This window comes from Microcoleus sp. MON1_C5 (assembly GCF_036701875.1).
In the GTDB taxonomy this organism is placed as follows: Bacteria; Cyanobacteriota; Cyanobacteriia; order Cyanobacteriales; family Microcoleaceae; genus Microcoleus.
In genome coordinates, this window is the sequence record NZ_JAUBRN010000050.1 from 1 (window position 1) to 57,671 (window position 57,671).

38 protein-coding genes (1 of these 38 running past the window's edge) are annotated in these 57,671 nt (G+C 46.2%); 22 read left to right on the forward strand and 16 right to left on the reverse strand.

What is annotated here, in order from left to right; translation table 11 throughout:
- Nucleotides 1-64 precede the first annotated feature (64 nt).
- Together QUA71_RS21525 and QUA71_RS21530 are read right to left on the reverse strand one after the other, a co-directional pair.
- Entirely contained in the window at nucleotides 65-547 is a 483-nt protein-coding gene (locus QUA71_RS21525) for an MAE_28990/MAE_18760 family HEPN-like nuclease (RefSeq protein ID WP_333288096.1), read from the reverse strand.
- Between the two features lie 84 nt (nucleotides 548-631).
- Nucleotides 632-1,141 (reverse strand): DUF262 domain-containing protein, encoded by a 510-nt coding sequence (locus QUA71_RS21530; RefSeq protein WP_333288098.1) that lies wholly within the window; start codon nucleotides 1,139-1,141, stop codon nucleotides 632-634.
- Between the two features lie 433 nt (nucleotides 1,142-1,574).
- Here QUA71_RS21530 and QUA71_RS21535 point away from each other — a divergent pair, with 433 nt between their 5' ends.
- Complete coding sequence (locus QUA71_RS21535; RefSeq protein ID WP_333288100.1) at nucleotides 1,575-3,497, forward strand: ABC-F family ATP-binding cassette domain-containing protein; 1,923 nt, start codon at nucleotides 1,575-1,577, stop codon at nucleotides 3,495-3,497.
- Nucleotides 3,498-3,663: 166 nt separating this feature from the next.
- Here QUA71_RS21535 and QUA71_RS21540 read toward each other — a convergent pair whose 3' ends face one another.
- The gene (locus QUA71_RS21540) at nucleotides 3,664-4,323 is read right to left on the reverse strand and encodes a DUF2290 domain-containing protein (protein ID WP_333288102.1); all 660 of its coding nucleotides are present in this window, start codon (nucleotides 4,321-4,323) and stop codon (nucleotides 3,664-3,666) included.
- A 90-nt stretch (nucleotides 4,324-4,413) separates the two neighbouring features.
- Nucleotides 4,414-6,504 carry an ATP-binding domain-containing protein gene (locus tag QUA71_RS21545; RefSeq protein WP_333288104.1) on the reverse strand — a complete coding sequence of 697 codons (2,091 nt, stop codon included), beginning with the start codon at nucleotides 6,502-6,504 and terminating at the stop codon, nucleotides 4,414-4,416.
- Between the two features lie 853 nt (nucleotides 6,505-7,357).
- Here QUA71_RS21545 and QUA71_RS21550 point away from each other — a divergent pair.
- Together QUA71_RS21550 and QUA71_RS21555 are read left to right on the forward strand one after the other, a co-directional pair.
- Nucleotides 7,358-8,659 carry a hypothetical protein gene (locus tag QUA71_RS21550; RefSeq protein WP_333288106.1) on the forward strand — a complete coding sequence of 434 codons (1,302 nt, stop codon included), beginning with the start codon at nucleotides 7,358-7,360 and terminating at the stop codon, nucleotides 8,657-8,659.
- Nucleotides 8,660-8,987: 328 nt separating this feature from the next.
- Nucleotides 8,988-9,563, forward strand: a complete 576-nt coding sequence (locus QUA71_RS21555) for a TIGR04376 family protein (RefSeq protein WP_333288107.1) — start codon at nucleotides 8,988-8,990, stop codon at nucleotides 9,561-9,563.
- A 1,121-nt stretch (nucleotides 9,564-10,684) separates the two neighbouring features.
- Here the strand turns inward: QUA71_RS21555 and QUA71_RS21560 are convergent.
- The 6 genes from QUA71_RS21560 to QUA71_RS21585 all read right to left on the reverse strand — a co-directional run bounded on the left by QUA71_RS21560 (nucleotide 10,685) and on the right by QUA71_RS21585 (nucleotide 21,291).
- Nucleotides 10,685-11,581, reverse strand: a complete 897-nt coding sequence (locus QUA71_RS21560; protein WP_333288109.1) for a pirin family protein — start codon at nucleotides 11,579-11,581, stop codon at nucleotides 10,685-10,687.
- A 155-nt stretch (nucleotides 11,582-11,736) separates the two neighbouring features.
- The gene (locus QUA71_RS21565; RefSeq protein WP_333288111.1) at nucleotides 11,737-11,952 is read right to left on the reverse strand and encodes a hypothetical protein; all 216 of its coding nucleotides are present in this window, start codon (nucleotides 11,950-11,952) and stop codon (nucleotides 11,737-11,739) included.
- A 592-nt stretch (nucleotides 11,953-12,544) separates the two neighbouring features.
- Nucleotides 12,545-17,095 (reverse strand): CHAT domain-containing protein, encoded by a 4,551-nt coding sequence (locus QUA71_RS21570; RefSeq protein ID WP_333288113.1) that lies wholly within the window; start codon nucleotides 17,093-17,095, stop codon nucleotides 12,545-12,547.
- A 707-nt stretch (nucleotides 17,096-17,802) separates the two neighbouring features.
- A complete protein-coding gene (gene guaA, locus QUA71_RS21575) occupies nucleotides 17,803-19,416 on the reverse strand; it encodes a glutamine-hydrolyzing GMP synthase (RefSeq protein ID WP_333288114.1) in 1,614 nt (537 codons plus the stop codon).
- A gap of 335 nt (nucleotides 19,417-19,751) precedes the next feature.
- Nucleotides 19,752-20,909, reverse strand: a complete 1,158-nt coding sequence (gene cbiD, locus QUA71_RS21580) for a cobalt-precorrin-5B (C(1))-methyltransferase CbiD (protein WP_333288117.1) — start codon at nucleotides 20,907-20,909, stop codon at nucleotides 19,752-19,754.
- A gap of 226 nt (nucleotides 20,910-21,135) precedes the next feature.
- Nucleotides 21,136-21,291 (reverse strand): hypothetical protein, encoded by a 156-nt coding sequence (locus QUA71_RS21585; RefSeq protein WP_333288119.1) that lies wholly within the window; start codon nucleotides 21,289-21,291, stop codon nucleotides 21,136-21,138.
- Nucleotides 21,292-21,720: 429 nt separating this feature from the next.
- On the opposite strand from QUA71_RS21585, the gene QUA71_RS21590 reads away from it, so the two are divergent.
- From QUA71_RS21590 to QUA71_RS21605, 4 genes are all read left to right on the forward strand, one after another.
- Nucleotides 21,721-23,154 carry an MFS transporter gene (locus tag QUA71_RS21590; RefSeq protein ID WP_333288121.1) on the forward strand — a complete coding sequence of 478 codons (1,434 nt, stop codon included), beginning with the start codon at nucleotides 21,721-21,723 and terminating at the stop codon, nucleotides 23,152-23,154.
- A gap of 631 nt (nucleotides 23,155-23,785) precedes the next feature.
- The gene (locus tag QUA71_RS21595) at nucleotides 23,786-24,829 is read left to right on the forward strand and encodes a DUF2235 domain-containing protein (protein ID WP_333288123.1); all 1,044 of its coding nucleotides are present in this window, start codon (nucleotides 23,786-23,788) and stop codon (nucleotides 24,827-24,829) included.
- Nucleotides 24,830-24,913: 84 nt separating this feature from the next.
- On the forward strand, nucleotides 24,914-26,560 hold the full coding sequence (locus tag QUA71_RS21600) for a peroxidase family protein (RefSeq protein ID WP_333288125.1): 1,647 nt from the start codon (nucleotides 24,914-24,916) through the stop codon (nucleotides 26,558-26,560).
- Between the two features lie 198 nt (nucleotides 26,561-26,758).
- Entirely contained in the window at nucleotides 26,759-27,961 is a 1,203-nt protein-coding gene (locus tag QUA71_RS21605) for a catalase (RefSeq protein ID WP_333288127.1), read from the forward strand.
- Between the two features lie 272 nt (nucleotides 27,962-28,233).
- On the opposite strand, the gene rpsD is transcribed toward QUA71_RS21605, so the two are convergent.
- Nucleotides 28,234-28,842 carry a 30S ribosomal protein S4 gene (gene rpsD, locus QUA71_RS21610; protein WP_333288129.1) on the reverse strand — a complete coding sequence of 203 codons (609 nt, stop codon included), beginning with the start codon at nucleotides 28,840-28,842 and terminating at the stop codon, nucleotides 28,234-28,236.
- A gap of 196 nt (nucleotides 28,843-29,038) precedes the next feature.
- Between rpsD and QUA71_RS21615 the strand changes: the two genes are divergently transcribed.
- Together QUA71_RS21615 and QUA71_RS21620 are read left to right on the forward strand one after the other, a co-directional pair.
- Nucleotides 29,039-29,668 carry a hypothetical protein gene (locus QUA71_RS21615; RefSeq protein ID WP_333288131.1) on the forward strand — a complete coding sequence of 210 codons (630 nt, stop codon included), beginning with the start codon at nucleotides 29,039-29,041 and terminating at the stop codon, nucleotides 29,666-29,668.
- A gap of 98 nt (nucleotides 29,669-29,766) precedes the next feature.
- Nucleotides 29,767-30,114: a rhodanese-like domain-containing protein gene (locus tag QUA71_RS21620; RefSeq protein ID WP_333288133.1), complete on the forward strand. Its 348-nt coding sequence runs from the start codon at nucleotides 29,767-29,769 to the stop codon at nucleotides 30,112-30,114.
- A 91-nt stretch (nucleotides 30,115-30,205) separates the two neighbouring features.
- Here QUA71_RS21620 and QUA71_RS21625 read toward each other — a convergent pair whose 3' ends face one another.
- Nucleotides 30,206-31,930 (reverse strand): AAA-like domain-containing protein, encoded by a 1,725-nt coding sequence (locus QUA71_RS21625; RefSeq protein ID WP_333288135.1) that lies wholly within the window; start codon nucleotides 31,928-31,930, stop codon nucleotides 30,206-30,208.
- 300 nt (nucleotides 31,931-32,230) lie between these two features.
- On the opposite strand from QUA71_RS21625, the gene metK reads away from it, so the two are divergent.
- The 4 genes from metK to QUA71_RS21645 all read left to right on the forward strand — a co-directional run bounded on the left by metK (nucleotide 32,231) and on the right by QUA71_RS21645 (nucleotide 39,785).
- Nucleotides 32,231-33,493 carry a methionine adenosyltransferase gene (gene metK / locus QUA71_RS21630; RefSeq protein ID WP_333288136.1) on the forward strand — a complete coding sequence of 421 codons (1,263 nt, stop codon included), beginning with the start codon at nucleotides 32,231-32,233 and terminating at the stop codon, nucleotides 33,491-33,493.
- Between the two features lie 203 nt (nucleotides 33,494-33,696).
- Nucleotides 33,697-34,872, forward strand: a complete 1,176-nt coding sequence (locus tag QUA71_RS21635) for a family 10 glycosylhydrolase (RefSeq protein ID WP_190663140.1) — start codon at nucleotides 33,697-33,699, stop codon at nucleotides 34,870-34,872.
- A gap of 456 nt (nucleotides 34,873-35,328) precedes the next feature.
- Nucleotides 35,329-37,245: a HEAT repeat domain-containing protein gene (locus QUA71_RS21640; RefSeq protein ID WP_333288139.1), complete on the forward strand. Its 1,917-nt coding sequence runs from the start codon at nucleotides 35,329-35,331 to the stop codon at nucleotides 37,243-37,245.
- A gap of 500 nt (nucleotides 37,246-37,745) precedes the next feature.
- Nucleotides 37,746-39,785 (forward strand): HAMP domain-containing sensor histidine kinase, encoded by a 2,040-nt coding sequence (locus tag QUA71_RS21645; RefSeq protein WP_333288141.1) that lies wholly within the window; start codon nucleotides 37,746-37,748, stop codon nucleotides 39,783-39,785.
- Nucleotides 39,786-40,107: 322 nt separating this feature from the next.
- Here the strand turns inward: QUA71_RS21645 and QUA71_RS21650 are convergent, their stop codons facing one another.
- Nucleotides 40,108-40,293 carry a ribbon-helix-helix domain-containing protein gene (locus QUA71_RS21650; RefSeq protein WP_006631933.1) on the reverse strand — a complete coding sequence of 62 codons (186 nt, stop codon included), beginning with the start codon at nucleotides 40,291-40,293 and terminating at the stop codon, nucleotides 40,108-40,110.
- Nucleotides 40,294-40,503: 210 nt separating this feature from the next.
- Between QUA71_RS21650 and QUA71_RS21655 the strand changes: the two genes are divergently transcribed.
- Nucleotides 40,504-40,986 carry a hypothetical protein gene (locus QUA71_RS21655; protein ID WP_333288143.1) on the forward strand — a complete coding sequence of 161 codons (483 nt, stop codon included), beginning with the start codon at nucleotides 40,504-40,506 and terminating at the stop codon, nucleotides 40,984-40,986.
- 304 nt (nucleotides 40,987-41,290) lie between these two features.
- Here the strand turns inward: QUA71_RS21655 and QUA71_RS21660 are convergent, their stop codons facing one another.
- Nucleotides 41,291-42,181, reverse strand: a complete 891-nt coding sequence (locus tag QUA71_RS21660; protein WP_333288145.1) for a hypothetical protein — start codon at nucleotides 42,179-42,181, stop codon at nucleotides 41,291-41,293.
- 83 nt (nucleotides 42,182-42,264) lie between these two features.
- Here QUA71_RS21660 and QUA71_RS21665 point away from each other — a divergent pair, with 83 nt between their 5' ends.
- Together QUA71_RS21665 and QUA71_RS21670 are read left to right on the forward strand one after the other, a co-directional pair.
- Complete coding sequence (locus QUA71_RS21665; protein ID WP_333288147.1) at nucleotides 42,265-42,855, forward strand: hypothetical protein; 591 nt, start codon at nucleotides 42,265-42,267, stop codon at nucleotides 42,853-42,855.
- Nucleotides 42,856-43,095: 240 nt separating this feature from the next.
- Nucleotides 43,096-45,831, forward strand: a complete 2,736-nt coding sequence (locus QUA71_RS21670; protein ID WP_333288149.1) for a CHAT domain-containing tetratricopeptide repeat protein — start codon at nucleotides 43,096-43,098, stop codon at nucleotides 45,829-45,831.
- A 237-nt stretch (nucleotides 45,832-46,068) separates the two neighbouring features.
- Here the strand turns inward: QUA71_RS21670 and QUA71_RS21675 are convergent, their stop codons facing one another.
- On the reverse strand, nucleotides 46,069-46,653 hold the full coding sequence (locus QUA71_RS21675) for a hypothetical protein (RefSeq protein ID WP_333288151.1): 585 nt from the start codon (nucleotides 46,651-46,653) through the stop codon (nucleotides 46,069-46,071).
- A gap of 66 nt (nucleotides 46,654-46,719) precedes the next feature.
- Between QUA71_RS21675 and QUA71_RS21680 the strand changes: the two genes are divergently transcribed.
- Together QUA71_RS21680 and QUA71_RS21685 are read left to right on the forward strand one after the other, a co-directional pair.
- Nucleotides 46,720-48,273 (forward strand): NAD(P)/FAD-dependent oxidoreductase, encoded by a 1,554-nt coding sequence (locus tag QUA71_RS21680; protein ID WP_333288163.1) that lies wholly within the window; start codon nucleotides 46,720-46,722, stop codon nucleotides 48,271-48,273.
- A gap of 229 nt (nucleotides 48,274-48,502) precedes the next feature.
- Nucleotides 48,503-50,269, forward strand: coding sequence for an NFACT RNA binding domain-containing protein (locus QUA71_RS21685; protein ID WP_333288152.1), 1,767 nt, complete (start codon nucleotides 48,503-48,505; stop codon nucleotides 50,267-50,269).
- A 472-nt stretch (nucleotides 50,270-50,741) separates the two neighbouring features.
- Here the strand turns inward: QUA71_RS21685 and QUA71_RS21690 are convergent, their stop codons facing one another.
- Nucleotides 50,742-52,829 (reverse strand): iron uptake porin, encoded by a 2,088-nt coding sequence (locus QUA71_RS21690; RefSeq protein ID WP_333288154.1) that lies wholly within the window; start codon nucleotides 52,827-52,829, stop codon nucleotides 50,742-50,744.
- A 301-nt stretch (nucleotides 52,830-53,130) separates the two neighbouring features.
- On the opposite strand from QUA71_RS21690, the gene QUA71_RS21695 reads away from it, so the two are divergent.
- From QUA71_RS21695 to QUA71_RS21710, 4 genes are all read left to right on the forward strand, one after another.
- Complete coding sequence (locus QUA71_RS21695; protein WP_333288155.1) at nucleotides 53,131-54,297, forward strand: glycosyltransferase; 1,167 nt, start codon at nucleotides 53,131-53,133, stop codon at nucleotides 54,295-54,297.
- Between the two features lie 243 nt (nucleotides 54,298-54,540).
- Nucleotides 54,541-55,272, forward strand: coding sequence for a sugar transferase (locus QUA71_RS21700; protein ID WP_006631924.1), 732 nt, complete (start codon nucleotides 54,541-54,543; stop codon nucleotides 55,270-55,272).
- A 456-nt stretch (nucleotides 55,273-55,728) separates the two neighbouring features.
- Nucleotides 55,729-56,760, forward strand: a complete 1,032-nt coding sequence (gmd, locus tag QUA71_RS21705) for a GDP-mannose 4,6-dehydratase (RefSeq protein ID WP_333288157.1) — start codon at nucleotides 55,729-55,731, stop codon at nucleotides 56,758-56,760.
- Between the two features lie 406 nt (nucleotides 56,761-57,166).
- On the forward strand, nucleotides 57,167-57,671 hold the 5' portion of the coding sequence (locus QUA71_RS21710; protein WP_333288159.1) for a GDP-L-fucose synthase. It continues 440 nt past the right edge of the window; 505 of the gene's 945 nt are visible here — the first part of the coding sequence; its start codon is at nucleotides 57,167-57,169; the stop codon falls past the right edge of the window.

A 57,671-nucleotide genomic window follows, 5' to 3' on the forward strand; every position in this document is an offset into this window, starting at 1 on the left:
TACCGTTTTTTCAGAGGGGTCTAAGGGCTATGTCCTTTATTTTATCAATGTTTTGACGGGGTTGTCACCCCGTCAAATCGATGAGTTCTTTGATAGTTTTAGCATCCAAATTTCCCGATATGGGAATATTAGATGGGTCTAACGAAACCATCTCATCATCCAAAACCGATTTAATTAATTCCTGAAGATTGTCAGCTACACTATCCTTTTTGATATATGAGTCTCTGAAACTTTTACTTTTATCGTTCAGCAACCACAATCTCTTTATTTTTGGACTTAAATCTTTATAAGTTAATTGCTCGATTAAAATAACATCATGAATGGCAGTTATACCATTTCTAATAGAAGATTCGACCAGATTGTATAATAGCAGATAGCAATGAGACTTCAAGATTTTTTGAATCTCGCTATCAACAATATATTCACCTGAGGGGAAGACGATCGATTTAGCAGACAATGCACCAAGTTGTTCGATTTTATCTACTAATTCAAAATATTTCTGGATCTCTGCCACTCGCCTGTTAAAGTCTCTGATAAACTCTTTCATGGGCTGTGACTTAAAAGTTGGTTTTTAACATCATATCTCTTAAGTTTACTGGAAAGATATGTCGGTACGCCCTTCAATATCTTTTCAAGAGTTGATGCGATAAAACACTTCATTTATTACTCTCTCATCAGCTTTGTCTGAGAGAACGATCGTTCGGAGTGAAGTATTTTTAAACTTTCTTTGGCGTGAGGGTGCGAGATCCTTAAAATAGGAACCATTTAGAGAATCTAATGTTTTGAGGTTGCTCAGTTGCAACTGATTTGTTAGGAAAGCTGCCAGAGTCATCACCCTCTGAGCTCCATCAACAATCGCTAGTTTTCCAGTTTTTTTGATTTCTGCGACAATGATGGCAGCAATAGGAACACCAAGAATAATGGATTCCATGAATAGAGATTGATGATTTATATCCCATCTCAAGTTTCTTTGAAATTCAGGAATATAAATTTCACTGAGATTGCCATCATCTTTTTCCCGGTATTTATTGACTATGAATTCGATGGTGTATTCTCTGGTATCGTAGTCAATTTCTTGCCTTATTTCGTCAATTTGCTTTTCTGCCCTAGTGATGATGTCTTGCTTAACTGCTTTAGACATAAGAACCCTTCTTTATAACTTTGCTTAAATAGCTGTAGCCCTAATTAATATAGCAAGGTTTGATTATTGTACGCCCAATATTTATAATACGCTACAACTCAGGATTAGGGGCTACTGGATTACGGCATCTCATGGATAAGAACTCGGCTGAATTATCACACATAACTCAGCAGGTTAGATAGATAATTAGACTGCAATATGGAGTCTAATTATTTTAATATTGACATTTTACTGCATAGGATTTTTGTTTGTCAATCCCCACTGCCGATCGCACTTCAGTCAAAGTTCACCCATTTATCAATACTTATATAGTCCGAAAAATCGAGTTCGCCCTTGTCTTGAAAAACTTTCATCCGAACGATAGACCATATCCATGCAACCGGACACGATCGAACTAAGTTAAACTAAGTCAGGTAAATGACTTTCTATACAGATGACTATTTTTACTCTGCGATCGATCAAAAAAGACTTCGGCATCAAGGAACTCTTGACAGATGCCAGTTTCAGCCTCGATGAAGGCGATAAAGTCGGACTCATCGGCACCAACGGTTCCGGCAAATCAACCCTGCTGAAAATGATTGCCGGTATGGAGTCGATCGACTCTGGCGATCGCTGGGTCAATCCAGGGTCTACAATTGTCTATCTCCCCCAACAGCCGGATTTAGACGAAAATCACACTGTCTTAGAGCAAGTATTTGCCGACAGTGGCGAACAAATGGCTTTAGTGCGCGAATACGAGGAAATTTCGGATCAATTGTCCCACGGCAAAGGCGATACAGACAAGTTGATGGCGCGTCTGTCTGCAGTGTCTGAACGCATTGATGAGGTGGATGCGTGGGATTTGGAAACCAAGGCGAAATTGATTTTGACTCAGTTGGGGATTGAGGATTTTGATGCGAAAATTGCCGATTTGTCCGGCGGCTACCGCAAGCGAATTGCCTTAGCAACAGCCTTGTTGTCCGAGCCCGATGTGTTGCTGATGGATGAACCGACAAACCACTTGGATGCGCTGTCTGTGGAGTGGTTGCAGAACTATTTGAACGGCTATCGCGGTGCTTTGCTGCTGATTACCCACGATCGCTATTTTCTCGATCGCGTTACCAATCGCATCCTGGAGATCGATCGCGGCGACCTTTACAATTATGCTGGCAATTACGCTTATTACTTGGAGAAAAAAGCCTTAGCTGAAGAATCCGCCGCCAGCACTGTTCGCAAACACGCGGGTGTATTGCGGCGCGAATTGGAATGGCTCAAACGCGGGCCGAAAGCGCGGAGTACCAAGCAAAAAGCTCGGATCGATCGCATTAAAGATATGCGCGCCCAGGAGTTCAAAACAGCCAACGGCAAAGTCGAGATTGCGACAGCGGGCCGCCGGATTGGTAAGAAGGTGATTGAGTTATTGAATATCTGTAAAGCCTATGGCGATCGCACTTTAATTAAAGATTTTACCTACAATTTCACACCCGAAGACCGGATTGGAATTATTGGTAGCAACGGTGCCGGAAAATCGACGCTGACGGATATCATCACCGGACGCATTCAGCCGGATTCGGGTACTGTCGAAATTGGCACAACCATTCATATCGGTTATTTTGACCAGCATTCAGAGGATTTGACCCCAAACGAAGACCAGCGAGTTATTGAATACTTGAAAAGTGTGGCGGAATTGGTGCAAACGGCGGATGGGGAAATCATTACCGCTTCTCAAATGTTGGAAAAGTTTCTGTTTCCACCCAATCAACAGTATGCACCGATTAACAAACTTTCCGGCGGGGAAAAGCGCCGATTATTTCTGTTGAAAGTGCTGATGAGTGCGCCGAACGTGCTGATTTTGGACGAACCGACAAACGACCTGGACGTGCAGACTTTGGCGGTTTTGGAGGATTATCTCGAAGATTTTAACGGCTGCGTGATTGTGGTGTCCCACGATCGCTATTTTCTCGATCGCACGATCGACATGGTTTTCGCCCTCGAACCGGGCGGCAATTTGCGTTTGTATCCCGGCAATTATTCGGTGTATTTAGACTACAAGAAAGCCGAAGAAGCCAAAGAAATCAAAGGGCAAAAAGAAAGAGAAAAACTTACACACCCCGCTGAATCTAATAATTCTAAAACCCAAAGTTCCACTCAAAAATCAACCAAAGTTTCCTTTAATGATAAGCGCGAATACGAACAATTAGAAACTCAAATCCCGCAGATGGAAGCTGAGAAACAAGAGATTGAAAAGAGGTTGTCTAACAATGCTCCCAGCGGGTTTGCCGAGGTGAAGAAGTTATCGGATCGTTTGGCTCAGTTGACGCAGCAGATCGATCGGGCGACTGAGCGCTGGTTGGAATTGGCCGAACGGGTGGGTTAATTTGGGTTGTGCTGTAGAACATCACGAAAAAACAATAATATATTGTAGGGCCTGGTTTAGCCTAGCTTCTAAACTAGAATCGAGTTTACTGTGGCAAAACCTGCCCTCCCCACGTGATGTTTATTTGTACCCACTTACTTACAGTTAAGTATGCTAATTTATTTGGTCATTCAATAGCTATGTGCAATATCTTTTTTTCTCCGGAAGTTATAGTTTTATTAAAAAGCTTACTGGAAAATGTAAGTTGAGCTGTGAATTTTTTAAAGGCGGTGTTGTAAAAACTACGAAGAATAAAAGATATGAATGTACTGGATCCTATGGGAGAACAAACAGGTATTCTACAATTTTTGAATTGTCCCAAAGTTAGATGGGATTTTGGGTGATCTAATTCCTGATGGTTGTCGGGATCGTAATCAAATCTAATTGGTATTGGCAATATATTTTTTGCTATTATGTCTGCATATAGTTCGTCATTTTCATAAATCTCCGGATCATTCTGAAAGTTTTCCAAAAATGGTGATGGAAAGAAGGCTAATCTATGTGAAATTAAACTAGAATTTTCATAAGTATACATCAACTGGATTAACGCACCATCAATCATTTTGATATTATAGTTGTCATTTCTATCTAATTCCTCATACATCTCTTTGTAATCAACATTTTTCAATACTATTGAGAGATCCTGCATTCCAGAATATGCGATTGTATAACTACCTTTACCAGTCTGTGTAGATGAAGGAAAATTTTGTTTATCCGATAAACCAATTAATATTAATTTTTGAGTAATTTCCTTAATTTCTTTGAAAATCTCTTGATGGCTAGTCATTAAACTTATTCATAAATTAGATTTTACTTTATGCAGGACAAGAGTTTTATATTAGTTTCTGGGTATGTTCAAGATTCTCAAAGCTTGTCTTTAGAGTTGATTTACTAAATCTTGTAAGTCTTCTTTTTGGATTTCACCTTTTTCAATAGCTTGACGCAGGTCTTGTAGGCGTGAAGCTCTAAGACCACGTTCCTTTGGGTTGATCTCTCTATTAATAAGATTCATTTTTTTTCGTTCTTCTTCTGTAGGATAAGTAAATTCAAGAACAAAGTTTCTCCCATTAATCTTCTCAAATTCTTCTACTAAACCTCTCATATTTTCACCATAACCTAATACTCTTATCCAAGCTTTGCTTCTTGTCATCGCAGTAAATAAGATATTTCTTTTCCTAGCAAGTTCTAAGCCTGAGAAGCATTCTTGAGCATTGATTACATAGATCATTGCAGCTTCATTTCCTTTGGCTCTGTTGATACTCGTAAAAATAATAGTCGCTTCACGAAAAAAATCATCGGGTGAAGTTGTTACTCCAGCAAGGTTAGAGTTAATCCCCTTTTCAAATAGTAAAGCTCTAGCATCTCCAACAGCCTCTCTAGTTGTCAGTGGATTAGAGTGGATAACCATTATATCGTCACATTTCAACTCATCTTCCTTCAGATTCTTCTCGATTTCATTTGTTAACCATTCAATTTGTGTTTGGTTACTATCAAAAGATTTTAACATAATTAAGTCTTCAATAGATGAATGAGATTCGAGGAACTTGGGACTGGTATTGTTAGTCCTAGAAAGCTTGACAAATTTTCCATCTTCAAGACTTCCAGCCTCTACTTCATAACCAATGTCTGTCCATAATCCCGCAGATTCAAACATCTGGATTAATCCTTCTTTTCTATATATACCAAAACCTAAAGCGTGTGCAGAAGTTAGGATGGGACGAGAATTCCTATAGCATTTTTCTAAAATAATGTCTTGTTTTGGCTCCCCTGGTTTGTTCTGAAGTTGAACCACTGGTTTACCGTGAGCATCTTTTCCAAAGATGACTTCCGGTGATTCCATTGTCTTTTTATTGAGATTTTGAAGCTCATCATAAGCATAAACCATTCTTTTGGGATCTTTTAAAATCCCATAACAAAGTTGCAGAAAATGTTGAGAAAAATCCTGGGCTTCATCAATTAATATAGCATCATAATAGCGATGATAAGTTTTAATTGAGTTGAGAGCTTCTTCACAAACTTTATCAAATTCTTGACCATATTTTGCAATCGTTTTGGCTGAATTTAAATCTCTATATTCAATGTTGTGTTTTTTGCAAAATTCATAATAAATCCCTTCTATTGATGGACTTCCCCAAGCATGAATAATTTTGATTTTATCCCAGTCAGGCTCTTCGCTTATATGTTCAATAGTAAAAGTATTAATAAGCTGTTTAAGTTGACCTTTGAGTGAGCGGGTATTAAAAGTGATAGCAATATTCCAATCGGGATGTTTGGCGTGTAGATATGCAGCTTTAAGGGCTAAAACTATGGTTTTACCTGAACCAGCAAGACCTCTAATTCTCTGTACACCTTCCACTGTTTCAATTACAGCAGCACTCTGATTTCTATCTAAGTTGGCTATAGATTCTTCTAGTTTATGTAGTTTGGCACCCCTAGAGTTTTCTTGCTGAACATAGCTACGCTGCTTTCTTTTTCTTATGGAAGTCATAGCTTGTATTACTGAGTTAAGCTTCTCAAAATATTCATTGGATTTGCTCCAAATTTGTTCTTTCAAATACTTTTCTAGGTCTGAGTCATTAGTTATGATAGGATAATCATCCAAAAAACTATTATTGGGTTTAATCCTCCAAGCTGGTGCAAATGTTACAACACCAATTTCCACCATTAATGATCTTTTGTTAGTAAGAAATTTATGTTGAAGTAGTTTAGATTGAATTTTATTTATGCTCTCATCTTGTGCTTCTTCTATGTTTAGACTGGTGTCAGTTCCTTCGACAAGGTTGAAAATAACAACACCCTGCTCTCTGGATACCAAAAGAGCATCAATCTGATAGCCGCCCTGAGAGGTTCCGATTATTGGGTATCCTAGATATAAGTTGCCATCGATATCAGCTCTCTTCTCAAAGAATTCAGCTAGCCTTCTAGATGACTCTGGTTTATCTACATCGCCTCGAATAACGTTAACCATGAAATGTTGCCTTACCTAATGTATGTACCTTTATTATCCCTCAATTCGGAGCGATCGTCCAACCTGTATTTTTAATGCGAAAGCCGGAACTCGCCGTTGGGATGCTGCACAAGTTTCGCTGGATATTCCCCTCAGCTTTTATCCTCTGTCAAGCTCCAGCAATGACAATTTTCTTGCTGGACTGAATCAGGCTAATTTAGAGTTTGCTATTTTTTGCAAAAAAAATTTGATCGCGCGCTCTTTATTATAATTTAAACTTATGTTTAGCCTTAAGGACTTTTTTTATTTTCATATTACAAATAGTGTTGTAAAAAAACAACTATTAGGAATAATTCTTATTTAGCCGACGATTTTGCAACCTTTGACAATTTATTACCTAAGTGGGATGAAGCTATGGTACTATTAAAGTTATAAAATCGGTTGCTTGTTACTACTCTCAAGTAAACTGACCAACAAACTTAAGACGAGTAAAAGTCTGAAAGCCTTGTTAAACCTGCAAGGCGATCGGAAACAGCGCCAAAAAACCCGCTTTTTTTGCGAGAGCCTCAAGTAAAGCTGTATGTCAAAAACTGGGAAGACCCGGAGGGTGGGGTTGACACAAGCAGTAGAATATGCAGTAAAAGTCAGCCTAAGCAAATAAGACTGGCAGCAGAAAAAAGGGACTAAAAGGCCCAAAACAGGTAAAAAAAAAGTCGATCGGGCAAAGTAAGTTGGCCGAGGACTAAAAATATGGTGATGAGTGAGATACAATTGACCTGTTCCGAGCCAAGAATTGGTCAACATCACAAGTATCCTGTAGAAGTCAAAAGTTAACAGTCTCAGGGTTGTCGAGCAGCGCGAATCAGAGAAAACTATGCCTCAAAAAGTAATCGCCAAACAGATGTCTTTGGAATCAGCGTCCGATCCGATCTCCGTGGTTGCGACCGTGGAAACAGTGCCAGCCGAAGCAGTGGCAGTAGAGTCCTACGCCGATCGGTTGATGGACGAACTGTTTGAAGGAGTCGATCGAGCATTCGACGGCAGCGACGGACTGCCATCGGAACCAGTGCAGCCTGAATTCGTGGCGCTCAAGTCGATCTCTGTACCTCAAATAGTTTTGTCGCAGTTGGCACCCCCGCAGCCGCAGGGGGGGGAAAAAGACGTAGAAGCGATCGCCCGCCAAGTCGCCCTAGAAACAGCCAAAAAACAGCAGTCCAAACAATCATTCGACAGAATCCTGCTGGGAGCAGCATGTGGGTCGCTGCTGCTAGTCATGGGCTTGTGGCTGGCAAGCCGGTCGGGACTGGTGCGCTTGCCCGCCGCCTCCGCACCAGAGAGGTCCGTAGCAAGTGGCAAAACAGCACCAGACACCCCGTTTGTCGAATACGTGCAGCGTTCGCTAGAAGCGATCGAACAAAAAAAAGCACCCCAGGCTAACCCGCAACTTGCAGGAGTTCCCGGAGTTGCCACTCCAGGGACGCTGCCGAGCATTTCAATTTCCGGCGCGCCGCCGGCAACCGCAGGTCTTTCGACAGCAGTCAACCGCATCGCTGATGCCCTAGAACAAGTCGGCGCGCAACCGGGAGCACCTGCACCCCAAATCGTAGTCATCCCTCCCCCCGCTCAGGTGACTGTGGCTCCGGCTGCTCCGGTAGCTGCTGCTCCGGCTGCTCCGGTAGCTGCTGCTCCGGCTGCTCCGGCTGCTCCGGCTGCTCCGGTAGCTGCTGCTCCGGCTGCTCCGGCTGCTCCTCAAACCGCCGCAGTTTCGCCCTCGCCGGCGGCTCCAGCCTCCGGTCGAGCGATCGCCGCCGCCGGCACTCGATCTCCCCTCGCCGCTTCCCCTTCCCCCTCGGAGTCTCCACAGCCGAAGATTTTGGCTCGCGAAACCGAACCGGCACCAGCACCAGCGCCCGCAGCCCAGCAATCCGCGCCCGCGCCCGAGCAATCGGCACCGGCCGTCAGCAGCGCCCCGACTTCCGCCCACACGCTGGTAGGGATTTTGGAGTTGGGCGATCGATCGGCTGCTTTGTTTGAAGTAGACGGCGTAGCCCGCAGAATTTATGTGGGCGAAAGCATCGGCGCTAGCGGTTGGACGCTGGCAGAAATCAAAAATCAAGAAGCAGTGATCCGCAAGGGAGGAGATGTGCGATCGGTTTTTGTCGGCCAAAAGTTCTAATCAGTTATCAGTCATTAGTCATCAGTCATTAGTTATGAGTTAGGTCATCGGTAATCAGTAATGGGCAGCGATCGGGCTGTATATCACGAGCAGTGAAAACAGTTATAATATAAGAACCGCCAAGACGTTCTTAATGGCTGAAACCATTGCTCTTATTACTTCTTGCTTCTATCCGTTAAATCGGTTCCCCAATTCGTTGCCGAACTTTCTTCTGCTATAACTAACAACTCAGGATCAATAATCGATCTCCAGTGACTAAGAACCAATGACTAATAACTAATGACCAATGACTAATGACCCAGGACTAATGACTGAGGAATTATAAAAAATGGGCTTATTTGATGATTTCAACCGCTTTCTAGAAACCCGATTAGAAGAATTTTTGCGTAGCAATCCCCATCTGGAATTGCAGGCAATAGAAGAACAACTGAAGGAACAAGAAGAAGACACTCTGCGGCTGATTCTCGATATCCAAAAACAAGAGAAAAAACTGCAAGCCGAAATTCTCTCCGCCGCTCAAGAAATTCAGCGTTGGAACGATCGCATCAACAAAGCTAAAGCTGCTCAAAGGCTCGATTTAGCTCAAGCCGCCCAAGAGCGGCAAGCCGCTTTGCTGCGTCAGGGAAATCAGCGCTGGGGTCAAATGCAAGGCTGCAAAGAACGGATTGAAAAAGCAAAAGAACTGTACCGCCAAATTCAAGTACGGCGAAAAGAAGTCCGAGCAAAAGCCGCAGAAGCTGCAACTCGCACGACCACTAAAACAGAGCCAAATTGGGATACAAAGGGTTGGAATCAGAGTTCAAATTATAACAGTTTTAATGCGGCAGATCCTTTAGAAGAAAAGTTTCAACACTGGGAAGCTCAGGAAGAACTAGATCAAATGAAGCGAAATATAGGCCGATAGTTACGAAATTGTCCCAATTTTTTAGGGACTGGTTCACTCGAAACTCGGATTCCCAACGCTTATACTCGTCAAGCCCCCAGACTCTCAGGTATGGCGATCGCTCGCTCAGACTTTATATAATTACCATCCTAAACTTGTAGGGACAATTAATCAATCATCCCTACAATATTCTCACCTAATTAATTAGCGTTGCACATTTATGGTATAAGCAAAAGCTCTAGTCAACTAACAAAACCTATGATTTTTCCGGGCTGTCAATCCACCAATATCAATAAAAATGGCTGGAAAAGAGGTAAACAAAACCATATTTGTTGAGAGTGCCGTCGGCAATTTATAGATGTTTATTCTGAGACCCGGTTATCTCCAAGAGGTAAAAAAGCCGTGTCTCCATCTCTACCGATAAGGAGATGGGTTTCGGCGGATAGAATGTCTGACTGGGGTTTCTCATAATACAGTTATTAATTGTGTTAAAGAGGTGAGAAACAGCCGATCAACTCAACCTGATTATTATGAAATTCCCGAACTAGCCCTGATAGATACAGCAGATTCCACGTTTATGAAAAACACCGGGCTATCGCTCTATCTCCGCCGTAGGGACACATAACTCGGCTGTTGTCCCTACTTCATAAACCTGGAATAGGCTCTAATCTGTGTTTCATCTGAGATATTGCACCATTCTCAATCACCCTTCTATGGGCGGGCTAGAAGAGTAACTGGCCACAAGAAAATTTAATCTTTATGGAAGAGACCCAAAATGCCTTTTAAGCAAGAATGTGCAAGATGTCAGTTTCATCGGACTGATGTTCACTCATGTTAGCGCATGATATCATTTCCGGTTACACCGGAATGATGTTGACGGTTGACGGTTGACAGTGAACAGTCAACTGTCAACTGTCAACAGTGAACTCGAATTTACTATTCCGATGCTAACGGATTTGATATGAATAGATATCCCAAAGAATTTTTATACGCAGATTTGGCTCCCATATTTTGTGGCAACCCACGCACAAATCTATGCCTAACGGCATCAAAAGTTTTGGAATAATAGGCGTGAAGATTAGAGTAAAAAAGACAGATTCAGAATCAACAAAAAGTTTTTTAATTTAAATCGCTGCGGTTATTCACAACGGTTGCTCTGCTTGAGAAGGTGCCTCTTCTGGCAGCGGAATAAACTCTGTCTCTTGAGGAACCTGAGCAAACCGTCCCTCTCTCCAATCGAGTTTAGCTTCCTCAATGCGCGAGTGGCGACTCGAAACAAAATTCCACCACTTATGCCGCTCACCAACAGGTTCACCGCCAATCACAACACAACGAGCCTTGCCTGAAGCAGAAATGTTTACTTCAGTGCCTGAATTTAGAACTGCCAACCGATGTTGTTCCAGAGGCACTCCATCGAGCAAAAGCCCCTCTGTTACGCTGTAAACCGCCTGTTCGCTGTAATGGCCCGGTAAGGTAAATTCTTGTCCAGCAGTTAGTTGCACGTCCAGATAAATCATGGGTGAAAATATTTGAACTGGCGAAGTACGACCATAGGCCTCACCGGCAATTAGGGTGAACGAAACTCCTGCATCCTCCCAAACAGGCAGCTCAGAAGCCGGATGATGCCGAAACCAGGGGTCGGTTTCTTCGTATTCATCGGGAAGTGCTATCCAGGTTTGAATGCCATGCAGGATGGCTTCTTTGCTGCGCTCATCGTCAGGCGTGCGTTCGGAGTGGACAATGCCTCGCCCTGCTGTCATCCAATTCACCGCACCGGGACGGATTTCTTGAACGCTGCCCACACTATCACGATGCAGCAAAACACCTTCAAACAGGTAGGTGACGGTTGCTAAGTTGATGTGCGGATGCGGTCTGACATCCACGCCCCGGCCGGGTGGAAACACCGCAGGGCCCAGATGGTCAAAAAAGATAAACGGGCCTACCAGTGCTAGAACGTCTGAGGGAAGCAAGCGACGGGCTTGGAACCCACCCAAATCTTGAATGTGTGGCTCAATGAGATGCTGGATGGTATCCGTCATAATGTTTATGAAGTTGCGAACGCTAATTGTTTATGTCAAAAGTGCATTATACAAAAAGCTATCCTTGTAGAGGGCGATCGCAATATCAGTGACTGGTCTAAACTTTTCCAATCGAAAGCGGTTGTAGAGTGTCGAGTTCTCAACGAGCTTTCTGCTTACGAGACGATGGAGAGTTCATCACTGACTTGAATCCGACCTTTGACCAGGGAGCGAATCAGACGATCGAGTGAGCCACGTTCTTCTTCACTGATGGACTCATCAAGGATAGCGGCCATCATGCCGTAGCGGTCAGCTTTGGTAACGCGGTGAGTATCGGTGACAGTGGCCATTAATTCGTTGATAGCGCCGGGGAGAAGATTAACTGGAGACATGAGATTGTTTTGAACTCGACACCTTAATCATCTCGTGGTTTCTTCTAAGAGCAAGTGATGGTGCTGGTTTTTTTGCGTGATAATACTGAAAATATTGGGTGAACCAAGTCCGTGTTACCAGTGATCGAAGTCACAACATTGAAACCAATGCAGCGGTGGAAAAATTACAACCCACCTTCCGCCCTTTGACTATCACACCGTGATAATTTTCGTCTTTCACGAGTCTGAACTTCCTGCTGTGCAAAAGTTTCAGACCTTCATAGGAAGAACTGCCCCTTCTTCAACTAATTCTCAACAAGTAACGACTGTTGACTTTTTATTTCCTCAAAATTGATGCAAACCTCATGGCTTGGGCAAAAATACCTGAATGTGAGAGTCATATCAAATCCGCCCTTCATCGGAATTATTCATCTCTCTTCCCTTCCTCTGTATCCTCTGCGTCCTCTGTGGTTTAATTCTTCCGATATAACCGGAATTGATATCAAAGGGCCGGACGTGGGGTGTAAGACACCAGAAAAATGATAATTTGGCCCACTAAGTACGTAAGAGCAGGTATTAGGTCTCTTGACGACAGGAAATTAGCTTTTCCGGGTTAACGTTTCTCTGCTTCGCCAATGAGGGTAAAAGCGGCCCAATCTACAGGATTAGGATGTTTGACCAATGTCACCAGCATGGCCTTCCGCAGCGCTTGGGCAATATCAGGGGTTAGCTGCATCTGCCGATAAAATTCCGCCATCAAGTCGGCTGTTGATTCGTCGGCTACTGACCACAGAGAAACTACAACACTCGGAACGCCTGCTGCAATAAACGATCGCGATAAACCAATGATGCCATCGCCTGTAATACGACCGCGACCCGTATTGCAACCACTCAAAACGACGAGTTCGGCATTCAACCTCAAATTAAAAATTTCGCTAGCAGTGAGTAAACCACTGTCACCCTTGCTTGGGGCAAGTGCGATGACTCCAGGTACGCCCAATCCCTCCACGTCATCCAGGATGCCGTGAGTTGCTAAATGCACGATGCGCGATCGCTCTATTTGCTGTAAAACTGCTACTTTTGTCGCTTTGTCGCCTGTAAGCGGTTCAGCATTCAAAAGCTGAGCAATCGCGATCGCTTCGGCTTCAGCGTGTGGGAGTGAAGACAGTTGTTGAGGAGGTTGGTTCGTCGTAAAGGCAACACTTGGCATGGTAGGATTCCCAACGACTAGCGCACCTTTTCCTGAAGCAAGCTGTTGCTGTTTCTTGGTTAAAGACAGGACTTGAATTGAAGGTGCTGTTAAAATAGTATGTTTTTCTATCAAGTATTTTCCCGAACTATCTTGCAGCGCGGCAAAGGGAACTAAGAACAAAGATTCATGAGGAATAAAGGTAATTCGCGACGCTGGATCTTGAGGTAGAAGGTCAGCAATTGGTTCGATCAGTAGTTGATAAAGCTCTTGCAATGACGGGTCTAAAAATCGTTGCTCGACAATAGGCATGGTTCCGGTGGGATTTCTAGCTGGTTGGGATCGCTGCTTGTTTTGCAGGCAACTGGGAATGAAGCAACGACCTTGAGTAATCAAGGCTTTTAATGAAGTTTTTTCTTCAGCCAAACGTTTCAAACTGATGCGACGAAATTCAATTTTTCCGGTCGGCTGCGTTACCCAGATATAAAGTTCTGAATCTTGCACTTTTCTTTGACCATCAGCTTCTACATCTTCTTTGATAATCGAGTAAGAAACTAAAGTGGAATTGTGTTCTTTAGCAATTTGTTTAATTTCCTGGATGTCGATCGGTTTTATTTGATTTTCCGATAATTTTAGGGTAGCCTGTGCTGACTGGGAAGAAAAACGGCTGGTCAATAATCTAACAAAAGCTTGCGCCCGTCCACGCTCTGCTATTTCTAGCGCTTCGTTATGCTGATTTTGATTTGCCAGCACTTCTTGTAACATACTATAACTTGTTTCTTGGGTTTCAAAAATTGAAATTAAATTGAGATCGTTATTTTTTAAATTTGACCGCAGAGATTCCCAAATTTCAATGGCTGAAAATAAAGTTTTGATAGCTTCTGCTGGTTGCTTTGCTTTGTATAAAGCGTCACCTAAATTGCTGAGTGCGCGGCCTTGGGCGTGACGATCGCTCAGTTCTCTGGCAATGGCTAAACTTTGTTGGTAAGACTCAATCGCTTGACTATAATTTTTGACAGCATAGTAAGCAATTCCTAAATTTTCTAAAGCGCGACCTTGAACGAAGCGATCCCGCAGTTCTAAGGCGATCGCTAAACTTTGTTTCTGCTCTTCAATTGCTTTGGCATAATCAGTCAGGGAATAGTGTACTAATCCTAAATTACTCAAAGCAAGGGCTTCGCCTCGGCGATCGCGCTGCTGTTTAGCAATCGCTAAACTTTGCTCTTGATATTCTACTGCCCTTGTATACTCTTTTTTGGCGTAGTAAACTAATCCCAAATTTCTTAGGACACTCGCTTCTAAATCAGCCGATTTTAGGGAATGCGCTACTTCCAAACTTTGCTCGTAGTATTCGATTGCTTTTTTATAATTGCCAATCGCGCCGTAAGCAGCTCCCAAACCAATAAAAGCTTGTCCCTTTCCCAATAAATCGGCCCTGGATTCAGCTTGTGCTAAGCGCTGCTGCTGGTAAGAAATTGCTTTTTCATAATCTCCGATTGCGTAGTAAGTTGCGCCTAGATTGTTGAGCGCGTAGCCTTCCCTAGCGTCATCGCGGGAGAGTCTCGCCAGCTCTAAATTCTGCTGGTAGCAGGCGATCGCTTTGCTGTAGTCTTTCGGGGCAGTTTGGAGGGGCACTCCTGCCTGCTGCTCCAATAATTGTTCCTCAGTTAAGCACTGAATGGCACTCGGTGTCAGGCTTACTAAGCCATTGTTTAGAGGTGCGAGTTCAGGGAACTGAATGCCAGATGGTGCTGGTGATTTTGGTGGCACCGGGGAAGCTATGACCCCTGGTGGTTCTGGTGGCAGCGATGGTGCTGCTGCTGGTGCTGCTGGTGACGGCAGGGGAGATACGATCGCTGGTGGTTCTGGTGGCTGCGGGACGATGAGCGGTGGTGGTTCTGGTGGCTGCGGGGCAGAGCCAGGTTGGTTCACTGACGGCAGGAGAGGTATGAGCGGTGGTGGTTCTGGTGGCTGCGGGACAGGTGATGGTGCTGGCACCGGGGAAGGTATGACCGCTGGTGGTTCTGGTGGCAGCGCGGGAGCCACCTCCACCGAAGGATTTGGTGGATTGCTAAGGAAGCTGATCTCACCTGCCTTGATTCCGCTAGTGTTGATGTTGCCCGAACTGATGTTGCCTTCTGAATAAAGGGTGACGCCGCCTCCGTTTCCAATGAAGCTAGAGGTTGTAATTCCACCGGTGGCGATCGCGTTTGTCCCATATAGGAAAATTGACCCACCGTTACCGGCTATCGAGGAAGCGTTCAAGGTGCTGGCGTTCGTATTGATGCTTCCCCCCGTGCTGTAGAGGGTAATATTGCCGGCATTGCCCGTTAAAGTTGAAGTATTCAGGTTTTCCGCTGTGATGTCCCCGGACGCTACCAGCGCGAGATCTCCGCCATTTGAAGTAATGGATGCTGCTTGAATGCTGTTTGCAGCGCCTAAAAAAACTGAACCTGCGATCGCGATATTGCCAACTTGAATGCTGGCAGGTGAAGAACTGGCGGGTGCTAGAGTGCTGTTTCCAGTGAGGGGAGTGGGTAGGTTGCCAGCCGTTAAAACCAACTGCGGTCGATCGCTAGATGCGGAAGTGATAGCCAGATCGCCGGCTGCGATCGCGCCTTCGGCTTGCACTCCCAGAGAAGCGCCTGCGTAATTACCAAAAGAGACGTTTCCGCCTGAGACGATCGTAGAACCGCCTGAACTTGCGAAGTTGCCGGGGCTACCTTGAAGTGTGGCAATTGAGAAATCGCTGCCAGCTCTGAAGAGGGCATCACCGGATACAGTACCGTTACTGGTAAGTGTGATGCGGCCGTCAGCGCTCAGTAAGCTTTGGGAGTGATTGCGCGCCTGGATGTCTATTTGGCGATCGCCCTGTACGGCTAGGTTTCCACCCGCATTAGTAACAAAAGAGTTAGCCGCGCTGTCGCGGATACGGACTATTTCCCCCGCTTGCAATTTCAAGTCACCGGTTGTTTGTAGTTGCCTGTTTGCTAGGGTCAGGTTACGCGCGGCTGACACTGTAGCCGTTTGAGCAGACACTGCTAAATTTTGGTTCGCACCTGTTGCCTGAGTGTCGGCGATCGCCACATCGCCAGCTTCTACCCGCAAGTCTGAATTCGTTAGCTGTACGCTTCCGTCGCTGTTAACTGTAACGCCTGTAGCGTTGCTGCTACCTCCTGTCAGTAGTTGGGACAGGGTGAGGGGACTCAACGGCACAGAAGCAGAATCTAGATTAGAAGAGGGGGAAATTTCTAAACTCAGCAAATGGCCTGCTTGAGAAATGCGGACTAAGTTTTCTCCGGGCACCGATGCGATCGCAATTTGCCCGGAAGGTGCTGACAAAGTACCGGGGCTGAAAACTGTTCCGCCTATTAAAGCTAGCGTTTGCCCGTTAGGTACGCTCAGTTGACCGAAATTTGCGATCGCCCCTAGCTGAGCTGTACCAAAATTTAAAATGCTTGGCGTTCCTATCAGCATAGCGTATTCATTAACGCCAACTGCCTGAAACCAATTGTTGCCAAATCCGATTCCGGTTGCTGTCGTTGCCAAGAAGGAACCAGGCACGTTCAGTTGAGCGTTAGAACCAAAAACAATCCCCGCCGGATTCATCAAAAATAAGTTACAACTACCGCCTATTACTTGAATTAAACCGTTAATATAAGAAGCATCGCCACCCACAACTCGCCCTAGAATATTGCGGATATTTGGCTGAGAAATAAAGTTAACAATTTGACCGTCTTTGAGTCCAAACTGCTGAAAGCTATGAAAGAGATTAGTGCCGTCTTTTGAGAGCTGTCCCCCGTTGATGTTAAATTGATTGCCGGAGGCATTAACAGCAGTTCCTGTGCCATCGGGAGACGGAGTAATTGGCTGTCCTGTAGCAGCAGGTGAGAAGAGTAAAAAACCTAAAGATACCACCCAAGTATAAGTCAACATTTGCTGTTGATATCTTTTAGTTATTCTTGTTATAATCATTAGACTTCTCCGTAAAATAAATTATTTGCTGAGTGCGCTTAAATTATAATAAAACTTTTTCCTCAAAAAACATGAGTCGAGTTTAAGCTAAGCACGTTAAAAAGTGCGCTCGTAGCTCAACTGGCGAACGTTTATAGAATTCATTTGATATCTAAGCGGCTGCAAGCCCGATCGGCATCAGCCTAATAACAATACTCCGGAGAGTTTTTACTTCATAGTCTGAAACCCTTGATTTTTCCTTGGTAGTTCGATTGCCGACTCGCCTTGGAAGCCATATTATACTGTTGGTTACCAAACACTGTCCGAAGTCTTGTAATAAAACAAAGATTAACCTTGGCACTTGCATCAACTAGAGTTCTCTAAAAATTACTGACGAGGATTTTGCACGTCTCTATCCAAGCATTTGCCCCTTCTCTTCCCCTACCTTGCCACAACCGGAAAAAACAAGGATTCGAGGATGATCCACTCTTCGTCTCTGAGGCTGGTAGAGTATGGCCTAACTGCTGGATACGAATTTTGCAGTCACTTTACTTCAATACAGTAAAAAATGTCAAATGGGTTCTATAAAAGCGCTCGCCCTTCTCACTCCCCCATCCCCTGAAACTGGTGAAGCGTAGCTATCCCAGAGGGAATCGCCCTTTTATCCAAAATCAAAATAAGTAGACAGACAAAAAAATCTGTCCGCCTACTTAATCGCTAATTACAAATCACTCCCACTCGATCGTTCCCGGTGGCTTAGAAGTAATATCGTAAACCACCCGGTTCACCCCCTTAACTTCATTCACAATCCGGTTCGAGATCAGTTCCAACAAATCGTAAGGAACGCGCGCCCAGTCAGCCGTCATCCCGTCTTCACTCTTAATAAATCGCAAGACGATCGGGTAAGCATAAGTGCGCTGATCGCCCATCACGCCTACACTGCGAATCGGTAGCAAAACTGCAAAAGCTTGCCAAAGTTCACCGTACAATCCGTGTCGGTTAATTTCTTGGCGAACAATGAAGTCAGCATCCCGCAAAATATTTAGTCTCTCGGAGGTAACTTCTCCTATAATCCGAATCGCCAATCCCGGGCCGGGGAAAGGTTGCCGGTTTACGATTTCTTCGGGAAGCCCGATCGACCGGCCGACTTTTCGCACCTCATCCTTAAACAGTTTTCGCAGCGGTTCAATCAACTTAAATCGCAAATCTTTCGGCAAACCCCCCACGTTGTGGTGGCTTTTAATTTTAACAGCAACTCGCTCGCCACTTTTCGGGTCTACATTAGTGTCAGCCGACTCAATCACATCAGGATAAAGAGTACCTTGTGCCAGGTAGTCGAAGGGGCCCAGACGCTTCGATTCTTCTTCAAATACGTTGATAAACTCGTGACCAATCCGCTTGCGTTTTACTTCCGGATCGGTAATCCCTTCAAGTTGAGCTAAAAAGCGTTCGCGAGCATTCACATACTCAACGTCAATGTGGAATTGCTCTTTAAATAATTTTACCAACCGTTCTGGTTCATACTTCCGCATAAACCCTTGGTCGATAAACATACAGGTAAGTTGGTCGCCGATCGCCTTATGCAGCAAGAAAGCCAAAGTAGAAGAATCTACCCCACCCGATAGAGCCAGCAAAACTCGTTTATCTCCCACTTGCGCGCGAATTTCGCGAATCGATTCCTCCACAAAAGTAGCTGTCGTCCAAGTCGGTTCGCACTCGCAAATGTGGTAAACAAAATTGCGAATTAAAGCTATTCCCCCGATCGAGTGAACTACTTCTGGATGGAACTGAACGCCGTACAAATTTTTCTCGTGGTGAGCAACAGCAGCAGACGGAGTATTGTCCGTGTGAGCGAGGATCTCAAAACCCGGCGGCAGTTCAGTACAGGAGTCTCCGTGGCTCATCCACATCGTGCTCCCCTCTTCGACATTTGTCAGCAAATCCGTAGGATCGTCAATAAATAGCGATGCCTTGCCGTATTCCGCTAATTTAGATCGCTCAACCGTGCCTCCGAGCTGCTTTACCATCAACTGCATCCCGTAACACACTCCCAACACCGGTATTCCCAAATTCCAAATTTCTGGGTCGCAGTGGGGTGCTTTTTCATCGTATACAGAACTCGGGCCTCCTGAAAGAATAATTCCTTTAGGATTGATAGCTTTTAACTGTTCTGCCGTAGTCCGGTAAGAAATAACTTCTGAATATACTTGAGTTTCGCGAATTCGACGAGCAATCAGTTCGGAATATTGCGAACCGAAGTCGAGAATCACGATCATCTGGCGATCGATCTGCCCCAGAGAAGAGTTTGTGAGGTCTGATTCAGTTTTTATTTGAGTAGTCACGGTTATTGCGTAATTGCTAATTGCTAATTGGGCAGAAAGTAGGGGAGGTATTTGTCGCGGCTTCACTACAAGACTGAGGAAGGCGAGCAAGCATTAGTCGCTAGGAATAAATCTTATTTATACTAGATTGCAGTCAGCGCTCGTAGTCGATTAATAGGGTTGAGGGCAAGCATAGATTTACTTTAATCCTTACCCTAATTAATTGAACTCTGGCGTCAAAAACTGCGTCCCCAAGCAACCTAGTATAATTAAGGTCTAGGGACAAAGAATTATTACTTGTTAAATATTATCCCTGAGCGATGTTTTAAACAGAATTCAGGGATATTCACACTACATTAACAAATTTGGGTCAAAAATGTATCTCCTATATCACTTTTAACAATAATTTTGCGATCGCGCCCGAACATGACCGATCCCACGGAGATGCGCCGATTAGTGTGAGTAAAAATGCAATCCGATGAGCGCAAGTCTATTTGTCGGGCGATGTCGCCGTAAATTCGATCGACCCAATTGCTCCCAAACTCGGCGTCTAAAGCCCGCAGTTGCCCGAGAGCCTCTTCGGCTGTCGCTGCGGCAAAAATTGCGGAACAAGCCTCAGCAGGCATCCCAGCCTTAGCACAGTAAGCTGTGAGAATTTCCCTGCGCCCGTCAGCGAGGTGGTGGTGAGTGTGAAAAATTCCCGCCGCCAATTTCATCAGTTTCCCGTGATAGCCAAAGAGCAAAATTGACTGCACGCCCTGATATCCGGCCTCTACCAGCAGCGGGCCGAGCCAGTTAGCGGTTTTGACTAGCCTCTCAGGATTAATCCCCAGTTGTCGCGCCAAATCCAAACCGTTTTCGCCGATGCAGAAAACCAAACAGTCAAACAGTTCGGCTTTTTGTTGCAGTTGTTCGCGGTAAACTTCCAACTGTCCAGGGGCACTCAGCGGTTGAGAAATGCCAGTTGTACCCAGCAGCGAAAGTCCTTCTACCACGCCGAAAGCTTCGTTAGAAGTGCGGGTGGCTAGTTGCCGCCCAGACGGCAGAATCAGGGTGACAGTAATTTTTTCTCCCCGTGCGAGTTCTCGGCTCAGATTCGATCGCAACAGCCGCATTGCGTAATCATAGATTGCCGCCCCTCCACCGACTGTGTGACGCCCGATACCTTCACCGCCGAGAATCACAATCTGCTCTCCCTCTCCCCGATTCTCTCCCTCTGTATCCCTCTCTCCCTCTTCCCAATTCCCCAATTCCACCATTGCCCAAACGGGGGTATTGCGAGTCAGATCGAGATTTTCCCCCGGATCGGAGCGAGTCACTCCTAAAGCGGTACCAGTTTTGAGTACAGACGCCTGTTCGATCGGAATTTCTGCCGTTATTTGCGGTTCCAGTAAATTTACTGATACGCGATCAACAGACGGGATACCCTCACGCAAGCACCGCAAAGCTGCAAGTGCGGCCGCACAGGCAAATACTGGCAGTGTATACCCGGATAAAGGTTGAGTTTTTGTCACAATCTAATGCAGGAATCCGTAAATTTACTGATGCTCGACATCACGCTGTAGCAATAATACCCCTCAAACATTTAAGCTTAATTTTAGGGTTTGCTACTTTTAGCAGTTAGGGTAATTTTTGTCAAGTAATCATTTTGTCCTACCAGTTGCCGATCTCAGCCACAATTTTTTTGAGGTGCGTTAGCCGATCCCTCGTAGAGCATCGCCAAAAACCCACTCCGAAGCCTTACTGGCAGGTGCGGGGGATTTCCCTAAACAACCCGGAATCTCGATCGTGAGCGCTGGGACTGAACAAACCGATTCCAGGAATTAGGTACAAATCGTTAGCAGCTATACTCGGCAAGTCGATCGTACTTCCTTCTATAGATTTAGCTAGCCGCAAAGGTTTGAGAGCAGAATCGAGGAGGGGCGAAATTTGCTTTTGCCCTTGGGGCGGCTTGTTTGAGGCGGAATTCGAGCAATTTTTGGCAGGCGAAATGCTGCGATCGCTTCCTTGTTAAGCGCTAAAACCTACTTTTAGACTATTAATTAGCAAATTTATATCTCCCAAGCGGTTGATGTTCCAGTAATCGCTTGCCATCTATATTAATAACCATTACCCGGAAGTGCCAGTCTAGCTTTCAAGCTCACATCTTGAAGGCGGGGCTGGTTTTATCTTAACAGGCTAGGTCAGCAATTTTTAGCAGAAAGATTAAATTTTATTTACACCGGCGCGTGAAAAATAATTTAATGGCCAGCCAGCCTCAAACCATTACCAAACCTGGGTTGGACAGTTTTTAATCTAAAATCTACAATCTACAATCGATTGACTATGGTTGAACCAGTTGCAGAGTTAAATGAACCTCTATCTCTTCAGAGTCCAGAAATAGTAGACCCGAAAATATTTCAGCTTGTTCTCTCTGCAAAAACAGCTCTCAAATTTTCTAAAAAAGACGTTCGATCGACCCTGAGATCCTCAACTCTAGACGGCGTTTTTGCCACTATCTTCGAGTCGGCGACCACCGGCGTGCTGCTGAGCAACTTCTTGCTGCAACTCGGCGCCAGCAGCGTGGAAATAGGTATATTTTCTGCTATTCCGATGGTGGTAAATCTCCTGCAACCACTAGGAGCCTACATCGCAGACCGCACAACCAGCCGCCGCTGGTACAACCTATTAGTATTCGGGGCGTCGCGGCTGCTGTGGCTGGTGCTCGCGGTGGCAATTGTTTGGGGTTCCCAGCACCCAGACCTCCACCAACTGCTGCAATGGACGCTGGTAACAGTCGTAGCAGCTAGTGTGCTGGCAGCTTTGGCCAATTCTAGCTGGTTCAGTTGGATGGCTGCTGTGGTTCCTCAGCGCTTGCGGGGACGCTATTTTGGCTTTCGCAACAGTGCTGTCAGCTTCATCACTTTGCTGGGAGTGCCGTTGATGGGATTGGGAGTGTCAACTTGGGACGGCGGCCCAATTTTTGGCTACGGTATTGTTTTATTTGTGGGTGTTTTGGCGGGAATGATTAGTTTGGGGTGTCAATCCTTCATGGGTGATGTGAATCCCCAGGTATACAAAAAAGATGCAGAGAGCGATCGACTTACAGAGAAAAAAGAAAAGCAAGTAACAGATTTTGTGCCTTCTGTGTTGAAAGATTCTAATTTTTTAATGTTTATTCTTTACTTCAGTGTGTGGACATTTGCTGTCAATCTCAGCGCGCCTTTTTTTAATATCTACCTGCTGAAAGATTTAAGCTTGGATGTGAGTTTGGTAACGATTTACACCAGCTTAAGTTCCGGCGCAAATCTACTGCTGCTGATGTTTTGGGGCAAGTTGGCCGATCGCTGGGGAAATCGCCCCCTGCTAATTGCGGTTGGGCTGGTGGTAGCGGTAACGCCTTTGTTGTGGTTGGGTACGGGCAATTACCCGTTTGCTCTATGGGTGTGGCTGCCGCTGCTGCACTTGTTGGGGGGAACGACTTTAGGCGCGATCGGGCTGTGTACTAACAATATTCAAATGGAGATAGCGTCGATCGAGCAACCTTCGACTTATTTTGCGATCGCCGCAGCAGTTTCGGGAGTAGCTGGGGCTTTGGGAACTACCGCCGGCGGCTTTCTTGCCGAACTTCCTGGCATGAGTTTGGGAGCAGTGTTTGCCCTCTCGGCTGGTGTTCGCTTGATTGCCCTTCTGCCTTTGGTTTTGGTGCGAGAACCTCGTAGCCAGTCGCTGCGGTCGATCGTCCCCACTTTGGGACGTTTCAATTTAAACCGCGGCTAGGAAATTTTCGCACAAATTTACCGATCGAGAAACCAGAAAAGCCCACAGATTGTTAAAAACTTCAAGCACATCGCAGAAAATCGGAGAGTCGCTGCAACAAATTTTAATCCAAAACATAGTCCAAACCTGTTATGTGTTCGGCCAATACGTCACCATTATCTTGCAGCTAAGTGACAAATCGATAAGATATAGCTGTTCTAAAAACTGACCAAGCAGAGCGTAAATCTGTTTAAATGTTTGTTAGCTATGGCATCCGCTCGTTACTCCTGTTAGGAGAATCGAGCCTTTTCCCAGAACCAAAGCTACTATTTCACGCTCTAAATTTTTTACGTTTTAAGAGAATCGAGCCTTTTCCCAGAACCAAAGCTAGGATTTCACGCTGTTTTTTGTTTAAGAAATATAAATAAAATTAACATTTTAATACAGCAAACTAGACTAGATGGTGTTTAAGGACTAATATCCTGAGAATCGAAATAACTCAAGATTGCCCAGCCAGATAACAATTTGGTCTAGCAAGAAATTATGAGGGATCGCGTGAGGTGACAGAAAAATGGGAAGTGGCAATTCTCTTGTAACCGATTACCAATGACAGGTCGCTATCAAATTTCAGATTCAAAGAGAGAATATAAAAATGACGAAACCAGGGAAACGTCTGATAGTTTGCTGTGATGGAACTTGGAACAAACTAGATACTCAGTGCCCAACTAATGTGGTTAAGCTTGCCCAGGCCGTGAAACGGACAGCCAGTGAGGGGGTTCCGCAGATCGTGTTTTATGACGAGGGAATTGGAGTGGACAGTAACAAGATTGTGGGCGGAGTCACTGGGCTGGGAATTGATAAAAATATACAAGATGCCTATCGTTTTCTTTCTTTCAACTACGATCGCGGTGACGAAATCTATCTATTCGGGTTCAGTCGCGGTGCTTACACAGTCAGGAGTCTAGCGGGGATGATCTATTGCTCCGGTCTCCTATCCCGCCGTTATGTTACCAAGGCATCAGAAGCTTACGAGCTTTACCGTAACCGAAGCATTAAACCAAATGATGAGGAAGCAAAGAGGTTCCGCAAAGAAAACGGCAAAGATCGGGGCGAGCGCGTCCCAATTACCTTGCTTGGTTGTTTCGACACCGTTGGAGCCCTTGGTATTCCTCTTGTACCCGCCTTGAAGAAGTTTGAGGGACAGCTCAAAACAAGGTACAAATTCCACGACATCACTTTAAATAAGGATATTGAGAATGCGTTGCACGCCGTTGCGATCGACGAAATTCGCGAAGTCTTTGATGTTACCCCGATGAAGAAAAATCCTGATGCCCCGAACCAGAAGCTTCGTCAAGTTTGGTTTCCAGGCCAGCATAGCTGCATCGGCGGTGGTACGCCAGAATCCCGCGGGTTATCAGATGCTGTCTTGAAGTGGATGTTGGATCAAATCAGTCACCTTGAATTGAAGCTTGAATTCGAGCCAGAAGCCATTGAGGATATCAAGCCTGATTATAAGGCTCCATTTAAAAACGATCCTGGGTTCTTCAAATGGGCAGGAATCAAGTGGCGCGAGGTGGGGGATACCATTGAGGATCTTCATGAAAGCGTGATCCAGCGATTGGAAAAAAGCCAAGACTATCGGCCTAAGAATCTGCAAAAGATTCTCTCCAAAGTAATTGAAAATCGAGAAAAATGATAAAAATTTATCAAACTCTCAGAACCGAATATCAGAAAATTTTGTAATCTACCTAATCTACAACAATCGAAAGGAAAAGGAATCATGACAAGAGATACATCTAGAGATGGATTGAGCAACAAAGCTTTAGCATATACGTTGACTCATTTCAAACCAATTTGGGACTTAGTTCAAAGTTACGAGCCTCTAAAACGTAAACTAAACAAATTTTTTCTCAATAGCATCATTTACAAACTTCCGACTCGCCCGCTTCCCTATAGCTTAATGGGCTTAGACCCCAAAATTCCAGGGACAGATATTCCCAAGAAAACTGATACCTATATCTCTTGGGATTCACTTACAGACAAGACTTATACTGGGCGACATTTACCTCCCGATCCGGAATTTAACAAAGAAGGAAATTTACCACCACTGGACAAAGTAAAGACCTTATTCCAAAAAAGAGACGGAAAAACCATTTATTCGGAAAAATCGACTCTGCTGTTTCCCTATTGGGTGCAGTGGTTTACAGATAGTTTTCTCCGGATAGATCACCAAAACCGCTTCAAAAATACCTCCAACCATCAGATTGATATGTGTAATGTTTACGGGTTGACCCGCAAACAAACAAATATGCTCAGAGCTTTCAAAGACGGTAAATTTAAAACCCAAAAACTCCAGCGAAAAGATGGCGTAGAAGAAGAGTATCCACTCTTTTATTATGCAGATCCTGAGCAGGGTATTATCGATCCTCAATTTGAAGGTCTTCATGCACCCCTTAATGATGAGAAAAGACAATCCCCCGAAAAGAAAGGCAAGCTATTTGCAATGGGAGTTGAACGGGCAAACGTCCAAATTGGCTATGTCATGCTCAACACTTTATGTATCAGGGAGCATAATCGAATTTGTGATGTTTTGTCCAAAAGCTATCCGGAATGGGACGATGAGAGGCTCTTCCAAACCGCGAGAAATATTCTCATGGTGATTGTTCTCAATATCATTATGGAAGAGTACATTTTCCACATTACGCCCTATAATTTTAGGTTCTTTGCCGATCCGGAAGCTTTTACCAAGGAAAGTTGGTATCGAGAAAATTGGATGGCGATTGAGTTTAGTTTTGTCTATCGCTGGCATAGTGCGGTTCCTGAAACCTTTATCTATGACGGCAAAGAAACATCCATGTACGATTCCCTCTGGAATAATCAGATGTTAATCGATAAAGGGTTGGGTGCATTGATGGAAGAAACTTGTTCCCAAGCAGGCACTAGAATTGGTTTGTTTAACACACCTGATTTTAAGATCGCAGGAACACCCTATACATTTATTGATGCTACCGAACTAGCATCTGTTAAACTCGGACGGCAGGCGCAGTTAGCCAGTTATAACGATTACCGCGAAATGTGTGGTTATCCCAGGGTGACTGATTTCAATCAAATTACGGGTGACGAATACGCTCAACAGAAATTAAAAGAGTTGTACGGTCATGTTGATAAGATTGAACTATTTGTCGGATTGTACGCTGAAGATGTCCGGAAAAATTCAGCAATTCCGCCTTTAGTAGCACGGATAATTGGCATTGATGCTTTCTCCCAAGCTTTAACTAATCCTTTGTTATCGCCTATAGTCTTCAATAAGGAAACTTTTTCCGAGGTTGGTTGGGAAATTATCCAAAATACCAAAACAGTCTCTGACTTAGTGAATCGTAATGTTCCTCCAAGCGATCCCAAGTACAAAGTCTCCTTCGATCTTTAAGTTGTAGCTGACAATTAAGACTCAAATTAGTTGGGGGTGCAAAGACACCTGCGCCCTCAAAAATGAGGAATAAAAAGGCGATCTTTTCGCAAGCGCTCGCCTACGGCAATTCGGGAGCAATTGCACCAGCAGCTATACTATTTAACAGAGGCAACGGTTTGTGTAGAACCTTTTTTAGCGATTAACCGAAGGTTATTTATGAGCAAGAAGTTATTTACCGAATATCCCGAACAGGACGAACGCAAATACTACGATCTTTTGGTTGAGCAGGCCAAGCTTCGGATGGATAATCTTTACGGGGATAAGGAGCGGGCTCTGCGAGATACTCACGCCAAAGCTCATGCGTGCGTTAAAGGAACTCTGGAAATTTTTGACTTTGATGAGGAAGCGATTAAACGGGAAGTGGGCAAACGCGCTTCGTTAACTTCTTCGCAACTGAATGCGATTTCCATTAAGCAAGGTTTGCTAGCAAAACCCAAAGAATATCCTGTTTGGTTGCGATTTGCTAACGGGGCTACCAAAGTATACCCTGATTACCAAAAAGATTCGCGCTCAATATCAGTGAAAGTGATGGGGGTGGAAGGGGAACGACTCCCGCAAAGCCACGAGTCAAAAACCCAGGACATCATTGTTCACAATTCAGAGATATTTGTGAGCCAAACCATCAAAGACTACTACGGCTTTTTTTCTGCTCTGGTTGAATCACCAGAGGCATTGAAAAAGTGGCTAATCCGACATCCCAGACACTTTCTAGCAGTCTCGACGCTTACGGGTAGCCGGACTCCGAAGAGTTTGCTAACAGCCAAATATTGGAGCGGTTCACCCTCTGCTTTGGGTCTCCATCCCGATTTCGATCCCTCCCAGCCTGGTCTAGTTCCTGTCGAATACCCTGCTGTAATTAAGTATGGGTTTACTCCGGTTTCATGCAAACCACCGCACGAGATAATTCCAGAACAATCTCGACCGGGAATTCCTAAAATTCCCTTTGTCGATCGCGCTAAAGCCTTGGGTTTAGATCCCAATCAACCAGACAATTATTACCGGGATGACCTAATTCAAGCCTTGGCGAAACCTGACGCTCAATACTGTTGGGATTTTGGCATTCAGTTCCAAACCAGCCTAAAAATGCCGATCGACGATGGCATCAATGTCTGGAAGGAAAAGGAATCACCCTTCTTGAGAGTAGGTCGTCTCACCGTCAAGCATCAGATTATTGATTATGAAAAACAATCTGATTTCAACGAAAACCTGAGATATTCTCCCTGGAACGGCTTAGCAGTTCATCGTCCAGTAGGTGCGATCAATCGGATACGCGGTGTTGTTTACCCCGTTGTAGCGAATTATCGCCTTCAAAAGCGAGGTATTGTCCACCAAGAACCAACCGGAGAAGAAACATTTTAAGGGAATAATTTGAGGCTGGGACATCATTTAATGCCATCAGGCAGGTGTCGTCTGAGCAAATGGCAACTCAAAGAAGTTAACAAGCCAAACCTTCAAAAAATCCCATCCCTTTTTAGGGGGTGGGAGTCTTGAAAATTATTAATTTTTAGTGCTCAGTCCTTAGTCCTCATTATTCAGTAGCAATTAATCAATAACTGGGTTCGTACCCAATTATTAATTATTCTGCTAGCAACCAACTGATGACTAATGACCAACGACTGATGACTAATAAATTAGGCTTGCCGTGAGTAGTATTCCACCACTAGCAGTTCGTTAATCTGTAGAGCAATCCACTCGCGTTCGATAACGCCGTTAACTTTGCCAATTAGTTTTTGCTTATCAAATTCCAAGTGATTGGGCAAGTGAGCCAACCCAGGGTCTTTGAGATTAGCTTCTACCATTGCGCGCGAGCGCTCTCTATTTTTCACCGCAATCACATCACCAGGCTTGCACTGATAGCTGGCGATATTGACTTCACGGTCATTGACAGTTATGTGACCGTGATTTACCAATTGTCTAGCGGACGGAATGGTTGGAGCCATTCCCATCCGAAACACAGTATTGTCCAAGCGCATTTCCAAAAATTGCAGTAACACTTGACCTGTGGAGCCCGTGACACGGCGGGCTTTGCGGACGTAACGGAGCAGTTGGCGTTCCGTCACACCGTAATTGAAACGGAGTTTTTGCTTTTCTTGCAAGCGAACCGCATACTCAGAGAGCTTTTTGCGGTTTTGACCGTGCTGTCCAGGCGGATAATCTCGTCTGGGAGTTTTGCGGGTTAGACCCGGCAACTCTTTCAGGCGACGGACGATTCTCAATCGGGGGCCTCGATATCGAGACATTTATTTTCCTCTCTAATATCTGTATGCAATTTTATGCAGACTCTATATTATATGTTGGTAACGGTCAAAATTCCAACAAAGATCGATAAAAAAACGATCGACCGGAGGGCGATCCATAATGTGCGGTAAATTCTGAAGGAAAAGCCGATCGCTCGATCGCCCCAATCAGCCAAAAAAACTCACTACTCGATCTGCCATGCACAACCGCAATTTTTCCCGCACTTCTTCCCCAAAACCAGCACCGACAGGCTCAAGCCCTACCGGGCGCTGGATTTTGGCTCTCGGCACGCAGCTAGCAGCACTTGGTTTGTTGGCAACAGCACTGCCAATCTCACCAGCATCAGCCATCACTATTAGAATCCCTCGCAATAGGAATCCCTATCGCGTCTGCGCCCTGGAACTAATCGAAGCCGGAGTGGGGGCCGAGGCTGCCGCCGCCGCTTGTGCTGACGCCCTCCGCCCCCGCGACATATCTAAATGCGCCCTCCAAATCAACCGCAAAACCAATATTTCGGGTGTCGAAGCGCTCTCTAGCTGTCGGCGGGTGAGGCGTCCCAACGAATTGGCTACTTGCGTAGTGAATATTAACGGCAAAAGTCGAACTCAACCTGCGGCTCCCCTGGTAGTGCTTGATGGATGCCGCCGCAGTTTATTGCCACAACAGTTTGCTGAATGCGTAGTCGGTTTGAGCGGCAGGCTCGACTTTGCCACTGAGCGGTTAATCGCCACTTGTCTTGACCCCAGGGACAGCGTGAGCCAGTTGGACGGGCGCCCTGCACCTACCCCTCCTGTGGAGCTAATTCCACCGCCTTCGCCCCCCAATTAATAACGGTTGACTGTTAACGGTTGACTGTTGACTGTTGACTGTTAACTGTTAACTGATGACTGATGACTAATGACTGATGACTACTTTTTCCTAATCAAATGTCAGAAATTTTTGCTCAAATTACAGTCCAAGAATTAGCTCGCCAATTAGCAGAAACCAATGCTGATAAATTGCAGCTTGTAGACGTGCGGGAACCTTACGAAATTGAACTCGCGGCGCTGCCGGGATTTGTAGCTTTTCCGCTGAGCGAGTTTGCCGAATGGTCTGGTGAAATTGACGCTAGACTCGATCGCGACACAGAAACCCTAGTTCTGTGCCATCACGGAGTGCGATCGGCTCAAATGTGCCAGTGGTTAACCGATCGAGGATTTACCAACGTTAAAAATATCGTTGGTGGCATCGATGCTTACTCAATGGTGGTCGATCGAACCGTCCCCCGCTATTAACCTCAAATCCAGTTCTTAACTATGTTTTTTTCAGAGTCCGCGCAGGCGGACTTTGTGTGTGTATAAATCGATTATATTCCCTCGGAATGAGCTAATTCACAGCAGCCAATCTAAAATTTAAAAGCGTACTCATAGTGAGCCGATCGCGCCCCTGCCTTTTCGAGTCATAAAGAGCCTCATCAGCCGCCAGTAGCAGCGCTGTCGCATCATTTTCCTCGCTCGGAACAACGCTGGCAATTCCTAAACTAATCGTTACCACAGAATTAGGCAGACCGTCAAGACTCTTCGGGTTAAAAACAATATTCAAATCTTTCACTTTCGCTCTAATTTGTTCGGCAACAACCACAGCCGCCGACGCATCAGTTTCAGGTAAAATCACAGCAAATTCCTCGCCCCCGTAGCGAGCAGCTACATCAGCAGGACGCTGGAGCGATCGGCGAATTGTCTGAGCTACCAATCGCAAACAATCATCGCCTGCTTGATGTCCGTAGGTATCATTATATATTTTGAAATAATCGAGATCGCACAAAATTAAGGATATCGGAGACCCCTCGCGAGCCATGTGTTCCCATTCGGTTCGCAAGCAACTATCAAAATGCCGTCTGTTACCAATTTGAGTAAGTTCGTCCACATTCACCAAAGCTTGCAGCCTTTGATTTTCTTGCTGCAACTGCTCAAAACGAACCACCGACCACTTGTCCTCGCACAAATTTTGCCCTTGAAAATACAGGCGATATAATTCGCAAGACAAACTACAGTTATTTCCCTCTAATTTGACCAGTCCCATGCTGTCTAACTGATAAGCCATCAAAGGTTCGAGAGGAATGCTATTTTTAGCATCGACAACTTGTTGGAATGCGGAGGCGAGTTCGGGCTGCTGTTGAATGGCGATCGACTGATTTTGCAAGTAGTCGCTATAAATTCCGCTGTGAGTAGGAGCTGCTGTTAACAGTTCTGCCAACTCGGCTCGCCCCACTTCCTCGGCCGGTTCCTCCCGATCGACGGACAGGCGATTTTGCAGCAAAATTGCCAGGTGATACAGCGCTAAATGCACTAAATAAGGATGCCCGCCTACCATGTTCATTAATTGCTGTATCGGATCGCGATCGCTCCAGTTTAGTCCGTATCTGCCCGCCAAATCTTGGACTTGTTCAGCCGTAAATTCTGAGATTTTAATCGGCATTCCTACATTAAATGGAGATTGATTAACATTCAAAGCAATATAATTTTCTGTTGAATGAATGACAACGGTGCGGAGTTTTTGCCAAATTTTGCTAGCGCGACCTTGTTCGTACCAAAAACGGATGACCGACAGAAAATCTTGAGCAATATTGGTGTGTTCAAATACTCGATTTATTTCGTTGATAACCAAGACAATGGGACTGTCAATTTGTTTGAGCAAATAGTTTTCAAAGTAAATAGTGCAGCTTACCTTGCTGCCCATATCTTCATCCCAGAATTCATCAATATTTGGTTCTAGTTTGAGTTGCCGAGCGACATTGACACAAAGCCAGCGCAAAAATTTATCTAAACTACCCAAAACGGCTGTGTCGGCTTGCTGAAAGTCTAAAGTTACTGTGCGGTATCCACGATCGACTGCCGCGTCAATTATCCGCAGCATCAGCGAACTTTTGCCCATTTTTTTGGGAGCTTTAATGCGAACAAGGCCTCCGGGTTTGCTAATTTCTGCACAGGCCAAGGCTTCGGCCCCTGAGCGCTCAATATAAAATGGAGAGTCAAGCGGTATGGGGCCGCCGGGAAAATCTAGCTCGGCAACTGTTTGGATGGAGTTTGGTGATTTTTGGAGTCCTGCCATAGTCCTTGCACAAGGCGATACCCTGACTGTATCTTAGCTTTGTCAGGTTAGGAGATAGACGAGCGGTGTCCAAGATCGATCGACCATCCTACAAAATCTAAGTTTTTAGGGACTTCCCGGAACTGACTTTGCTATAGTAGTGTCACTTTACCCAATCTCAAACCCTGCTTCAACACTTCTCCAGACCGACAAAAATTCGACGGTAGCCCAGACGCGATCATTCTTGGCCTTTACCGGAAAAATAACTCGTCGGTCGTAGATGTCGTGCAGGAAGAGTCCCCATCAAAGGAGAAATAATCATTGTCACGTCGCTACCTGTTTACCTCTGAATCGGTCACTGAAGGCCATCCCGATAAAATCTGCGATCAAATTTCAGATACGATTTTAGATGCCTTACTGACTGAAGACCCTAAAAGCCGCGTCGCAGCCGAAGTTGTCGTCAACACCGGCTTAATGCTGCTGACTGGCGAAATTACCACTAAAGCTCAGGTAAATTACATAGAATTAGCCCGGAAAAAAATAGCCGATATTGGCTACATCCACGCTGACAACGGCTTTTCGGCCAATAGTTGCTCAGTGTTGGTGGCTCTTGATTCTCAGTCTCCCGATATTGCTCAAGGGGTGAACACAGCCCACGAAAGCCGGGAACAATCGAGTGAAGAGGAATTGGACGCCATCGGCGCTGGCGACCAAGGTTTGATGTTCGGCTTTGCTTGCAACGAAACGCCGGAAATGATGCCTCTGCCGATCAGTTTAGCGCACCGGATTTGCCGTCAACTGGCAGCAGTCCGCAAAACTGGTCAGTTATCTTACCTGCGTCCCGACGGCAAAAGCCAAGTTACAGTCATCTATGAGGACGGCAAACCTGTTGGCATAGATACAATTTTAATTTCTACGCAGCACACCGAAACGATCGGCGACATCACAGACACAGCCGCAGTTCAAGCCAAAATCAAAGAAGACCTTTGGACTGCTATCGTCCAACCTGTGTTTGCCGATATTAGCGTGAAGCCGGATTCAGAAACTCGCTTCCTTGTCAACCCCACCGGCAAATTTGTGGTCGGCGGGCCTCAAGGAGATTCGGGTTTGACGGGCCGCAAAATTATTGTGGATACCTACGGCGGCTATTCCCGCCACGGCGGCGGCGCTTTTTCTGGGAAAGACCCCACCAAGGTAGACCGCAGCGCGGCTTATGCTTGTCGCTACGTTGCTAAAAATATCGTAGCGGCTGGTTTGGCCGAAAAGTGCGAAGTGCAGTTGAGTTATGCGATCGGCGTTGCGCGGCCGGTTAGCATGATGATCGAAACTTTTGGCACTGGAAAAGTTGATGACGATCGCCTTTTGGAAGTTGTGAAGCAGCTTTTTGAACTGCGTCCTGCGGGCATCATTCAGGCATTTAACTTGCAGAATTTGCCTGCTGAAAGAGGCGGTCGTTTCTATCAAGATGTGGCGGCTTACGGTCACTTCGGGCGCACTGATTTAGATTTGCCTTGGGAGGAAACTGATAAGGCGGAACTTTTGAAAGAAGCTTTGAGCCAGAAGTTGTCTGGAGTAGCTGGATAGTACAATTTTGGGGTGCGCGCAGCGCACCTTATCCATAAATAATATCGGGTGCTACCAATCAATGTAGGGTGCGTACTCCGCACCTTATCCATAAATAATATAGGCGGTTCTTCGGCGCATCTTATCCATAAATAATACCGGGTGCTACCAATCAATAACGTAGCGGATTCAGTACCCACCTTCAAAGAAAAAAAAATAAATAAATGCGATTTTTCACACCTTTTCAATCAGCAATTCGCAGTTTTGTCTCTTCCCTCCAACAGCGGTTGGGGACTACTGGATTTTCTGCACCAAATCCCGCAACGCTGCCAAGTTCGTTTGCGACTAACAATCCTGGTGGAATTCGCGGCGTTTGGATAACCACCACTGACTCCAAAGTTCTCACATCAAAAGAGCGAATTGCTGAGGCAATGGACTTTCTCGCCGATACGGGATTTAATACCGTTTTTCCTATAATTTGGAGCCAGGGTTATACGGCTTATCCTTCTAAAATTATGCGAGAAAAATTTGGGGTGGAAATTGACTCGCGCTATCAAGGTCGCGACCCCTTAGCAGAAATATGTGTTGAGGCCAAGAGAGCGGGTTTAAAAGTTATTCCTTGTTTTGAATATGGATTTGTGAGTTCTTACAATCGCAAGGGCGGTCATTTGCTGGCGAAAAAACCTGAGTGGACCGCCCGTGATGCCAGCGGCAATTTACTTAAGAAAAATAACTTTGACTGGATGAATTCTCTTGACCCGGAAGTGCAAGACTTTGTGCTGGGGTTGATGCTGGAAGTTGCTAAGAATTATCCGGTAAACGGAGTTCAAGGAGACGATCGCATTGCGTTTCCGGTAGAAGGCGGTTACGACGAAAAAACGGTTAAACGCTATCGAGAAGAATGCGGTAAAGCAGCGCCGTCGGATTGTAAAGAACAACATTGGTTACAGTGGCGTGCTAATATTATTACTGAGTTTGTAGCTCGTTTACACCGAGAAGTGAAAGCTATTAATCCTGATTTGTTGCTATCGATGTCGCCGAGTCCTTATGACTGGGGACTGGTAGAATATTTGCAAGATTCTAAAGCTTGGGTTGACAAAAATTTGGTGGATCTGCTTCACCCGCAGTTTTATCGTCGCGATTTTAATGCTTACAAACAATTGGTCGATAAAATGATGTCGGGACAGCTTAGCGGGCAGCAAGTAAAGTGCGTGTCGCCGGGTATTTTGTTGACGAATCGAGGTAGCAAATATAGCATAACTCCCGAGCTGTTGTTGCAAGTAATTGCTTACAACCGCTCTCAGGGCATTCAAGGAGAAGTGATGTTTTTTTACGAAGGTTTGCGAGATAACGATAACGCTTTGGCTAAGGTTTTGAAAAAAGGGCCCTATGCTCGTTGAGAGATTGTCCCGCAATCAAGCTGTTTCCGGTTGGCTGCGGTCAACCCCGCCGATCGCTATTTCAAACCAAGTTGGTATAAAATAAGACGTTGCACCATTCTCAATAAGCTTTATTAACAGGCAAGATGCCTGTTCCACAAAGGGTGAATTTTATTGTGGAACAGGCATCTTGCCTGTTGCTGACAATGGTGCAAGATGTGAGTATAAAACGATATAGCAGAGTTAGGCTATCTCAAAACCCAGCAATGCCAAGCAGCGAGCGCTACTAATTGTCAAGGTGATTGCCCAAACAAACCCAATAATTAATAATTGGGGAGTTGCAAAAATAGTGGAATAAGACATATTTTAGAAGTGGTGCAAGCTTTTTTTAGAAGTAGCGTTTTGTAGACGCCATATTTTTTAAAGACAGTTTAAAAGAGCAATCTCAACCGCTCGCCAAAATATTAGGATAAATCAGTGACCTCAGCAGCAAGCCTCATCCAACAGCTACCCGAGCTCAGCGATGCTCAATTCCATCAAAAATATTTGAAACAAAAACAAGGGATGCACACCTTGGCGACTATATTGCCGCAAGTAGAACAGCAAAGTCTGGCTTTGCGGGCAGTAAAATTAGCTCTAAAAGTAAATTTAAAACTCGGCTCGAAGCTAGCAGGAACGGTAAAGCCAGAATTTCAAACAGCTACCATAAAATTAATCGAAAAAATCCCCACTTCGCCGCTGCTCAAAATTCAACTGCTGGCCCTAACAAGTTCCGATCGGGCAATTCCGATGCTGGTGGCCGCATTGAACCACAAAGAAAGTGCCGTGCGCCTTCATGGGATTCGAGCGATCGGGAAAATCGCCTCCGAAGCAGCAGTAATTGAATTAGCCCGATCGCTCGAATCCAAAGATTCCCAAATCCAAGCTTGGGCTGCTTGGGCTTTAGGAGAAATTCACTCGAAACCAGCCGCCGTAGCACTGCTCAAAGCCATCAAGCACCCAGAGTCCAAGGTGCGCGCCTGGGCTGTTTGGGCCTTGGGCAAAATTAACCCGAAAACAGCCGTTCCCGCGCTGCTCAACGCCCTCAAACACCCAGACTCCGAGGTGCGCTGGCGGGCGGCGGTCAACTGCGGGAAAATCGGCGTCTCGGAGGTAGTTCCGGGGCTGCTGAATGCCCTCAGAGACGAAAATCACATCGTCCGCGCTAGGGCGGCGGCGGCTTTGGGGAAAATCGGCGATTGTGAGGCAGTACCCGGCTTAGTAGAATTGCTTCACGACGATCCCGACTCCTATGCAGTTTCTTTGAGGGCCGCCGAGGCCTTGGGACAAATCGGCACGGAAACGGCTGTGGCCGGGCTGGTGCAAGCCCTCAACCATGACGACTCAGACGTGCGCGGCAGTGCAGTTTCTGCCTTGGGGGAAATCAGCAGCGAGGTGGCTATGGTGGCAGTAATCGGCTCGCTCTCGGATCGAGATATTTTCGTGCGCGGCAGGGCGGCGGTTGCCCTCGGGAACATGAATACAGAGGGAGATGCGAAATTGCAAAAAATGGTGGTCGCGGGACTGGCGAGCGCAATTGCCGACAGCGAATCTTATGTGCGGTGGAGAGTTGCTGCTGCTTTGGGGGAAATTGGGACAGAGGAAGCTGTGGCAGGTTTGGTGCGGCTGCTGGGAGACGAAACTTCTGGAGTGCGCCAAAACGCTGTTAAATCCCTAGGTCAAATTGGCTCAACGGCTGCTATTTTAGCTCTGGAAACAGCTTTAAATCGCGAATTTGCTGACGTTCGCGCGCTGGCTGCCCAATACTTGGCGGATGTCAGCACTCAGGCAGAAACAGTTGATTTTGATCCCTCTGTTTCCCCAGATTTATCGGGTGAAAAACTGCCGAAAATCCTGATTGGTTCGCAAGCAGAAGCCAGCGAATACATTGTTGAGCGCCCTGCGCGACGCGAGATTAAATACCTGATCTCGATCGGCAGTCCGGGTGTACCCGAACCCAAAACTTTCGATCAAATCGCAAACCGAATGTGCCTGGAGTTTAACGACCTCGACACCCCCGTTAACGACCCCGATCAAATCTTGCCTACCCTTGAGGATGTACGGAAAATTATTGACTTCGCCCTCAAAATGTCGTCCCCCAGAGGCAGTTTGCTCATCTGCTGCCAAAGTGGGATCAGCCGTTCAACGGCTACAGCTTTGACTGTTTGTGCTGCGCTGTTGGGTCGCGGCAAAGAACGGGAAGCTTGGGCGTTAGTGCTTGCCGCCAGACCCCAAGCCAAGCCGAATCGCTGGATGGTACACTTGGCCGATGAAGCTTTGGGTAGAGACGGTAAGCTAGCACTGGCGATCGAATTGACCACCGCAACTCCAGAACTCGCAATCGCTAACAGTTGACTCCCAGAAACCGGGTTTCTTTTCACAAGCCCTACAGTTATACTCAACTAACGACACTTCACCTCAGACTTGTCTGTGCGGGGCAACGATGCCAAAAGTCGATCGCCAGGGTGCAAAAGTTCGATCGGCTCCTGCATTTGTGACATTCTGTGCTAGAAAGTCGTCGGATGATCAACAAAAACCGTCAAGCAATCGTCGCATTGCTGGCAGCAAAACTCCAAAGCTGAGGAATCGGGTGCATTGTCAACAGACAATATCAGCTTGGGGGAGCTCGCAGGCCAAACGCATCAGACAGAATTTTCTGCCTGTAACATTCCACGCGGGGATAATTACACTGCCAGGATAAATTTTTCTTTATTTTGCCTGCTGCTGACCTTGACGAGTCGAAAAAGTAATTTGGCAACAGCCATCAACAGGGTAATTATCTATTAGACATCAACCGAATTTAAGTTTCTCCTCTGGCTCGACAAGAGTTTCAGATGCTTTTTCGCAGATGTCTAATGGAAAATAGACAAGCTTTTCCGTTTGGAGAACTTAAGAGCGTGCTAGATTTTAACAGAATACAGTGGTTGCATATGTCAAAAATTAACTTGCTCAAAAAAACAGGGAACGAAGCAAGTTTATCGGTTGCCGTTTGGGAATGCCAGGGCGAGTTCAATTCCGAGTTAGAACCATTTAACCCGCAGAAACAACCTGTGACCCCGCGAAAGGTAAACCAAAAAAATAGCAAGGTAGGTAAACTGATGCCGCTCTTTATTTCTGAACAGGTCGGTTCTCTAGAAACCGCACAAAAAAACATATCCAGCCAGGATTTTGTAGAAATATCATCCTTAAAAATCCGCAAAATGTTGCCATCTAAAATTGGCGGTTGGTCTATCCATAAAAAAATTGGCGGTGGGTATTTCCTGGCAATAGGAATCGGATTTATTGGCTCCATGAGCGGGCTGGTGATTGCCGATTACTACCAAGGACAAGGATTAAAACAATTCAATGACGCTCACTTACAAGCGCAATTGCTCGGTAATTTTAAAGATGCAGCGCTGGCGGCACAATTGCAGGGAGCGCAGCTAGATTCTTTTGTAGATAATTCCGCCATGCTGGAACTGCAAGAAGAGCAGTTTATCAAGAGTATTGTTCAGGCAAAAGAGCTGCGGTTGCGTATAGAAAAGTTTGCCGACAGCAAACCTGCTTGGCAGGCAGCAAAGCCGGAAGTTCTCAAAAGTTTACTGCAAGAGTGCACGGAAGATTTAGAATCCTACGCCGATACTCTCAAGTCAACTTTGCAGCAAATCCAGCAATCGCAACTGTCACCTCGGGAGATAGAGTCGGCCAGAAAATTGTTGGCGACAGAAAGCGGAGAAGGTGTAAAACAGCTCAACAGCAGCCTTGAGAAATTGAGCAAAATCCTCTATATTGCCCAGCAGCAAGAGGGGCAAGGCGGTGAAGTGATGGAGGAAGCTCAAGGCATGGAAAAAGCCATCATTATTATTAGTATGCTGCTGTCGGTAGTGGTAGCCGGAATGGTGGCTTACCAAACGAGTCGGGCGATCGCCAAACCAGTCGTGAGCGTCACTCAGATTGCCGAAAAAGTCGCCGCCGAGTCGAATTTTGATTTGCGAGTCCCCGTCACCGGACAAGACGAAATAGGCTCATTAGCTGCGTCTCTCAATCACCTGATCGAGCGAGTTTCCCAACATACTAAAGAATTAAAACAAGCTAAGGAAGCCGCCGTCACCGCTAACACTGCTAAAAGCCAGTTTTTAGCAAATATGAGCCACGAATTGCGGACGCCTTTAAATGCGATTATCGGCTACAGTCAACTACTTTCAGAAGATGCCCAGGATGCGGGATGCGATGAGTTTGTACCCGACTTGGACAAGATTCAGAAGGCGGGCACGCACCTGCTAGATTTGATTAACGATATCCTCGATTTGTCAAAAATTGAAACGGGGGGTATGAAACTCGAAATCCAGGAGTTTGACATCGAATCCCTGGTTGACAATGTTGCGTGTGCCGCGAAACAGTGGGTAGAGAAAAATGGAAATGTTTTAGAAATAGAGTGCGATCGAACTGCGGGTATCATGCACGCAGATTTCAAGAAAGTGCGGCAGGTTTTGATGCACTTGCTGAATAATGCTGGTAAGTTCACCAAAAACGGCAGGGTTAAACTGAGTGTCAGGCGCATTGAAGGAAGCGGAAAATTGAATACAGCAGATCGATCGGCGATTGACGATTCAATGCCTGTCGATGAAACTCATGCTGCGGCGATCGCTTGTCCCCTACTGAATGTTGAAGAGTCGGATTGGATTTGCTTATCGGTTAAGGATACCGGAATTGGAATGTCGGAAGAACAACAGCACAAATTGTTTGAAGCTTTTGTGCAAGCTGACTGTTCAACAACGCGACCTTACGACGGCGCTGGATTGGGGCTGACACTTAGCCGCTACTACTGTCACATGATGGGCGGGGAAATTTTGGTAGAAAGCGAAGAGGGAAAAGGGTCTATTTTCACTGTCCGCATACCGGCGGGAAATGGGTGATGTGATGTTTGGGCGAGAGATTTAGGGGGTAGGCAGAGGGGCGAAAATTTAGGTTTCAAACCTCTGGCGGTATGTCCCCATGCTTTCATCTTGTCACTGGGGGCGATCGCACTCGATTAATTGCAATCGATTGTTTGCCCAGTTTAAGCAGCACAAGCCGCTTGCTCCTGAACTCCAACCTAAGTCTATGCCAATAAATTTCATTTAGTATTATTGAACCGCGAAGACGCGAAGGACACGAAGGAAGAAGAGGGAAGAAGAAGGAAGAAGTAGATAATCTTCTACCGGGAACGGAGTAAAAGATCGATCGCACAAACTGCACTCAAGTTTTATCTTGTTTCTCATCCGATGGTGGGGACTGTTTTTGCATTTGTTTTTGACGTTCCCTCACAGCTTGTTCCAAAATGAATGCTGACAAGCCGCTGATTGAACGGCGTTCCTCATTTGCCCACTCTTGAAGTAGGTCATAGATTCCTTCTCCTATCGAGGTTGATATGCGTTTAGACATTAGAGGTTAATTGTTTCTTATTTAAGCCGATCGTCATTGTCCAGTATTTTAGACAATCTTGTCGATAATGCAGCAAGATGTTGCATTATGCTGCATAGTGCGCTATTTTCTTAGAGAGTCAAAAGCCAGCGCTGAACTTTTGCAGGGCCCGCGCTGGCTGATGGTTCCCCAAATACAAGGAGACAATCCACATAAAAGGAGACTATTACTATGGTAAAGCCTGTGAGCGACGGCAGCGAATATAACCGCGGCTATCAACAAGCTTTGAATGATTTTGGCATCACGCAACTGCTGTCGGGTATCCGCAGCTACTCTGATGAGGACTTTGATGCCGATCGCGCGCGCATGAGTGGGCCAGAGATCGAAAGCTTTGCGGTGTTTCTGATTCTGCGCGTGGGGGCGAATCTCAAAGGAAGTACGATCGCCCGCTACCTCAACACTCTCAGAAAAGCAAATTCTCCGACGATCGCCGATCGCCCCGCGATCGAACTCAACTCAAATTCGCGAGGGAAAACACCTGAAAAGTCAAAGCAGGGCGATATCAATTCTTGGGCGATCGTCCGAATTTTACCGAATGCTGAGCATTATACAATTGCGCGTTTTGTCAACCGCCAAGATGCGGACGATCGGCGGAGGGCTTTGTGTCGGTTTATTCGAGGGGGTGTGTTTGAAGTTGTGTGCGATCGCACCTAATCAATAGACCTCTCCAATAACTATTGTGGAACAGGCATCTTGCCTGTTCAAGACTGGCTTTTCTGGAGATGTCTAATAAACACAAATGACGGTGACAATTGTAGCCACTCCGTATTGAGTCCGTCGGGGGTTGAAACCCCCGCCTCATAGCGAAAGTCCTCTTAAGAGGACTATAAATGACTCTTTCAGTCGTCTTCAGACGACTTCAGCTATGAGACAGGGGTTTCAACCCCTGGCGGACTATCGGACTAACCGAGGTTTCTCGCCACCTGTGTATAATCATGGATGAAAACCCGCCCCAAATTTATTTAGAAGGTTGAGAAGCTTCGGGACTTACAATTAACAATTGATCGCCGGATTGACTTTGTTGAATAGCCATCACGGGCGGGCGAGCTTTAGGGTCTTTTTGCTGTTCTTTTGTTAAAGCCGGAAACAGATAAATCCAGTTTCCTCTCTCCAAAAGCAACCGCCAAACTCTAGGTTCTTTGAGATTATTAATATCAGTATAATCTCTTTTGCTCAAATCTGCAAATAAACCTGCATCGCCGATCGCCTTAAATCCTTTGGGGTCTAGTCGGAGTGTTGGATCGTCGAGTTTTCTGCCTAAAGCAATGTTGTCTTGTTTGGCGATTAAGGCAACGGCGGGTAAAGACGAATTTTCCCCGGCATCGCGTCGGGCATCGGCAATACCTTGGTGGTATGCTGACCAGAATAAGACTAGCAATACCCAACCGACGATGATAATTTCGTCAAGGAGCGATCGCAATAATTTGATCGAGTTATATCTATTGACATTAAATTGTTGCCAAGAGTTCAGGATGCGGTAAAGCCACCTGAATCTTCTGGCGTAAGTAGAGGAAAGCCACCGTGTAATTGTTCCATTAATTTTAGCAGCAACTGTCTTGTTTATACTATTAACCAGCCACAAACTGAGGTAAATCGCCAGGGCTGTCAGCAGAAGGGCGATCGCACTTCTGAGTATTGTCCAGCCATCGCCTAAAAATACCTGAAGCGGTACTAGGAAAAACGATTCTACGGGTAAATCGAGGGTAATTACATTTAGCTGAAAGCAGTAAAAATAAGACCAGCGATAAATCCAGCCGGTGAAAAATAAAGCGGCACTGAGTAAGCCAACAACACTGGCAAAGTTGCCTAAAATATTCGATTCGGGAGTAGGTTGGGGAGAAGCAGTCACGGAATTACCTTCAAGGGATGTGGAGTACAATTTTAGGACAGTAGCACGGGTAACGCTTATCCTTGAAGGGGGTCTAGGGGACGATGAAACGCAGAACACTTTCATTTCTAGTTGTAGCACTTTTTACAGTGACAGCGGGTATGGCAGCACAAGTTAATGCCGCCAGTCAGGAAGTCCAGAAACAGAATTTGCCATCCGTACAAGCAGAGGCTAACGCTAGCCAGCCCATACCCGTAGCGTTGCCTACGCAAGCGGAAATTGTGATGAAAGGGGGCGGAAAAAGAGACGGTCGAGTTGTGCAGATTGACGAGAAAGTGCAACAATTATGGATACAGCTAGGACAGGAAAAGCGATCGATTCCTTTGGGTCAAATTGATAAAATCGTGTTTTCCAAAAGTGCGGTAGTTTATCGCAGTAATGGGGTGCAACTTATTCGGGGCGAGCTCGCGCCAGCCACTAGCACTCAAGCCAAATGGAATGGCATTCCCATAAGTGCTTTTGAGCTGAAAGATGCTGTTAAAGGTCAAGCTGTTGTGAATTTGGGGCCGCCTGTCGTGAGTCGAGGGCAGTTGCGGGGGATTTTGGGAGTGTCGAAAGACCGGCAATTTTTCGTGGATGAAATGCAATTTGATGTGCAGAAAAAGACGATGACAATCGCAGCGACTCCGTATTGAGTCCGTCGGGAGGTCAGAAACCGGGTTTTTTTACGAAAATATTTAGTTGCAACCGGCAGATTCGGTAAAAAACCCGGTTTCTTTGGTCGGAGTGTGTAAGTTCTGTCCGCCGTTGTTTTGCTGCGATCGCGATTTGATTTCAATATCTGACGGTTTTGATGAGCCATTAGAAGATTTCAAGGATTAAAAGATTCTGCGTTTGATGCCTATTCTATTAATCGAATTTGGTGAATTATAAAAATGATGAAACGATTTATCAGCAGTGTTTTGGTTTTGGGTGTGTGTCTGACTCCTCTGACTTTACCGGTGATGGTAAAACCTAGTTGGGCGCAAAGTCAAAATTCGCAGGTTGAAGAACTACAGAGACTTCTACTGCAAGCAAAGCAAGAGGAAAGGCAAGGACAAAGGCAACAGGCAATAGAAACGTGGCAGCAGGTTCTAGCTATTGCACGACAACTTAAATTTAGAAAAATTGAAGCTATAGCACTCAATGAGATTGGTTTTAACTACTATAGAATATCCCAGCCACAAGAAGCATTGAAATACTATAACCAAGCTTTAGCAATTAGTCGGGAAGTGAGCGACCGCGCAGGTGAAGCTACTATTTTGAATAATATTGGTACAGTGTACAACAGCATCTCCAAAGCCCAAGAAGCATTGAAATACTCTAACCAAGCTTTACCAATTATGCGGGAAGTAAAAGATCGCGCAGGTGAAGCTACTACTTTGAATAATATCGGTGGAGTCTACGACAATATCTCCCAACCCCAAGAAGCATTGAAATACTATAACCAAGCTTTACCAATTATGCGGGAAGTGAGCGATCGTGCGGGGGAAGCTACTACTTTGAATAATATTGGTGCAGTGTACGACAACATCTCCCAATCACAAGAAGCATTGAAATACTATAACAAAGCTTTAGCAATTAATCGGGAAGTGAGCGATCGCGCAGGTGAAGCTACTACTTTGAATAATATTGGTTTAGTGTACCACAACATCTCCCACCCGCAAGAAGCTTTGAAATACTATAACCAAGCTTTACCAATTATGCGGGAAGTGAAAAAGCGCTCTGGGGAAGCTAATACTTTGAATAATATCGGTGCAGTGTACTACAGCATCTCCCAACTGCAAGAAGCATTGAAATACTATAACCAAGCTTTACCAATTAAGCGGGAAGTGGGCGATCGATCTGGAGAAGCTGCTACTTTGGGTAATATTGGTTTAGTGTACAACAACATCTCCCAACCGCAAGAAGCATTAAGATACTTTAACCAAGCTTTACCAATTCTGCGGGAAGTAAAATATCGCGCAGGGGAAGCTACTACTTTAAATAATATTGGTTTAGTGTACGACAGCATCTCCCAACCGCCAGAAGCATTGAAATACTATAAGCAAGCTTTACTAATTAGCCGGGAAGTAAAAGATCGTGCGGTAGAAGCTACTACTTTGAGTAATATTGGTTTAATGTACCAAGATACAAAGCAACCCACTCAAGCGATCGCAAATTTGCAGCAATCAGTCCAAATCACCTTAGAAATGCGGAGTGGTTTACAGCGAGAAAATCGCCAAAAGTTTTTAGAAGCTAACAGAGGAACAGCGATCGCCCTCACCTCCCTCCTCATCGACCAAAACCAACCCGATCGCGCTTTCCAATGGGTCAACATCGCCACCACAGCCGATCTCGCCGACTACACCCGCTTAATTGACGCCAAAGTAGCCAACCCCCAAACACAAAAAGCCATTGACGAGTGGAATCAAAAAAATCAACAACTCCAATACCTCCGCCGCCAACTCGAAGACAAATTCTCAGAAAATCTCTCCCGACAAATGCGGGAATTAGAAACAGAAGTCAACCGCGAAGCTGAAAAAATCCGCAGCCAATTCCCAGAAGTCGCCGAACTCTTTGAAACCACACCCAAAGACATCGCCCAACTGAAAGCAAGTATCGCACCCGATACCGTAGTCATTCAACCCGTTTTGCTCACAAATGTCAAAAATGTCCCCAATACGATCGCCCTATTTGTCTTGACAAAAGACAGCTTAAGTGTTAAAAAAATTCCGATCGACCCCGCCGAATTCGACAAACTCCTCACCGAACATGACAAACAGCTACATCTTGGCTGTGACGACAAAGGTTGCGATCGCAACCAAAATTACGCCGTTACAGGCGGCCAACTTTACGACATTCTCATTCGTCCGGTAGAAGACAAAATTAAGGCATTTTCCCCCAAACAATTGAGCATCATCGCCACGGGAAAACTGCGCTACATCCCCTTTGAAACGCTGTATGACGACCAAGCTGGACAAAAGGGTGAATTCCTAATCGAGAAATATCCCGTCAACTATCTCACCCGCATTTCCACAAGGTCAATTCCCGATTCTACTTTACAAGGCGGACTCTTAGCATTAGGAAATCCCATCCCTCGTCTGCCCCAAAATCTCCCCGGTACAGAAGAAGAAGTTAGAAATATCGCTCAATTATTCCCCGGAAGTTCCGCCTATATCGGCAATGCCGCCACCCTCGACCAATTCAAAACTCAAGCACCCCGCTTTCCTTTTTTACACCTAGCAACTCACGGCTGTTTCCAACAGGGAGGCTGTCAAAAATTGGGCTTGGAGGAAAATACACTGCTATTTGCTGACAGCCAATTCAATATTCGCGATGCGGCGTTATTAGGATTGCAAAACACCAGACTCCTCACCTTAAGCGCGTGTCAAACTGCTATGCAAGCCAATTCTAACGGTGAAGAAATATCGGGAGTTGCTTATGTATTTGAGCGTGCGGGCGCACAAGCTGTGATGGCGAGTTTGTGGAGTGTTGATGATTCAGCTACTAAAGATTTGATGGTTCAATTTTATCAAAATATTAATCAAGGGATGAGTAAAAATGAAGCTTTGCGGCAAGCTAAGTTGAGTCAAATCCAGCGGCATCCGTTTTATTGGTCGCCGTTTATTTTAATTGGCGATGCGCGGTAGAATGGGTAGTAGATTGTTGTCAACAACCAGGTCAAATCCGCAGTGCGGCGGGGATTAAAACTGATCCCCCCTAGCCCCCCTTAACAAGGGGGGGACAAGAGCATTTAAAGTTTCCTTTGTTAAGGGATAAGAGCATTCAAAGTCCCCCTTCTTAAGGGGGATTTAGGGGGATCTAGACTTCGATACAAACGAGAGAGACAGAATAAAGACTGTTGTCTTCAGATCGCACATTTCCAGCTAAACTCTCCCCCACAAAGCCAAGCCGCCGCCCCTTCCCCTAGCGGCAATTATCCCATCTTCTACCAGAAAATATGCAAAAAATGCCTGCTTCCCCACACTCAAACTAAAAAATTCCGCCTCCCGCGCTTCTCCACCGCGAATAAACCCTTGATACACAGTTTTTCCCAACAATTTCACCGCTATTCTGGTAAAATCAAAAGCTAAAATATTGTTAGGCAAAAACTTAGTCGGCCCAGAAAGAGTTAGTGCGATCGCCCCAACTTGCACCGAATTCTCCACCCTGCCGGTTTCGCTAGACGCTTCCCCTTCAGCAACAGGTTCAGCCGAATAAGCAATTTGAATTTTCGCAATCCACTGAGGGATGTAACGTCCCGCACCCAAGACAATTCCCGCTTTTTGTCGAGTCTTTTTCGTGCCGGTGATAAAGCAGAGTTGCCATTGGCCGATTAATTGCTCGAAAGAATAGCGAATTTTGGTTTTTTTCGCGCTTTTCTCAGCTTCGAGGAGGGCGGCAACTACGGCGTTGGAAGATGGTTTAGAATTAGATTTAGCGGCTTGTTCTAGAATAGATATATTTTCCATTTAATATACAAACCAGTTTTATTGTTGGTAACAGAGATAATATTAGCTGATGTAGCGGAGAAAAACATGGTTGCGATCGCCCCCACAGACACAGAAATCATCGTCATCGGCAGCGGGATAGGAGGCGTGACTTGCGCTGCAATGCTCGCCCGCTATGGCTTTGAGGTTGTTGTTTGCGAAAGCCATTCGATCGCGGGCGGCGCCGCACACGGTTTTGAACGCGACGGATTTAGCTTCGACTCCGGGCCCTCGCTGTACTCAGGATTATCCTACAGCCCGTCTGCGAATCCGCTGCGGCAAGTTTTGGATGCGATCGGCGAAAAACTCCCCTGCATCACCTACGATACCTGGGGTTGCTGTTTGCCAGAAGGCGATTTCGACACATCCGTGGGTGCGAGTCAATTTGCCGAAGTGCTCGCACAACTGCGCGGCGCCGCAGCAGTCGCCGAATGGCGGCAACTCCAGCGGATCATGGAACCCTACGCCAAAGCTGCCACAGCCTTGCCCTCCCTGGCTTTGCGCTTCGATTTGGGCGCTGTTTTTACCCTCGGCCAATTTGCGCCGGCTTTCCTGCAAAGTGCTGGCGAGGCGATCGCACTTGCAGGCCCTTTCAGCAAAATTATGGACAAAAATGTCAAAGATCCGTTTGTCCGAAATTGGCTGAATTTGTTGTGTTTCCTGCTGTCTGGACTTCCCGCCGACGGAACGATCGCAGCCGAAGTCGCTTTCATGTTCGCCGACTGGTATCGCCCGAATGCAGTTTTGGACTATCCGATCGGCGGTAGTGCAGCTTTGGTAAATGCCCTGGTACGCGGTTTAGAGCGCCACGGAGGGCAGTTGCTGCTAAATTCCCACGTTGCAGAAGTTTTGGTGGAAAACAACCGGGCTGCGGGCGTGCGGCTGCGATCGGGCAAAATTATTCGATCGCACAAAGCCGTCGTCTCCAACGCTTCCGTTTGGGATACCCTGAAACTGTTGCCTGAAACCTCAGTCCCGCAAAGGTTTCGGCAACAGCGGCAGGCGACGCCCGAGTGCGACAGCTTCATGCACCTGCATCTGGGAATTGACGCTGCCGGAGTGCGATCGGACTTGGCTTGTCACTACATCTTCGTCAAAGACTGGGAAATGGGCGTTTCGGCCCCTCAGAACGTCGTTCTCGTCTCGATTCCCTCCCTCCTCGACCCCGACCTCGCGCCTCCGGGAAAGCACGTCATTCACGCATATACCCCCGGAAACGAGCCTTACGATTTGTGGCAAAAGCTCGATCGAACCAGCGGAGAGTACAAGCTGCAAAAACAAGCGCGCGCCGAGGTAATGTGGGAAGCCTTAGAGAGAATTATCCCCGATATTCGATCGCGCTGCGAAGTCACCTTAGTTGGGACACCCCTAACCCACGAACGGTTTTTGCGCCGCCATCGCGGTTCCTACGGGCCCGGAATTCGGGCGGGTAGCGGCTTGTTTCCCGGGCCGAGAACGCCTTTAGCGGGCCTGTTTTGCTGCGGAGATTCGACGTTTCCGGGAATTGGTTTGCCGGCTGTTGCTGCTAGCGGGGCGATCGCCGCCAATACGATCGCACCTTTGTACAAACATTTGCAATTGATTGGGGAAGTTATTAGTTAGTTGTTATTAGACATCTCCCATAATTCTTGTGGAACAGGCACCCTGTCTGTTCAAAATCTGCTTTTTAGGAGATGTCTATTAGTTATTTGTTATTTGTTAACGAAATTATTGAAGAGCTTTCCTAGCGAAGGACGCGAAGCAAGAGTAAACAATAATTTCATATAGTTCGTAAAATGTGACCGATATCTGTCAGCATAGAAATAGATAGTTCGATCGCCCTGAGAATACCGTGCAACCCGTAGACTTTACAACTTTAACCGCCACTTGCAGCGAACTGCGAGCCCAATGGCTGCCAGCGCGCTTAGAACAAGTCTACCAGCGCGATCGCTTCACCGTGTCCCTCGCCCTCCGCACCATGAAAGGGCGCGGCTGGATTGACCTTTCCTGGCATCCTGTGGCCGCCCGCATCTGCGTCGGCGACCCCCCGCCCCGCATTCCCGACACCTTCACCTTCAGCGAACAACTGCGGCACCAACTCAGCGGTTTAGCCTTAGTTTCCATCGCCCCTGTTTCATCCTGGGAAAGAGTCATCGACTTGCAATTCGCCAAACGCCCCGGAGAACCCGCCCTCTGGCACCTCTACGCCGAAATCATGGGGAAGTACAGCAACGTCATCCTCACCGCCCAAGACAACCTCGTTGTCACCTGCGCCCACCAAGTCAGCGCCAAACAGTCCACCGTCCGTCCCATCCAAACCGGGCAACCATACGAAATGCCCCCGTCTTTGACCGATGCAGTGCCGAGTCTGACTGAATCTCAAAACCGCTGGCAAGAACGAATTAGCCTGGTTCCCGGACAATTAAAGGGCAATCTGCTAAAGAATTACCGAGGGATGAGTAAGGCCTTAGTTTTGTCAATGATTCGATCGGCTTCTTTAGACCCCGAACAATCCACCGACAGCCTCAATCCCGACGAATGGCAGCAACTATTCCAGCGCTGGCTATACTGGCTGCAATGCCTAGAAAACTCCAAATTTCAAGCGAGTTTTACACCCGAAGGCTACACCGTCATCGATTGGCCTGCACCAGATGCAAAAGAGGCAGAACCTGCAAACGAATCTAACTCCTCTGTTCCTTCTTCCTTCTCTTCTGTTCAAGAAATACTTAACAGCTATTACACAGGCGAAATCAATCAAGAAGTATTCGCCCAACTGCGGCATCAGCTTACCCAAAAACTCAACAACGTCCTGGCAAAACTGCGCCTCAAAGCCAACACATTTAAAGAACGCTTGCAGCAATCTGCAGATGCAGACACGCACAAATCCCAAGCCGACTTGCTGATGGCAAATTTGCAGCATTGGGAACCGGGAATGAAATCAATTTCTCTCCCCGACTTTGAAACCGAGAAACCCGTTATCATTGCCCTAAACCCGGAAAAAAACGCCGTTCAAAACGCTCAAGCCCTCTACAAAAAACACCAAAAGCTTAAAAGAGCCCGCATTGCAGTAGAACCATTGTTAGCCGCCGTACAGGAAGAAATCGACTATTTAGAACAAGTTGAAGTCGCACTTTCGGTATTGGAAACCTACCGCAACACCCAAGATTTGCAAACCCTTGCCGAAATCCGCGAAGAACTGATCCAGCAAAAATATCTAGACGTACCAGATTACCGCAGTACCGACAAAAATGCTGCGATCGAATTTCACCGCTACCAAACCCCCAGCGGCTTTGAATTATTAATCGGGCGCAACAATCGCCAAAACGACCAACTCACTTTTCGCACCGCCAACGACTACGACTTGTGGTTCCACACCCTAGAGATTCCCGGAAGCCACGCTTTGCTGCGTCTCAAACCCGGTACAGTTGCTGAAGAAACCGATTTGCAATTTGCCGCCGACATGACTGCTTATTACAGTCGCGCCCGCCACAGCGAACAAGTCCCCGTGGTTTATACAGAACCGAAATATGTATACAAGCCGAAAGGTGCTAAACCTGGTATGGTTGTATACAAGCAGGAGCGGATTGTCTGGGGAAGACCGCAGCAAGCGCCTGCTTGATTTATATAAAGTGAGTAAGGTGGTCGATCGGCCATCGAAACCTCGTTTTTACCCAAAATAACGGGTTTGCAACCGATAAACCTAGGCAGGAACCGCCTTTTTGAACCTAGGCTTGATTATACAAAGTGACCGAGAGTGCGATCGCCCTAAAAATTAAAATTCGTCTGTAATGTAAAGTTTTATTACAGAAAATTAAATTTTGTTGTTATAATACCGCTTAAGAGAGATGATATTTCTTTTAGAACCCTTTGCAAAGAAACGTGCAACTTGGGTTTCCTCACTGTGAGAAAAACACTGTGGGAACACAACGGATTTAACTATTTGTGCAGACCAGCTTTTGCTAAAGCTGGTCGTTTCTGTTGGAACATTAAACCCAAGCTCGGACAATTTTAGATTGGCGATTTTTGATTTTAGATGAAAACTGCCAATCTAAAATCTAAAATCTAAAATCTAAAATCCCTAAGGGCTGCTCCTAGAAAGTAAACGTCGTTCTGACAACCCCAATCACCAAATCAGAATTATTCTTATTGTGGTCGGGAGCAGTCAGCCAAATCAGACCAGGAGTGATAGAAATATTGTCGCTCAACTTAAACTGGTAGAAACCTTCAACGTGCAGCGAAGTATCCTTATCTTCCGGCAAAGTCCGATTAGTAGAACTCGTTACCCGCGGCTCCATACCTACCACAATCCCCGCCACATTTCCTTCTTTCAACAAATCGGGAAAAGCCAAAGTAACTGCCCAGTTCCAGACTTTTTGATCCCCCCGCTGCACAGAACCCGTAGGAGTAGTCAAGTTGGATAAAATGCGCTGGTTGGTGTAACCCGCCCAACCGCCAATTGCAAATCTCCGGTTCAACTGCCACGAAGCTTGCGCGCCGTAGGAATTGCTAGAAACTGGCAGATTGCTATCGCTGTCGAACCCGAAGAAACCGAGACGCGCCGGGAAATTAGAAGCATTGCTGCCGGTACCGGTGACGACTTTGTAGGAATTAACGTAAGTTAAGCCTAAAGCAATGCTGTCGCTCGGTGTAAAAGTCAACTGAGCCAAACCGCCGTAAGAGCCGTTAAACAAACCATTTCCCCGCGTCGGGTCCGCAGCGTTGCCTGCCAAATATCCCAAACTCAGCTCCAGTTTTTCCCCAAACTGATGCCGCAGAGCGATGCCAGAACCCCCAATCAAATAGTAAATTGGGTTGCGAGTACCGAAGTTAGAAAGAGCGCCGTAGCTGCCGTCTCCGTCAAAGTAAGGGTTGACAGTGTTAACAAAATCATCAGCAGCGCCGGCATTAGCTTCGAGAATTACAGTAGTGCTTTTGCCGATAGGGAATTGGTAAAGCAGCGCATCTAAACCTACCGTATTACTAGCCTCGGCAAAAGGCCCGGCATTAAACCGCAATTCCCCTTCAGCGGTTTTCGTATTATTAGTAGAAAACGAACCCAAATTTAAAACTTGCAATCGAGTTCTCAGCAAATCTTCTCCAGAAAAACTCGTGTCGAAATTAATCCGAACCCGGCTGCCAAAAGCCGTGGCTTTATCAGCTTCGCGGCCCTCGGCATCATCTCCCCTGGCGATACCGGCCAAACCAAATATCACTTCGCCGTTGAGTTTAGTCGTAGTTGAAAACTGATTTGCTTCTAATTCAGAGGCGCGCGCTTCCAAAACATCGACGCGGCCGCGCAGAGTTGCCAATTCTGCCGCAAATTCTTCTTGCAACCTTTGCACAGAAGCCAAATCTTCTCGCGTCGCCAGATTTCTGGAACCGCCTTGAATCAGCTCGCTAACTTTATCCAAACACGCATTTAAACCTGCTGCAAACTCGTAGCGAGTCATCGCCCGGTTGCCGCGAAAAGTGCCGTCAGGATAGCCAGCTATGCACCCGTAGCGCTCTACTAGGGATTGCAAAGCTTGGAACGCCCAATCGGTGGGTCGAACGTCGGAAAGTTGCGACACAGATGTTACTTGGCCGGCCGCATCTTCGCTGCTACTGCCTTCTGTGCTGTATTCATTGATTTGTTCTAAAAGATTAGACTGTGCTTGAGGTTGGGCACTTGAATCAGTGGATTGCGAAATCTGATCGGGCTGGGCGGCGGATTTTTCTGCGTTTAAATTAGCCAGTGGTGGGGGGGGTTGCGTTTCGCTTAAGTTTGCGGGCGCTACTGCGGGGATTTGCTCCGCGACAGGTTGTTCGGGACTTAAATTTGCGGGCGCTACTGCGGGTTTGGTTTCGCTTAAATCTGCTGCTGCAACTTCCGGTGCTTTTGCTTGTTCGGCAACTGGGGCGATCAAATCGTTAGTGAAGCCCTCGTAGAGGTTCGCACTTTCTTTCTCAATAGTTTCAACAGTTGATTTGCTCGCTAGTGACGCTGGTTCGACCGTCTCAGGCTTTGCTGTCTCAGACTTGGCTGCCTCGGTTGCAGCACCTGCTAATTGCAATTTATCAGGTTGAGCTGCCGTGGAAATTTCTACAGGTTGCTCTGCTAGCGCCGTCGAAGATATGACTAAACTTGCTGCCAATACACCCGGACTAATTAAAAGTCCCTTCCACAAAAATTTGGACATTTTTTCCTCACACCACATTACGGTCGATCGCCGATTCCGAAGATTTAGGCGCTCGCAAATCACCTTTAGTATTCCGCCTAATAGTATTTCTTGTCAACAATCGGGGAAATCACTGCCGGAGAGTGCAGTTTTGCTGTGGTTGATTTGACAAAAACTCCGTTTATTCCCAAAATCCTTGGTTTGAGCTAAATACCTACATAGAAACCTGGTTGATGGCGGGATATTGCGTAAGTTATCCCTCAGTAAGACTAATATTGACAGCACTGGCGCTAACAAATCGTTTGATCGGCTACAAATACAAGTGAAAAAACTCAAATACGCCCTAGTTCACGAATGGTTGACGCCCTTAGCTACTGGCGGTTCAGAACTCGTAGTGCAGGAAATCCTCAAACACGTAGACGAGGCAGATGTCTATGCCCTCATCGACTTTGAATCGGCCAATCCCGAAAGCTATCTTTTCGGGCGACAGATTGGCACAACATTTTTGCAGCACTTTCCCGCAGCCCGCAGCGGTGTCCAAAAATATCTGCCATTTCTGCCGATCGCGATCGAACAACTAGATCTGCGACAATACGACATCATCCTCTCATCATCCCATGCCGTCGCCAAAGGCATCCTCACCAGTCCCCAGCAACTGCACGTTTGCTACTGCCACACTCCCATGCGCTACGCTTGGGACTTAACTTTTGACTATTTGCGTAGCAGCAAAGCCGGACGGGGCATCCAGGGTCTGCTGACGCGATATTTGTTGCATCGACTGCGACAGTGGGACGTAATTTCCGCCAATCGTGTTGATTATTTCATCGCTAACTCTCAACACACTGCGCGCCGAATTTGGCGGTGCTATCGGCGGCGGGCCCAGGTGATTTATCCGCCGGTAAATATCGAGCGATTTTCCTTGATGCGACAAAAACAAGACTTTTACGTCACAGTTTGTCGGTTAGTAAGTTACAAAAACGTAAGTGCGATCGTCCAAGCATTCAATCAACTCGGGCATACTCTAATTGTCATCGGCACCGGGCCAGAATTAGAAATGATTCGGCAAATCGCCAAACCCAACGTGCAAGTGCTCGGCTGGCAGCCCGCCTCCATAGTGGAAAAGTACATGGCAGAGGCGAAAGCCTTTGTATATGCAGCTTGCGAAGATTTTGGCATAGCTTTGGTAGAGGCTCAAGCTTGCGGAACACCAGTAATTTCCTATGCAGCAGGGGGCGCTTTGGAGACAGTGCTCGACATTCGCCAACACCCAGAGACAGGGACTGGTTTATTTTTTTCCTCCCAAACCGCAGCAGCATTAGTCGAAGCTGTCAAGGAATTTGAGCAGTTGCAAGGCAAATTTCGGCCAGAAATCTGCAGGTTGCGCGCTGAACAGTTTGCCCCCGAAGTTTTTGGGCAGCGCTATCTAGCTTTTGTGGAACGCTGCTATCAGGAATTTCACTCCCGTGATTTTACCGAGTCTGGGGCTTGAGAGTGCCAGAACCCGATAGCGGGACAATCTTCCTTCTGCCTTTGTATAAGTGCCTTCAGAAGACCTCTGCATAACTGCCTTGTGCCTTTTTCCTTCTGCCGCCAGAAGCCCTCTTCCTTCTTCCTTCTGCCTTTTGAAGCCTTCTGAAGGCAGAAAATTGAGTATTGGAAACATAATTCAGAGAACAAAGCGTCTTGAGGCTTTATGATCAGGACTGTGTGTGGTGTGAAGTGAAGGAGTAAGATGACTGCCGACAGCCAACTAATCTCCGGCAAGGTAATTCGAGCGATCGCAAGACGCGGTTTTGGGTCTGTCCTGCAAGGAGATAGACGCATAAGTCGTTCTCTACAGAACCTCGACGGAGAACTTTTCAAGCGGTTATTTGACATCCTGTTTTCCTTATCGGTTCTGATCCTGTTTGCTCCGGTTTACCTGCTTTTGGCTTTCTTAATCGCCTTAAGCTCGCCCGGTCCTATTTTTTACGTACAGGAACGAGTAGGCAAAAACCGTAAAAGGTTTTATTGCCTTAAATTCAGAACGATGGTGGAAAATGCGGACGATATATTGCTGGAAATCATGGAAAATTCTCCGCATTTGCGTCAAGAGTTTGAGGACAATTTCAAGCTGAAACAAGACCCTCGAATTACCTGGATTGGAAGATTTTTACGAATGACCAGTTTAGACGAGTTTCCCCAGTTTTGGAATGTTTTAAAAGGAGATATGAGCGTCGTCGGACCGAGACCTTTAGTTGAAGAAGAACTGCCGAGATACGGTCGTCACATCAACAAAATTCTCACCATAAGACCTGGAATTACAGGCTTGTGGCAAGTGTCCGGTCGCAACGACATTCCCTATCCCCGCCGAGTCCAAATCGACCTCTATTACGCAAATGACAAAAACCTTTGGATGGATATGTGGATTGTTTTCAAAACAATTGGAGTTGTGATTTTTCCCAAAAATAACGGCGCATATTAATTTTTGTCTGCAGTCAGCAATCGGTAGTTAGTTTTATTTGTTACTGACCACTGATGCTGACTACTGACAATCAGCCACAAACTCTTTGTCAAAACTAAACAGTTCCTGGATGCCGATCGAAGAATTGTGAGCTTAACTAAAGGGGCAAATAGTTAAATAAACCTACCTCTTCTTCATCTAGAAAGATCAGTTCTTCTAGATAGACTACTTTAGGTTTAGGTGCTAAACTTAACTCTATAACCTTTGGCTTAAGGGGGATAGCCTACTTATCTGGGGATAGCCCACTACCCAACAGCGTAGGAAGTAAACTTCAACGGGCTTTAGGTAACTAAAGTTAAGTTTGAGTAAGTTTTATAAAGCAGTTAAGGTATAGTTTGAGAATACGGCCGGCAGGGAGCAACAGCCTCTGCCAAAAAATTTATTGTGAAATAACACAGCCTGTCAAAGGAAAATCAGATGACGCAACGTAAGCGAGCGCTAATAACAGGTATTACAGGTCAAGACGGCTCCTACTTGAGCGAATTACTGTTAGAGAAAGGATATGAAGTTCACGGCATTATCCGGCGCAGTTCTAGTTTCAATACCGATCGAATTGACCACATCTATGTCGATCCTCACAGCGAGGGTGCGCGCCTGTTTCTACACTACGGCGACTTGACGGACGGCACCACTCTCCGCCGGATATTGGAAGAAGTTCAGCCGGTAGAAATTTATAACTTAGGCGCTCAATCTCACGTTCGAGTCAGCTTTGACTCGCCGGAATATACGGTTGACGCAGTAGGCATGGGAGTATTGCGGCTGCTAGAAGCAATTCGGGACTATCAGCACCGCACCGGCATAGAAGTGCGGTTCTATCAAGCAGGTTCTTCGGAAATGTTTGGCTTGGTGCAGGAAGTTCCGCAGAAGGAAACAACTCCTTTTTATCCCAGAAGTCCTTACGCCTGCGCCAAAGTTTACGGGCACTGGCAAACAATAAATTATCGCGAATCTTACGGACTTTTTGCCTGCAACGGCATCTTGTTCAATCACGAATCTCCCCGCCGCGGCGAAACTTTTGTAACTCGCAAAATTACTCGCGCCGTTGCCAGAATAGTCGCAGGCAAGCAGAAAAAGATTTACTTGGGCAATCTCGATTCTAAGCGGGACTGGGGCTATGCTAAAGACTACGTGCAGGCGATGTGGCTGATGCTGCAACAAGAGAAGCCTGACGATTATGTCATTGCTACTAACGAGACCCATTCCATTAAGGAATTTCTGGATTTGGCTTTTACTTACGTCAATTTAGATTGGCAAAAATATGTGGAGTTTGACGAACGCTACTTGCGGCCGGCAGAAGTCGAACTGTTGATTGGCGATTCGACTAAGGCGCGCCAGCAATTAAATTGGGAACCTTCTGTAACTTTTCAGGAGTTAGTACATTTAATGGTAGATGCGGACATGAAAGCTTTAGACCAGCAAGGTCGGGGTTCGGGCAACGGATTTGATTAAGCCGCTAAACAAAGCGGTCAGTGCGAACAATTTGTAGGGGTAGGGCCCCGTGTCTGCCCCGATTGGCGAAAGGCGCGCACCGGGGGGATTGCCCCTGCACACAGTTCATAACTGATCGGAGGATTGTTACAGCTATTAGCGTAGTGCGATCGGCATTCACAGAGCCAGCTTAATTGCTCGCAAAATTTTTTGCTGTGGGGGCTAAAAAGAACATTAAAATGATAGTTGAGGACTCGCTACTAATAAATCTAACTTTCGGGTGTGCACGGAGCAGTCCCTATCAGCAGCAGCTAAAGCAGATTTGTGGGCAACTGCGTCCTCTACCTCAAAGCTTTTTTTGCTAAAGCAACAATTTTAGAATTGAAATTGTCGATCGACCCTTATTCAAAATCCCGAGGCTAAATTTATGACAAGCTTGGATTTAAGCAGCAAACGCATTCTAGTCACGGGCGGCGCCGGTTTCTTGGGCCGTCAGGTAATCGACCAGCTAGTGAAAGCAGGGGCCGATGCTGATAAAATTTCGGTGACTCGATCGCGCGACTGCGACCTCCGCGTCATGGAAAACTGCAAGCGCGCCGCCGACCAACAAGATATCATCATTCACCTCGCCGCCCACGTCGGCGGCATCGGCTTAAACCTAGTCAAACCCGCTGAATTATTTTACGATAATTTGATGATGGGCGCCCAACTAATCCACGCCGCCTACGAAGCAGGAGTCGAAAAATTTGTCTGCGTCGGCACCATTTGCGCTTATCCCAACTTGACCCCAGTTCCTTTCAAAGAAGACGACCTGTGGAACGGCTATCCAGAGGTAACTAACGCACCTTACGGAATTGCCAAAAAAGCCTTATTAGTGCAACTGCAATCCTACCGCCAGCAGTACGGATTCAACGGTATCTACTTGCTACCAG

Coding starts and splice junctions, on each gene's coding strand:
- QUA71_RS21590 (WP_333288121.1), top strand. CDS start 21,721: ATGGTTGAACCAGTTGCAGAGTTAAATGAACCTCTATCTCTTCAGAGT.
- QUA71_RS21595 (WP_333288123.1), top strand. CDS start 23,786: ATGACGAAACCAGGGAAACGTCTGATAGTTTGCTGTGATGGAACTTGG.
- QUA71_RS21545 (WP_333288104.1), bottom strand. CDS start 6,504: ATGGTTAACGTTATTCGAGGCGATGTAGATAAACCAGAGTCATCTAGA.
- QUA71_RS21600 (WP_333288125.1), top strand. CDS start 24,914: ATGACAAGAGATACATCTAGAGATGGATTGAGCAACAAAGCTTTAGCA.
- QUA71_RS21535 (WP_333288100.1), top strand. CDS start 1,575: ATGACTATTTTTACTCTGCGATCGATCAAAAAAGACTTCGGCATCAAG.
- QUA71_RS21625 (WP_333288135.1), bottom strand. CDS start 31,930: ATGGCAGGACTCCAAAAATCACCAAACTCCATCCAAACAGTTGCCGAG.
- QUA71_RS21690 (WP_333288154.1), bottom strand. CDS start 52,829: ATGTCCAAATTTTTGTGGAAGGGACTTTTAATTAGTCCGGGTGTATTG.
- QUA71_RS21680 (WP_333288163.1), top strand. CDS start 46,720: ATGGTTGCGATCGCCCCCACAGACACAGAAATCATCGTCATCGGCAGC.
- QUA71_RS21605 (WP_333288127.1), top strand. CDS start 26,759: ATGAGCAAGAAGTTATTTACCGAATATCCCGAACAGGACGAACGCAAA.
- QUA71_RS21700 (WP_006631924.1), top strand. CDS start 54,541: ATGACTGCCGACAGCCAACTAATCTCCGGCAAGGTAATTCGAGCGATC.
- QUA71_RS21540 (WP_333288102.1), bottom strand. CDS start 4,323: ATGACTAGCCATCAAGAGATTTTCAAAGAAATTAAGGAAATTACTCAA.
- QUA71_RS21650 (WP_006631933.1), bottom strand. CDS start 40,293: ATGTCTAAACGCATATCAACCTCGATAGGAGAAGGAATCTATGACCTA.
- gmd (WP_333288157.1), top strand. CDS start 55,729: ATGACGCAACGTAAGCGAGCGCTAATAACAGGTATTACAGGTCAAGAC.
- QUA71_RS21670 (WP_333288149.1), top strand. CDS start 43,096: ATGATGAAACGATTTATCAGCAGTGTTTTGGTTTTGGGTGTGTGTCTG.
- rpsD (WP_333288129.1), bottom strand. CDS start 28,842: ATGTCTCGATATCGAGGCCCCCGATTGAGAATCGTCCGTCGCCTGAAA.
- QUA71_RS21645 (WP_333288141.1), top strand. CDS start 37,746: ATGGAAAATAGACAAGCTTTTCCGTTTGGAGAACTTAAGAGCGTGCTA.
- QUA71_RS21570 (WP_333288113.1), bottom strand. CDS start 17,095: ATGATTATAACAAGAATAACTAAAAGATATCAACAGCAAATGTTGACT.
- QUA71_RS21675 (WP_333288151.1), bottom strand. CDS start 46,653: ATGGAAAATATATCTATTCTAGAACAAGCCGCTAAATCTAATTCTAAA.
- QUA71_RS21615 (WP_333288131.1), top strand. CDS start 29,039: ATGCACAACCGCAATTTTTCCCGCACTTCTTCCCCAAAACCAGCACCG.
- QUA71_RS21525 (WP_333288096.1), bottom strand. CDS start 547: ATGAAAGAGTTTATCAGAGACTTTAACAGGCGAGTGGCAGAGATCCAG.
- QUA71_RS21550 (WP_333288106.1), top strand. CDS start 7,358: ATGCCTCAAAAAGTAATCGCCAAACAGATGTCTTTGGAATCAGCGTCC.
- QUA71_RS21565 (WP_333288111.1), bottom strand. CDS start 11,952: ATGTCTCCAGTTAATCTTCTCCCCGGCGCTATCAACGAATTAATGGCC.
- QUA71_RS21635 (WP_190663140.1), top strand. CDS start 33,697: ATGCGATTTTTCACACCTTTTCAATCAGCAATTCGCAGTTTTGTCTCT.
- QUA71_RS21665 (WP_333288147.1), top strand. CDS start 42,265: ATGAAACGCAGAACACTTTCATTTCTAGTTGTAGCACTTTTTACAGTG.
- QUA71_RS21555 (WP_333288107.1), top strand. CDS start 8,988: ATGGGCTTATTTGATGATTTCAACCGCTTTCTAGAAACCCGATTAGAA.
- QUA71_RS21530 (WP_333288098.1), bottom strand. CDS start 1,141: ATGTCTAAAGCAGTTAAGCAAGACATCATCACTAGGGCAGAAAAGCAA.
- QUA71_RS21620 (WP_333288133.1), top strand. CDS start 29,767: ATGTCAGAAATTTTTGCTCAAATTACAGTCCAAGAATTAGCTCGCCAA.
- QUA71_RS21560 (WP_333288109.1), bottom strand. CDS start 11,581: ATGACGGATACCATCCAGCATCTCATTGAGCCACACATTCAAGATTTG.
- QUA71_RS21655 (WP_333288143.1), top strand. CDS start 40,504: ATGGTAAAGCCTGTGAGCGACGGCAGCGAATATAACCGCGGCTATCAA.